The sequence below is a fragment of the Pseudomonas putida genome, from assembly GCF_028682635.1.
GTDB lineage: Bacteria > Pseudomonadota > Gammaproteobacteria > Pseudomonadales > Pseudomonadaceae > Aquipseudomonas > Aquipseudomonas putida_AE.
This window is the reverse complement of sequence record NZ_JANHLK010000002.1, coordinates 1-55,584: the sequence shown is the minus strand read 5'-3', so window position 1 is coordinate 55,584 and position 55,584 is coordinate 1. Positions and strand designations below refer to the sequence as shown.

Genomic DNA, 55,584 nt, shown 5'->3' with positions numbered 1-55,584 from the left:
ACCGCAATATCGCCGTGCTCGATGGACTACTGGCCACCCTGCCCTGCCGCCAGCTGATTTTCCTCGGGGACTTTCTTCACGGTCCGGGCTCTCATGCGAGCGCCACGCTGAAAGCCTTGGCTGACTGGAGAGCACGCAACGCCGAGCTGGCCATGACGCTGATTCGCGGTAACCACGACAAGCGCGCCGGGGATCCGCCGGCCTCGTTGAACATTCGCGTGGTGCCTGAGCCGTTGTTGCTGGGGCCATTCGCCTTGCAGCACGAACCCGAGCCGCATCCGCATCGGCATGTGCTTGCCGGTCACGTGCATCCGGTCTATCGGCTCCACGGTCGGGGTCGGCAGACCCTGCGGCTGGCCTGTTTCAGGCTTGGCGAGGAAATCAGCCTGCTTCCGGCCTTCGGCGCGTTCACCGGTGGCTATCAGGTTGAAAGGGGTGACGACTGCAGAATTTTTGTCATCGGCGACAACGAAGTATGGCCGGTGTACCCGCCCCTGTAGGAGCGAGCTTGCTCGCGATGGACGTAAGGGCACCGCGTATTGTCAGGAAGCCCGCGTAATCGTTGACGACCTTAGCGAGCAAGCCCGCTCCCACAGGTACAGGAGAATATCTCAGGCGACCGGCGCGGGAGGCGGCTCGTCGGGCAGCGTCGGCTCACCAGGTTCGGTCGGTTGTTCGTTGGGGGTATCGGGATCAGGCTGGCCGGGGATGCCACCGGCCATGCTGATTGGCGGATGTGCCAACAAGGACCAGGCCAAAACGCCAACCTGATTGGGCTCAAGCCTTGCCAGTTCGGCACTGATACGGGGGTCGATCTTCATATAGCACTCCTGGGCGATGGCCCGACCCGCCTTGCGCAGATCGGAACAGTACACTCCATAGAGTGTACGCTCGCCCAGGAATTCCCACGGTTCGTCAGACGGCTGACTCAGGTGCGCGGCAGAGTGACGCCACGCTGGCCCTGGTACTTGCCGCCACGGTCCTTGTAAGACACTTCGCACTCTTCGTCCGACTCAAGGAACAGCATCTGCGCCACGCCTTCGTTGGCGTAGATTTTCGCCGGCAGGTTGGTGGTGTTGGAGAATTCCAGGGTCACGTGGCCTTCCCACTCAGGCTCGAGCGGCGTCACGTTGACGATGATGCCGCAGCGGGCGTAGGTGCTTTTACCCAGGCAGATGGTCAATACGTTACGCGGGATGCGGAAGTATTCGACGGTGCTGGCCAGGGCGAAGGAGTTCGGTGGAATGATGCACACGTCGCTGTGGATGTCGACGAAGCTGCCCGCATCGAAGTTTTTCGGGTCGACGATCGCCGAATTGATGTTGGTGAACACCTTGAAGTGGTTGGTGCAACGCACATCGTAGCCGTAGCTGGACACGCCGTAGGAGATCACACGGCTATCGTCGCTGCCACGCACCTGGCGCTCGACGAAAGGGTCGATCATGCCGTGTTCCTGCGCCATGCGGCGAATCCACTTGTCCGATTTGATGCTCATGGCGGGTGTCCTGAATAGCGAGGTGGAAAAAATCTGTCCGGCATCTTACCGGGCGCGCCGCCGGGTTCAAAGTGCGCGCTGCAATTCTCGCCGGACATCCAGGAATTACCTGCGTTGGCGACGAACCGACACACCGTCGATCCTTAAAACAGAGAAACCTTCGCAAGAAGCATTGGCACGTTCCGGAAAAAGGGTTAAGGTGGCGTCACTGTGCTGCTTGTGTCACTGAGAATCTCTACACGATATGTTGAATTTCGATCCAACCATCTACAAGAATTTTTCCTGCTCTTTGCACTCAGTCTCGGCCAGGGTTTTTCCTGAGTCGCAGTTATCTTTGTTCAAGGAGTTACACCATGTCTAATCGCCAAACCGGTACCGTTAAGTGGTTCAACGATGAAAAAGGCTTCGGCTTCATCACTCCACAATCCGGTGACGACCTGTTCGTTCACTTCAAAGCTATCCAATCCGACGGCTTCAAAAGCCTGAAAGAAGGCCAACAGGTTTCTTTCATCGCTACCCGCGGTCAGAAAGGCATGCAAGCTGAAGAAGTTCAAGTTATCTAACTTGTACTTGCTTTAGTAAAAAGCCCCGCCCTCAACAGCGGGGCTTTTTTGTGCCTGCAGGTTTTTCACAGGCAAAAAAAGATCGCAGCCTTCAGCAGCTCCTACATGGAGCTGCCGCAGACTGCGATCTTTTTGCGTCTTACCAGGTCACGCCAAACCCTGCCGTGTACCGGGTCTTGTCCAGGTCAGCATCATCAGTCCCGTCGATGATGTCTCGCTCGGCCTTGAGGTTCAGTGACGCCCAATCCGTCACCTTGTAACGCAGCCCCATCTCGGCATCCAGCGCATACTCGGCCACGCCCGACAGCGGCTTGCCCACCTCGCCATTGGTGAAGAACTCCACTTTCTTGCCAATCAGGTAGCGGTTGTAGTCCCACTTCATCGCAACAGAATAGAAGTTCTCCTTGCTGCCATCGCTGAACTGGTAATCCGTGCGATTGACCAGCGAGCCCAGGGAGAATGCGCCCAGCTCGTCATCCCAGAACTGATAACCAGGACCGGTACCGACGGTGCGCTGGCGGGAAAGGTCTTCGACCTTGTCACGCTTGTACACCAGGCGACCTTGCCAGAACCATTTATCCGTCAGGAAACGGTCGAGGGAGTACTCTCCCCGCCAATTGTCCGTGGTGGTCACGTCATCCTGATACTCGCGGTTGTACTCGCCTTCTGCGATGTGCCGCCAGCGGCCATGACGCGCAGTGGTCTTGAAGTCGATGTCGTAATCATCGGTATCTTTCTCGGCACGCTGGTAATCGAGGGCCGCATCGATATTGCCTTTCCACACCAGATCCTCGACCACCGGCTTGGGCTTGAGGATTTGCTGGACACTCGCCAGCTCTACCGTCTTGGGCCCATCACCGTTTTCCAAGGTCACCTTGCCGTCATCCGCCGCGTGCAGCGACTTGGCCTTCTCGCCGGTGTAGGCGTCCTGCTTGACCAGCAGTTGCTGATCACTTTCCAGGGTCTTGACCTGCTTCCAGTCGATCGGCACTGCACCGGCATATTCGGTCTGGACCAGCAACTTGCCGCCATCGAACAGGATGATCTTGCCGCTCAGCTTGTCACCGTTCTTCAACCAGACGGTATCCGCGAGCAAGGGAGTGGAGGCAGTGACGACAGCGAGGCATAGCAAGGTTCTGGACAACATAAGCAAATAAAAGGCTCAGGTTCGCGAAAAAAAGTCGGCATTATCCGCAGGAATAAGACCCTAGCAAGGACTGACCCAACTATTTCTATTGAGTTCATTTCTCAATTGGCGATCCAGCATTTACCCTACAGACGGTACTGCGAACGACTTCAGGAACTGCGAACGTGATCGAGCCGACAGAACAACCCGACAGTCCCGCGCAAATCCGACGCACGGCGCTCTACCTGACGCTCGCGTCAGTTCCCGAAGGCAAGGTCGTGAGTTATGGTCAACTCGCCGAACTGGCGGGACTGGGTCGCGCCGCTCGCTGGGTCGGCAGGACACTGAGCCAACTGCCCGGCGACAGCAAATTACCCTGGCACCGCGTACTCGGTGCCGGCGGGCGCCTGAGCCTGCCCGCAGGCAGTCCCTCCGGGGACGAACAGCGCGCGCGGTTGCGCATGGAGGGCATCAGTATCCAGAACAATCGTGTTGATATTCAGCGTCATGGGTGGCGCCCGGTAGAGCACAGCGGTTAGAGTGCGCGCTTTGTTTCCGTATTTCTTGAGGCAGACTCCAGCCCATGCCCCGTAAAACCTGGCGCGCCGCGCTTGCTGCCTATGCCAGCCCTTCGACGCTTGTACTGTTATTGCTGGGTTTCGCCGCCGGCTTGCCCTACATGCTGGTGTTCTCGACGCTTTCGGTCTGGTTGCGTGAAGCCGGTGTGGCGCGCGAAACCATCGGCTACGCGAGCCTGATCGGCCTGGCGTATGCCTTCAAATGGGTCTGGTCGCCCCTGCTCGACCAATGGCGCCTGCCGTTGCTCGGCAAACTCGGCCGACGCCGTTCCTGGCTGGTGTTGTCGCAAGGGCTGGTGATTCTCGGCCTGGTCGGGATGGGCTTCTGTGACCCGCAAAAGCATTTGTCCTGGCTGATCGCCATCGCGGTGGTCGTCGCCTTCGCCTCGGCCACGCAAGACATTGCAGTGGATGCCTACCGCCTGGAAATCGCCGACGACAGTCGCCAGGCGGCGCTCGCCGCCAGCTACATGTCCGGTTATCGCATCGCGGCGCTGCTGGCCACGGCCGGCGCCCTGTTCTTCGCCGAAGGCTTCGGCTCCACCGGCTTCAACTACAAGCATTCGGCCTGGGCCGGCACTTACCTGCTGTTCGGCGCCTTGATGGTCCCGGCACTGCTCACCTCGTTGTTCATGCGCGAACCTGCCGTACCGCTGCGTACGCAACTGCAAGCCGGGCGCTACAGCTTCGTCCATCAACTGGCCTCGGTGTTCGTCCTGATCGTGCTGCTGGTGTCCGTGCCAGCCATGTTTACCCAGCTGTACAACACCGACTTTGCCAGCGTGCTGTTCGAAGGCGTGAGCCTGCTCGACCTGCTGCTCGAAGACCGCGCGTTCCTGCGCGCCATCCTCTACACCACGCTCACCGCCCTGTGCCTGTCGGCCATGGGCCGCCGGGGCCTGGCGCCGGTGCTGACGCCGGTCAACGACTTCATCCTGCGTTATCGCTGGCAAGCGCTGCTGCTGCTGGGGCTGATCGCCACCTATCGGATGTCCGATACGGTGATGGGCGTGATGGCCAACGTGTTCTACATCGACATGGGTTTCACCAAGGACCAGATCGCCAGCGTCAGCAAGATCTTCGGCCTGATCATGACCCTGGTGGGCGCCGGCATGGGCGGCCTGCTGATCGTGCGCTTTGGCATCCTGCCGATCCTGTTCATCGGCGGTGTCGCGTCGGCGGGCACCAATATATTGTTCCTGATGCTCGCCGACATGGGCGCCGACCTGAACATGCTGATCCTGACCATTTCCCTGGACAACTTCAGCTCGGGCCTGGCGACCTCGGCGTTCGTCGCCTACCTGTCGAGCCTGACCAACCTCAAGTTCTCCGCCACCCAGTACGCCCTGCTCAGTTCGATCATGCTCTTGTTGCCGCGCCTGATCGGTGGTTATTCGGGGGTCATGGTAGAGAAGTTTGGCTATCACAATTTCTTCCTGATCACCGCCCTGTTGGGCGTTCCGACGCTGCTGCTGATCGCCCTGCACTGGTTCCAGGAGAACCGTCGCGCCGGTCCGACACCAACGCCTGAACCGGTTCCGACCCAGGTCGTGGAAGAATCCTAGGAAACACCCGCAGAATTCCTACAGAGGACGGAGTCAATTCCGTCCTGCTGCCACCGCACCGACCGCACGCCTGTACGCCAGCGGAACTCGCCCGTACAATGCTCCGTCATTTCTCGTCATCAGCAATCGATAACGGCCAACCATGCGCACCAGTCAATTTTTGCTTGCCACACAGAAAGAAACGCCTTCCGACGCGGTCGTGATCAGCCATCAGCTGATGCTGCGCGCCGGCATGATCCGCAAACTCGCCTCGGGCCTGTACACCTGGCTGCCGATGGGCTTGCGAGTGATGCGCAAGGTCGAAGCCGTCGTTCGCGAAGAAATGAACGCCGCCGGCTCGCTCGAAGTGTTGATGCCGAGCACTCAACCGGCTGAGCTGTGGCAGGAATCCGGGCGCTGGGAAGAGTACGGCCCTGAATTGCTGCGCTTCAAGGATCGCCACGGTCGCGATTTCTGCGCAGGCCCGACCCATGAAGAAGTCATCACCGACCTGATGCGCAACGAGTTGAGCAGCTACAAGCAGCTGCCGATCAACCTGTATCAGATCCAGACCAAATTCCGTGACGAGATCCGTCCACGCTTCGGTTTGATGCGCGGCCGCGAATTCATCATGAAGGACGCCTATTCGTTCCACGCTGACCAGCCTTCGCTGCAGGTTACGTACGACCGCATGCACCAGGCGTACTGCAACGTGTTCACCCGCCTGGGCCTGAAGTTCCGCCCTGTGGAAGCCGACAACGGCTCCATCGGCGGCGCCGGTTCCCACGAGTTCCACGTGCTGGCCGAGTCCGGCGAAGACGATATCGTCTTCAGCAACGGTTCCGACTACGCGGCGAACATCGAGAAGGCCGAAGCCGTGCCACGCGAATCCTCGCGCGCCGCTGCGACCGAAGAACTGCGCCTGGTCGACACGCCGGACACCAAGACCATTGCCGCGCTGGTGGAAAAATTCAATCTGCCGATTGAGAAGACCATCAAGACCCTGATCGTGCACGCTGAGGAAGAAGGCAAGCTGATTGCCCTGATCATCCGTGGCGATCACGAACTGAACGAAATCAAGGCGGCGAACCAGCCAGGCGTGGCCAGCCCGCTGGTCATGGCCAGCGATGCCGAACTGCGTGACGCCATTGGCGCCGGCGCCGGTTCCCTGGGCCCGTTGAACCTGCCGCTGCCAATCATCATCGACCGCTCCGTCGAGCTGATGAGCGATTTCGGCATCGGTGCCAACATCGACGACAAGCACTACTTCGGCGTGAACTGGGAACGCGACCTGCCAGTACCGACCGTGGCCGACCTGCGTAACGTGGTCAGCGGCGACCCAAGCCCGGATGGCAAGGGCACCCTGGAAATCAAGCGCGGCATCGAAGTCGGGCACATCTTCCAGCTGGGCAACAAGTACAGCAAGGCGATGAAGTGCGAAGTGCTGGGCGAGAACGGCAAGCCGGTCACCCTGGAAATGGGTTGCTACGGCATCGGCGTGTCCCGCGTGGTCGCGGCTGCCATCGAGCAGAACAACGACGACAAGGGCATCATCTGGAGCGACACCCTGGCGCCCTTCCAGGTCGCCCTGGTGCCACTGCGCTACGAAACCGAACTGGTTCGCGAAGCCACCGACAAGCTGTATGCAGAACTGACTGCCGCCGGCTTCGAAGTGCTGCTGGACGACCGCGACAAGAAAACCAGCCCGGGCATCAAGTTCGCGGACATGGAGCTGATCGGCATTCCTCACCGGATCGTGGTCAGCGACCGCGGTCTTGCCGAAGGCAACCTGGAGTACAAGAGCCGTACCGAGGCCGAGCCGCAAGCGCTGCCGGTCGCCGACGTGCTGCCTTTCCTTCAGGCCCGTATCCGCCGCTGAAACCAGATAGAGACGTCATGTTCAAGCGAAACACCTTAGGCCTCGGTGGTGCCGCCCTGTGCGGCGCCCTGCTGGTCAGCGGCTGTGCCAATCACATGTCACAACGCAGCGAGCACGAGGAACGTGTCGAGCGCAAACTGCTCGATCACAGCCTGCAGATCGATGTTGGCGAGCCCAAGGTGCTTGAGCTGCCGCAACGCCGGGTGAAAATCCACGAGCAGAAGACTTTTGAAGTCACCGAGTTCGAGGTCACCCGCCATTACGATCGCTACACCCCGTACCAACCCTGGCGGGAGGTCTATGAGATCCCGCTGGGCGCGGTCGCGGTGGTGGCCGGTGTCGGCGCCAATGTGGCCAACGTGTTCGCCCTGGGCAATCTGCCAGACAGCATGACCCGGGACTGGTTCAGCTACGGCTTCGCCGGGCTCAACCCGTTCATGAACGTGCAGTCCCACGGACGCGCCCAGCAGAACCTGGCCGGCATCGACGAAGTCCAGCTCGACAAGCGCACGGAGTATTCGAGCCTGCCCTGGAGCGAGCGTCCGGTCGAAGTCAAGGCCGGCAAGGAAACCTTCGAGATGAGCACCGACAAGAACGGCGTCTTGCGCCTGAACCTGTTGGACAGCCCGTTCGCCGAACATGACCTCAACCACCTGAGCAAGCTGCAGATCAACGTCCAGGACGCCAAGGACGATGTGCACAGCGATTCGTCGCTGGCCGTCAGCAGCACCTTGCGCGGCAAGTTGCTCGAAGCCCACGGGTTGATTTACGACGACCTTGAAGACGACGAAGTGAGCCAGTGGGTGCACCGGGTCAAGCGCCTGTCGGAGCTGGGCCTGGAAGAAGAAGCCACCGAGCTGGAACAAAGCCTGATCGAGCTGACCCGCAACGATCCGGAGTTGCAGACCGAATTCCTCAAGTCCCTGACCAAGGATGCCGGGCGACTGGTGGCGGCGGATCCCCGACCGAACTGAGGCACCTGTTAAAAGATCGCAGCCTTCGGCAGCGCCTACAGGGGTTCACATTCCCCTGTAGGAGCTGCCGCAGGCTGCGATCTTTTGATTTTTAACGCTCAAACAACTCCATCTGCTCGAACCCACCCCGCAGATCCTCCAGCCTCACCCCCACCCCCAACAACCGCACCGGTTTGCCTCCACGGTTGAACGCCTGGGTCAGCAACAACTGATAACTGCCCAGATCCCGCCCTGCCCCGGCCTGCTCCAGCGTGGTCTGGGTGAAATCATGGAACTTCACTTTGACGAAGGGTTTGCCCGGCCGATAGCTGCTGTCGATTCGCGCCATGCGCGATGCGAGGGTTTCCAGCAGTTCCGGCAGTTTGTCCAGGCAGCTGCGCAGGTCCGGCAAGTCGACGTCGTAGGTGTTTTCGACACTGATGGACTGGCGGCGACTGTCGTTATGCACCAGGCGATCATCGATCCCACGGGCCAGGCTCCAGAGTCGCTCGCCAAAACTGCCGAATTCGCGCACCAGCGCCAACTTGTTCCACTCGCGCAGTTGCGAGCAGTCGACGATGCCGAGCTTGCCCAGCCTGTCGGCGGTGACTTTACCCACCCCGTGCAACTTGCTCACTGGCAAGCCGCTGACAAACGCCTCGACCTGATCCGGGGTGATGACAAACAAGCCGTTGGGCTTTTTCCAGTCGCTGGCGATCTTGGCCAGGAACTTGTTGGGCGCCACCCCGGCAGAGACGGTGATGTGCAACTGATTGGAGACGCGCCGGCGAATGTCCTGGGCAATGCGCGTCGCACTGCCGCCAAAATGCGCGCTGTCCGACACATCGAGGTAGGCCTCATCCAGGGAAAGCGGCTCGATGATCTCGGTGTAATCGCGAAAGATCGTGTGAATTTCCCTGGACGCTTCTCTATAAGCTTCCATGCGCGGCTTCACGATCGTCAGGTCCGGGCACAGCTTCAAAGCATGCCCGGAGGACATGGCCGAGCGCACGCCATAGGCCCGCGCTTCATAGTTGCAGGTGGCAATCACCCCGCGCCGGTCCGCCGACCCGCCTACCGCCAGGGGTTTTCCAGCCAGGCGCGGGTCGTCCCGCATCTCGATGGCGGCGTAAAAACAGTCACAATCGACGTGGATGATCTTTCGCTGGGTCATTTCAACGCGGTGTTCATGAAGTAGAAATAGCGTCACGCGGTGTAGGAAAAACAGTATCTCACTGACAACTGTATATAGCACCAGTACCCGGACGGATCTTTTTCATTCGTTGGAACCGGCCAGAAATTTATTTTCTCAATCGAGAAGTTCGCTGCAATAGAGCCGCAGCCCTTGCCATGCCTGCCTCTCAGGCCTCCAGAGTGCGGCAATTTACAGCTAAGCGATTGAACAGGAACAGGTTTTATCAAAATAGCAGGTTGACACACCCGCGTATTTCTATAGAATGGCCAACACAGACGCGGGATGGAGCAGTCTGGTAGCTCGTCGGGCTCATAACCCGAAGGTCGTCGGTTCAAATCCGGCTCCCGCAACCAAACATCAAAAAAGGCTACTCGAAAGAGTGGCCTTTTTTGTGCGCGTCAGTTTTGTCATCGGCATGCCACAACTCGCAGCACGCTATTATCAGAAATCGTTCAGATTCCGAAACTTAAGTCACCTCCTCCCCTGTTTTGCCCTTTCTCACACTTATTTGACCCAATTGGGGATTAACGGTTGACACCCCGGCGATTCTCTATAGAATGCCGCCACACAGACGCGGGATGGAGCAGTCTGGTAGCTCGTCGGGCTCATAACCCGAAGGTCGTCGGTTCAAATCCGGCTCCCGCAACCAAACATCAAAAAAGGCTACTCGAAAGAGTGGCCTTTTTTGTATCTGTTGAAAAAGTCCTTTCGCAACAATGACCTGTCACTCTTCAGTGAGCCCTCCGGGTCACCGATTCACTGAGTTCCGACTATGCTCAATCCCAGGCTGAGCCCTCTACGACTGTCGACGAACCGTGACCGGGACTCGGTGCCGGGCGTTAATATTTGTGATTATTTTTTTCTACAGGGATTGGTAACTTGGCTGGATACCCCCATCCTGTCGCGCACAATCCAAGAGGTGATTGATGCGCGCCAACTCGTCTGATCCACAAGACACCGTCACAGCGACACAACCGATCAAGGCGCAACGCCTGCGCTTGCTTGATCGAATCAGCAAATACCGCCAACCCATCGGCCTGGCGGTCACCCTGTTGTTGTTCACCATCGCGCTGATTGCCTGTCGTCACCTGTTGAGCGAGCTCGACCTGAACGCGTTGCACGACTCGATCCTCGAGGTTCCGCAACCGGCACTGCTGGGCGCGCTGGGCGCTACCGTCGTCGGTTTCATCATCTTGCTGGGTTACGAATGGTCCGCCAGCCGCTACGCCGGCGTGAGCCTGGCCCCGCGAACCCTGGCACTGGGCGGTTTCACCGCTTTTGCCATCGGCAATGCCATTGGCCTTTCGATGCTGTCCGGCGGCTCGGTTCGCTACCGCCTGTATGCGCGCCATGGCCTTGGGGCGACCGAAGTCGCGCGCATGACACTGTTCGCCAGCCTCTCGCTCGGCTGCGCCCTGCCCCCGCTCGCCGCGCTGGCGACACTCAGCGACCTGCCCGACGCTTCCGCCGCCCTGGGGCTTTCGCAAGTCTTGCTGGGCACCCTGGCGACGGCTGTGTTGCTGCTGTTCACGGTACTGGCCATCGGCATCTACCGCCGTCGCCTGCCGGAACAACCCTACGCCGACAACCTGCTGGTCAGGATCGGCCGCCGCACCTTGCGCCTGCCCGGGCGCCGCCTGACCTTCCTCCAACTGATCATTACCGCACTGGACGTGGCCGCCGCCGCCACCGTGCTTTATCTGTTGTTGCCGGAGGCGCCGCCGTTCGGCGCGTTTCTCCTGGTTTACCTGCTGGCCCTGGCCGCTGGCGTGCTCAGCCATGTGCCGGGCGGGGTCGGCGTGTTCGAAGCCATCTTGCTCGCGGCCTTCTCCGACACACTCGGCGCCGCACCACTGGCTGCCGCCCTGCTGCTCTATCGCCTGATCTATGTGGTGCTGCCGATGCTGGTGGCCTGCCTGTTCCTGCTGATCAGTGAAGGCCAGCGTCTGTTCCAGACTCGCCAGACCCTGCGCGCCGCTTCCGGCCTGGCCGCGCCAATATTGGCGGTGCTGGTCTTCCTGTCCGGCGTGGTCTTGCTGTTCTCCGGCGCGACCCCGGAAATCGACACGCGCCTTGAACACATCGGCTTTCTGATCCCGCACCGCCTGGTCGACGCTTCGCACTTTGGCGCCAGCCTGATCGGCGTGTTGTGCCTGTTGCTGGCCCAAGGCCTGCGTCGTCGCCTGTCGGCGGCGTGGATGCTGACCACCATTCTGCTGCTGGTCGGCGCCCTGCTCTCCCTGCTCAAAGGGTTCGACTGGGAGGAAGCCACTCTGATGGTGCTGACGGCGAGCCTGCTGGGGGTTTTCCGCCGCTCGTTCTATCGCCCCAGCCGCCTGACCGAACTGCCGTTCTCGCCCCTTTACCTGGTGGCCAGCGTGTGCGTGCTCGGCGCCTCGATGTGGCTGCTGCTGTTCGCCTATCAGGACGTTCCGTACAGCCACCAACTCTGGTGGCAGTTCACCCTCGATGCCGATGCCCCCCGTGGCTTGCGCTCGCTGCTCGGCGCGGCGGTCCTGCTGGTGGTGGTGTCCCTGACCTGGTTGCTGCGCACCGCTCGCCCGGTGATCCACCTGCCGACACCCGATGAGCTTGCGCGCGCGAGCAAGATCCTCATGGCCTCCGCCCAGCCGGATGGCGGCCTGGCCCTGACCGGCGACAAGGCGCTGCTGTTCCACCCCAACGACGAGGCGTTCCTGATGTATGCCCGCCGCGGCCGCAGCCTCGTCGCACTGTATGACCCGATCGGTCCGGGGCAGCAACGGGCGGAAATGATCTGGCAGTTCCGCGACCTGTGCGACATCCATCACGCCCGCCCCGTGTTCTATCAAGTGCGCGCGGAGAACCTGCCGTACTACATGGACATCGGCCTGACCGCGATCAAGCTTGGCGAAGAGGCCAGGGTCGATCTCGTGCGCTTTGACCTCGAGGCCAAGGGCAAGGAGATGAAGGACCTGCGCTACACCTGGAACCGTGGCACCCGCGACGGCCTGTCGCTGGAGATCCATGAGCCGGGCCAGGCGCCGATGGATGAACTCAAGGTAATTTCCGATGCCTGGCTGACCGGCAAGAACGTGCGCGAGAAAGGCTTCTCCCTCGGCCGCTTCAGCGACGATTACCTCAAGCACTTTCGCATTGCGGTGATCCGTTTCGAAGGACGCCCGGTGGCGTTCGCCAACCTGCTCGAGACCTACGGCCATGACCTGGCCAGCCTCGACCTGATGCGCGCGCACCCGGACGCCCCCAAGCTGACCATGGAGTTCATGATGGTCGGCCTGATCCAACATTATAAGAGTCACGGATACGCGCGCTTCAGCCTGGGCATGGTGCCGTTGTCGGGGTTGCAACCCCGGCGTGGTGCACCGCTGACCCAGCGACTGGGCTCGATGGTATTCCGCCGTGGTGAGCAGCTCTACAACTTCCAAGGCTTGCGCCGCTTCAAAGACAAGTTCCAGCCTGACTGGGAACCCCGCTATATGGCCGTGCCCGCCGGACTCGATCCGCTGGTTGCCTTGGCCGACACTGCCGCCCTGATCGCGGGCGGCTTGACTGGATTGGTGAAACGCTGATGATTCAACGCTCCCTGCGCTATGTACTGGGCACCCTGGTAGTGATTGCCCTGATTCTCGGTGGTGGCTACTGGTACCTCAAACGCCCGGCACCGGAACCGACCCTTGAGCAATTGACCCCGAACGACGGCGCCGCGATGACCCGGGTTATCCCTGGCACCACGGCAAAAGCCCAGGTGTTGGTGGCGGTCAATGAAGAACAGAAACTCAGCGACAAGCAATTGCTGACCCTGAGCCGTAGTGGCTCGGCAGAGATTGTCCAGGTGATCCTGCCCAAGGACTGCCTGCTGCAAAGCCGCGCCCTGCAGTCGGGCCTGCGGGAACTGAAAGGCCCGGCCACGCTGGTCAGCGGCATCGGCCCGGGCGCGGTGCTGGCCTGGCGCTGGCTGTCCGAGCAGAAGAACGACAAGGCCCAGGCCGTGTCGGTGGACCTGGCCCTGGAAAAACCCGGCTGCACCCACCTGCTGCCGAAAAGCGCCGCCCATGGCCATTGGCTAGTGGCGTGGAACGACAACCCGGACGACACCAGCGCCGGTTTCGTGCGCGACCAGCCCAACGCCGAAACCAGCATCAGCGACTACGACATCAACCTGCCGCAAGTGCTGAACAACGAACTGCGCAAACTGCTGGTCGGTGGCGACAAGGACGCGGGCGGCTTGCAGATTCCAGTGGTAGAAGTGCCCGCCGGCCAGGCCAAGGACACCGTGACCCTGTTCCTGTCGGGTGATGGCGGCTGGCGCGACCTCGACCGCGACGTGGCGGGCGAGATGGCCAAGATCGGCTACCCCGTGGTCGGCATCGACACCCTGCGCTACTACTGGCAGCACAAGAGCCCCGAGCAAAGCGCCCTGGACCTCGCCGAGCTGATGCAGCACTACCGGCAGAAATGGGGCACCAAGCGCTTCATCCTGACCGGCTACTCGTTCGGCGCCGATGTGCTGCCAGCGATCTACAACCGCCTGGCAGAGTCCGAGCAGCAGCGCGTCGACGCCATTATCCTGCTGGCCTTCGCCCGCACCGGCAGCTTCGAGATCGAAGTCGAAGGCTGGCTCGGCAACGCCGGCAAAGAAGCCGCCACCGGCCCGGAAATGGCCAAGCTGCCCGCCGCGAAAGTGGTGTGCATCTACGGTGAAGAAGAAGTGGACGAAAGCGGCTGTACCGACAAGACCGCCGTGGGCGAAGTCATCAAATTGCCCGGCGGCCACCACTTCGACGAAAACTACCCGGCCCTGGCACAGCGGTTGGTGGGCGTGATCCAGAAGCGCCAAGCGCAGGAAACAGAAGCTCAGGAGTGATCTGAGCCGCACAAAAAAGCCCCCGCAGCCTTTTGGTTGCGGGGGCTTTTTTATGGATGCGTGATGTCCCCAAAAGATCGCAGCCTGCGGCAGCTCCTACAGCGGAATGTGTACACCTGTAGGAGCTGCCGCAGGCTGCGATCTTTTGATCCTACATCTCCACCTGCGTCCCCAACTCAATCACCCGGTTCAACGGCAGATTGAAGAAGCGCAAATTGCCGTTGGCGTTCTGCAACATGAACGCGAACAACCCCTCGCGCCAGCGGGCCATGCCTTCGAGCTTGGAGGCGATGACCGTCTCGCGGCTGAGGAAGTACGTGGTGCGCATCGGGCTGAAATCCAGTTCATCGAGATGACAGAGTTTCAGCGCCTTCGGCACGTCAGGCTCGTCGGTGAAACCGAAATGCAGGATCACCCGGAAGAAGCCTTCGCCGTAGGATTCGACCTCGAAGCGCCGGCTCGCCGGCACGCGTGGAATATCCTCGTAGACAACGGTCAGCAACACCACCTGCTCGTGCAGTACCTGGTTATGCAACAGGTTGTGCAACAGCGCGTGGGGCACGGCGTCCGGCCGCGCGGTGAGGAACACGGCCGTGCCCTGCACGCGATGCGGTGGTTGCACGGCGATGCTGCTGATGAAAATCTCCAGCGGCAAGCCACCCTCGTCGATACGCTCCACCAGCAATTGCTTGCCGCGTTTCCAGGTAGTCATCAACACGAACAGCGCAATACCGGCGATCACCGGGAACGCCCCGCCCTGAACGATTTTCGGCACATTGGCGGCGAAGTACACCCCGTCCACCAGCAGGAAACCCAGCAGGATCGGCACCGCCAGCACCGGCGGCCACTTCCACAGCAGCAGTATCACCGCCGACACCAGAATACTGGTCATCAGCATGGTCCCGGTCACCGCTACGCCATAGGCCGAGGCCAGGGCACCGGAGGATTCGAAACCCAACACCAATAGCACCACGCCAACCATCAACGCCCAATTCACCGCACCGATGTAGATCTGGCCCTGTTCGGCGCTGGAGGTGTGCTGGATGTGCATGCGCGGAATGTAGCCGAGCTGGATCGCCTGGCGGGTCAGGGAGAACGCCCCGGAAATCACCGCCTGGGAAGCGATCACCGTGGCCAGGGTCGAAAGACCGACCAGCGGAATCAATGCCCAGCTCGGCGCCAGCAGATAGAACGGGTTGCGCGCGGCTTCCGGATCGCCCAGCAGTAGCGCCCCCTGGCCGAAGTAATTGAGCACCAGCGCCGGCAGCACCAGGATGAACCAGGCGCGGGCAATCGGCTTGCGGCCGAAGTGGCCCATGTCGGCATACAGCGCTTCGGCACCGGTCAGCGCCAGCACGACCGCGCCAAGGATCGCCACGCCCATGCCCGGATGCACCACGAAGAAGCGCACGCCCCACGCCGGGTTCATCGCCTGCAACACTTCCGGGTGCTGGATGATCCCATGGACACCCAATGCCCCCAGCACCACAAACCAGGTGACCATGATCGGCCCGAACAGGATGCCGATGCGCGCAGTGCCGTGGCGCTGGATCAGGAACAACGCCACCAGCACGATCAGCGACAGCGGCACCACCCAGTGGTCGATGCCGTCGAATGCCAGCCCCAGGCCTTCAATGGCCGACAGTACGGAAATCGCCGGGGTGATCATGCTGTCGCCATAGAACAGCGCCGCACCGATCAGTCCGCAGACCACCAGGATCGTGCGCAATTTCGCGTGCCCTGCTGCCGCCCGCCGGGCCAGCGCGGTCAAGGCCATGATCCCGCCTTCGCCCTGGTTATCGGCACGCAGGACAAACATCATGTACTTGATCGACACGACCCAGATCAGCGACCAGAAGATCAGCGCCAGAATCCCCAGCACGCCGTCATGGTTGACCGGTACGCCATAGCCCCCGGAAAAGACTTCCTTGAGGGTGTACAGCGGGCTCGTGCCGATATCGCCATAAACCACCCCGACCGCCGCGACCAGCATGCCAATAGGCTTGGCCGCCGTATGACCGGCACCCTCAGCCTGACTACTTGCCTGACCCATCCACCACTCCTACTACCCAGACCCGGGCTTCTGCGAAGAAGCACTATGCTTTGTCATGCAGCATGCGCTGTTTTACTTGCTGTTACAGACGTTTTGTTGACTGTAAAAAATCGGTAAAGCCCAACGGCGCGAAGCATAGCGCAGCACTCGTCGTATTTCCCTGCATAAAGCTGGTCAAGTGAACGTCTCATCGCTAGAATTGCGCACTTTTTGATCAGAGGCGCAGTTCAAGCGCCCGTCCGTCGGTTTTGCCCAACCCGGCAAGCGGCGTCACAAAACACCGAGGTTAGACATGTCCACCACTCCTGCGCCGGCCAATCCAAAGGTTGGCTTCGTATCACTGGGTTGCCCGAAAGCACTGGTCGACTCCGAGCGCATCCTCACGCAGCTGCGCATGGAAGGCTATGACGTGGTGTCCACCTATCAGGACGCCGACGTCGTGGTGGTCAACACCTGCGGCTTCATCGATTCGGCCAAGGCCGAGTCCCTGGAAGTGATCGGCGAAGCCATCAAGGAAAACGGCAAGGTCATCGTGACCGGCTGCATGGGCGTCGAAGAAGGCAACATCCGCAACGTGCACCCGAGCGTGCTGGCTGTGACCGGCCCGCAGCAGTACGAGCAGGTGGTCAACGCCGTGCACGAAGTCGTGCCGCCGCGTCAGGACCACAACCCGCTGATCGACCTGGTGCCGCCGCAAGGCATCAAGCTGACCCCGCGCCACTACGCCTACCTGAAGATTTCCGAAGGCTGCAACCACAGCTGCAGCTTCTGCATCATCCCGTCGATGCGTGGCAAGCTGGTCAGCCGTCCGGTCGGTGACGTGCTCGACGAGGCCCAGCGCCTGGTCAAATCCGGCGTCAAGGAACTGCTGGTCATCTCCCAGGACACCAGCGCCTACGGCGTCGATGTGAAGTACCGCACCGGCTTCTGGAACGGCGCGCCGGTGAAAACCCGCATGACCGAACTCTGCGAAGCCCTCAGCACCCTCGGTGTCTGGGTGCGCCTGCACTACGTCTACCCGTACCCGCACGTCGACGAGCTGATCCCGTTGATGGCGGCCGGCAAGATCCTGCCGTACCTGGACATCCCGTTCCAGCACGCCAGCCCGAAAGTGCTCAAGTCGATGAAACGCCCGGCGTTCGAAGACAAGACCCTGGCGCGGATCAAGAACTGGCGCGAAATCTGCCCGGACCTGATCATCCGTTCGACCTTCATCGTCGGCTTCCCCGGCGAGACCGAAGAAGACTTCCAGTACCTGCTGAACTGGCTGACCGAAGCCCAGCTCGACCGCGTCGGCTGCTTCCAGTACTCGCCGGTAGAAGGCGCACCGGCCAATGACCTGGATCTGGAAGTGGTCCCCGACGACGTCAAGCAGGACCGTTGGGAGCGCTTCATGGCGCACCAGCAGGCCATCAGCTCGGCGCGCCTGCAAATGCGTATCGGCCGTGAAATCGAAGTGCTGGTCGATGAAGTCGACGAGCAAGGCGCGGTCGGCCGCTGCTTCTTCGATGCCCCGGAAATCGACGGCAACGTGTTCATCGACAACGGCAGCAACCTGAAGCCAGGCGACAAGGTCTGGTGCAAAGTGACCGATGCCGACGAATACGACCTGTGGGCTGAACAGATCTAAACGCAAAAAATACGGAAAGCCCTGCTCTCTTGAGAGATGCGGGGCTTTTTTACGGCTATCGTTTGGTGAGGAACGGATTCTCATCTCCAACAACCCAAGGGGCAGGCTGGCATGCGCCAACATTCGGTCATTCACACACCGAAACAAAGCGACTACGAAGAATTGACCAGGGTCTGGGAGGCCTCGGTCCGCGCCACCCACGACTTTCTGCCGGACAGCTATATCGAACTGTTGAAGAACCTGGTGCTGACCCGCTACCTCGACGCGGTGATGCTGATCTGCACCAAGGACTCGCAGCAACGAATTACCGGATTCGCCGGAGTCGCGGCGGGCAAGATCGAGATGCTTTTCATCGACCCGGCGCATCGGGGCCAGGGTCTGGGCAAACGGTTACTGCGTTATGCCCTGGAAAACCTCAACGCCGATCAACTGGACGTCAACGAACAGAACCCGCAAGCCTTGGGGTTTTACTTCAAGCAGGGCTTCGAGGTCATCGGTCGTTCGGAGGTCGATGGCATGGGGCAGCCTTATCCGTTGTTGCATATGCGTTTGCGGCAGGCTCAACAGCTGACGCGCAACGGCTGACACAACACAGCTCCTACAAAAAAACGCATGGTACAAATGGAATCGCGATTAACCGGCGCCACGCAGGTACAATGCCCACCCCTTTTTTGTTACGGCCCTGTCATGACTGACCCGATTCGACTCTCCAAACGCCTCATCGAACTCGTCGGCTGTTCCCGTCGGGAGGCTGAGCTGTTCATCGAGGGCGGCTGGGTCACCGTCGACGGCGAAGTCGTCGACGAGCCGCAGTTCAAGGTCGGCACCCAGAAAGTCGAGCTCGACAAGGACGCCAAGGCCACCGCGCCGGAGCCGGTGACCATCCTGCTCAACGTGCCCGCGGGCATGGACGCGGACAGCGCCATGGCGACCATCAGCGCCGAAACCCTGAGCGAAGAGCATCGCTACGGCAAGCGCCCGCTCAAGGGCCACTTCCAGCGCCTGACCGCCAGCACCGACCTGCAGGCCAATGCCAGCGGTTTGCTGGTGTTCACCCAGGACTGGAAGATCCTGCGCAAGCTCACCGCCGACTCCAGCAAGATCGAGCAGGAATATGTGGTGGAGGTTGAAGGCGAGATGGTTGCACACGGCCTCAACCGCCTGAACCACGGCCTGACCTACAAGGGCAAGGAACTGCCGCCGGTCAAGGCCAGCTGGCAGAACGAAAACCGCCTTCGCTTCGCCATGAAGAACCCGCAACCGGGCGTGATCGCCCTGTTCTGCCAGGCCGTCGGCCTGAAGGTCGTGGGCATCCGCCGCATCCGCATCGGCGGCGTGTCCATCGGCAAGGTGCCCCTGGGGCAATGGCGCTACCTGTCCGGCAAAGAGAAGTTCTAAGGCCTCTCACGCCGCCACACATTTTGGCGCCGCGGCTTGTGCGGCGCCCACTGCTGAATATCAGGATTGCACACCATGATTCATAACGACGTACTGCGCAGCGTGCGCTACATGCTCGACATCAGCGACAAGAAAGTCATCGAGATCATCAAGCTCGGCGGCATGGACGTGACCCTGGCCGACCTGCTGACCTACCTCGACAAGAAAGAGGAAGACGAGGAAGGCTTCGTACGTTGCCCGGACGAAGTCATGGCGCATTTCCTCGACGGCCTGGTGATCTTCAAGCGCGGCAAGGACGAAAGCCGTCCACCGCAGCCCATCGAAGTGCCGGTGACCAACAACATCATCCTGAAAAAGCTGCGCGTGGCCTTCGAACTGAAAGAAGACGACATGCACGCGATCCTCAAGGCCGCCGAGTTCCCTGTGTCCAAGCCTGAGCTGAGCGCGCTGTTCCGCAAGTTCGGCCACACCAACTACCGCCCGTGCGGCGACCAGTTGCTGCGCAACTTCCTCAAGGGCCTGACCCTGCGCGTGCGCCCGCAATAACCCCCAAGGCTGATTGCAACACCTTGTAGGAGCTGGCTTGCCAGCGAAAGCGGCTGATTGATCGCCGCAAGGCTCTCGGGCCTCTTCGCTGGCAAGCCAGCTCCTACAAGGGCCGACGCCGTATGACCCCTCATTCCGCGCAAAAATAATGGCTCCGCTGACCGCGACTGACGACTAGGGTGTAATGACCTTCAGCCCTCAGGATTCGCCATGCATCCCTACTTCTCCCTGCAAGGCCGCACCGCACTGGTGACCGGCGGCACCCGTGGCATCGGCAAAATGATCGCCAAGGCCTATGTCGAGGCTGGCGCTACCGTCTACGTTTGTGCCCGCGATGTCGAAGCCTGCCGGCAAACCGCCGATGAGCTCGGTGCGCTCGGACGCTGTCACGCGGTGGCCGCCAACCTGGCCACGGAAGAAGGCGTGCAGCAACTGGCCACGCGACTGGGAGAGCAGATGACCCACCTAGATATCCTGGTCAACAACGCCGGGACCACCTGGGGGGCACCCTTGGAGAGCTACCCGATCAAGGGCTGGGAAAAGGTCATGCAACTGAACGTGACGTCAGTATTCAACTGCATCCAGCAATTTCTGCCGCTGTTACGCAAGGCGGGTTCGCCTGCGAACCCGGCACGGATCATCAATATCGGTTCAGTCGCCGGGATTTCATCCTTTGGCGAACAGGCCTATGCCTACGGGCCGAGCAAAGCGGCCTTGCATCAACTGTCGCGGATCCTGGCGCGGGAACTGGTGAGCCAGCACATCAACGTCAATGTGATCGCACCGGGGCGCTTTCCGAGCAAAATGACCCAGCATATCGGCAATGATGAGCAGGCATTGGCGCAGGACACCGCGTTGATCCCGATGAAGCGCTGGGGCCGCGAGGAAGAGATGGCGGCTTTGGCCATCAGTCTTGCGAGTACGGCCGGGGCCTACATGACCGGCAACATCATTCCGCTGGATGGTGGGTTCAGCCTCTGAAATCGGCGTTACGGCCTTCGCGAGCAAGCCCGCTCCCACACTGATCTCCTGTGTACCCTATATCAAATGTGGGAGCGGGCTTGCTCGCGAAGGGGCCGGCACAGGCACAACTGAATGCTGGTCGAACGGGTTATCATGCGCGCCTTAATTCTGCCTAGACCCTAAACCATGACCTACAGCGTTTCCCCCATCGGCTTCGTGCACTCCTGCTTCAAGGAGAAGTTCGCCATTCCTCGCCAGCCGCAACTGGCCCCGGCCGCCCGTGGCGTACTGGAACTGGTGGCACCATTCGATAAAGGGGACGCGGTACAGGGCCTGGAGCAGGTCAGCCACGTGTGGCTGCTGTTCCTGTTCCACCAAGCCCTGGAGGAAAAGCCACGACTCAAAGTCCGCCCTCCGCGCCTGGGCGGCAACAAATCCATGGGGGTGTTCGCCACGCGCGCCACCCACCGGCCCAATGGCATTGGCCAGTCCGTGGTCAAGCTGGACAAGGTCGAAGCGGATCGCCTGTGGATATCCGGGATCGATCTGCTGGATGGCACACCGATCCTCGATATCAAACCCTACGTGCCATATGCAGACATCATCGACACAGCCAGCAACAGTATCGCCAGCGCTGCGCCGTCGCTTATCGCCGTGCAGTGGACGGACTCGGCCCTGCAACAGGCTCACGGGCATGCTCAGCGCCTTGCAGAGCCCCTGGTTGAGCTGATTGAGCAATGCCTGGCGCAAGATCCGCGTCCGGCGTACCAGGCGCCGGCGCCGGAACGGGAATATGGTGCGCAGTTCTGGGATGTGGATGTGCGCTGGCACTATCCGAGTCCGGAGCTGATCCGGGTCCTTGAAATCATTCCCGCAAAAGCCTGAACGCCGCAAACAACTGTGGGAGCGAGCCTGCTCGCGATTGCGGTGTGACAGCCAACATTAATGTCGACTGACACCCCCATCGCGAGCAGGCTCGCTCCCACAGGTAAAACAAAAGCGGTTGCTGGAGCTTATTTCTCTACGAATGCACGCTCGATCAGGTAATCACCCGGCTCGCGCATCCGCGGCGAAACCTTCAGGCCGAAGCTGTTCAACACTTCGCTGGTCTCGTCGAGCATGCTCGGGCTGCCGCACAGCATGGCGCGGTCATCCTGCGGGTTGATCGGTGGCAGGCCGATGTCGCTGAACAGCTTGCCGCTGCGCATCAGGTCGGTCAGGCGACCTTCGTTCTCGAACGGCTCGCGGGTCACGGTCGGGTAGTAGATCAACTTGTCACGCAGCGCGTCGCCGAAGAACTCGTTCTGCGGCAGGTGCTCGGTGATGAATTCGCGGTAGGCGACTTCATTGACGTAACGCACGCCGTGGCACAGGATCACTTTTTCGAAACGCTCGTAGGTTTCCGGGTCCTGGATGACGCTCATGAACGGCGCCAGACCGGTACCGGTGCTGAGCAGGTACAAATGTTTGCCAGGCTTCAAGTCATCCAGCACCAGCGTGCCGGTAGGCTTCTTGCTGATGATGATCTCGTCGCCTTCCTTCAGATGCTGCAGCTGGGAAGTCAGCGGACCATCAGGCACCTTGATGCTGAAGAACTCGAGATGCTCTTCCCAGTTCGGGCTGGCGATCGAGTAAGCGCGCATAAGCGGGCGGCCATTGGGTTGTTGCAGGCCGATCATCACGAACTGACCGTTCTCGAAGCGCAGGCCCGGATCACGGGTGCACTTGAAGCTGAACAGAGTGTCGTTCCAGTGATGAACACTGAGGACACGCTCGTGGTTCATGTTGCTCATGTACGGGGACTCCTGGAGATTGGGTCTGCGCTTGCTCTTTCAGGAAGAGACCGGCGGTGCGCAATTGCATCGCATTCTAATAGCGCCGACAATATCTGTTAACTGGATTATTAAGATAAGGGTTATCGGTTATATCGATATGCGATTTACTCTCCGTCAACTTCAAGTGTTCGTCGCCGTCGCCCAGCAGGAAAGCGTCTCCCGTGCTGCGGGCCTGCTCAACCTCTCGCAGTCGGCGGCGAGCACGTCGATCACCGAGCTGGAGCGCCAGTGCAGCTGCCAGCTGTTCGATCGCGCCGGCAAACGCCTGAGCCTCAACGCCCTGGGTAAACAGCTGCTGCCCCAGGCGGTCGCCCTGCTCGACCAGGCCAAGGAGATCGAGGACCTGCTCAATGGCAAGTCGGGTTTCGGCTCATTGGCGGTGGGCGCAACCCTGACCATTGGCAACTACCTTGCGACCCTGTTGATCGGCGGTTTCATGCAGCGCCATCCGGAAAGCCAGGTAAAGCTGCATGTGCAGAACACCGCCAACATTGTGCAACAGGTCGCCCACTACGAAATTGACCTGGGTCTGATCGAAGGCGATTGCAGCCACCCGGACATCGAAGTGCAAAGCTGGGTCGAAGATGAACTGGTGGTCTTTTGCGCGCCACAGCACCCGCTGGCCAAACGCGGCACCGCGACCATGGAGGAGCTGAGCCATGAAGCGTGGATCTTGCGTGAACAAGGTTCAGGTACGCGCCTGACCTTCGACCAGGCCATGCGCCATCACCGTAGCGCGCTGAACATCCGCCTGGAACTGGAACACACCGAAGCCATCAAACGCGCCGTGGAGTCCGGCCTGGGGATAGGCTGCATCTCGCGGCTGGCGCTGCGGGATGCGTTCCGTCGCGGCAGCCTGGTCGCGGTGGAGACCCCGGACCTGGACCTGGCGCGACAGTTCTATTTCATCTGGCACAAGCAGAAGTACCAGACCTCGGCGATGCGTGAGTTCCTCGACCTGTGCCGCGCGTTCACCGCCGGGGTGCAGCGCAGCGACGAGATCGTCCTGCCAGCGATCGCTTAAAGCAGGATCACCGCCCAGACCAGCGCAATCATGGTCAAGGCGACGAATTGCGCGGCACTGCCCATGTCCTTGGCGTTTTTCGACAACGGGTGCAATTCAAGGGAAATGCGGTCGATGGCCGCTTCCACAGCCGAATTGAGCAACTCGACGATCAGCGCCAGCAGGCAGACCGCAATCAGCAACGCCTGCTCGACACGACTCACGTTCAAGAAGAACGACAGCGGGATCAGGATTACGTTGAGCAACACCAGTTGCCGAAAAGCCGCTTCGCCGGTGAAGGCTGCGCGCAGGCCGTCCAGCGAGTAGCCGGAAGCATTGAGGATACGTTTCAGGCCGGTTTGGCCTTTGAAAGGTGACATAGAGTAGGAACTGACCAAAAAAAGGAGTGGGAAAGCTAGATTAACCAAAGTCAAAAAAGCGTGAAGGTGCCAGCGCTTAATGGCTTGAAATTGACTCAAGTTGTTGCAGCAGCAGCGCCGCCTGGGTGCGAGTGCGCACATTCAGCTTACGAAATATTGCGGTGACGTGGGCCTTGATGGTCGCTTCGGACACACTCAGTTCGTAGGCAATCTGCTTGTTCAGCAACCCTTCGCAGACCATGGTCAGCACCCGGAACTGTTGCGGCGTCAAGCTGGCAAGGCCTTCGCTGGCCGCCTTGGCTTCATCTGAAACGCTGACGGCTTCGAACGCCTGCGGTGGCCAGAACACATCGCCATCAAGCACCGCGCGCACTGCTTTCTGGATGACACTCAGGTCGCTGGACTTGGGGATGAAACCGCTTGCACCAAATTCCCGGGATTTCACCATGATCGTCGCTTCTTCCTGGGCCGAGACCATGACCACAGGAATTTGCGGATACTGGCCGCGCAACAGCACCAACCCGGAAAAACCGTACGCACCCGGCATGTTCAGATCCAGCAGCACCAAGTCCCAGTCAGCCTTTTCGGTCAGGCGGGTCTCCAGCTCGGCAATGCTCGCCACTTCCACCAGGCGCACATCCGGGCCCAGGCCCAGGGTCAGCGCTTGATGCAGGGCGGAACGAAAAAGCGGATGGTCATCGGCAATCAGGATTTCGTATGTGGCCATTTTTCAAATGATCCTGTTTTTCATGGGACGCCCGATGCATTCGGGCATCGCCAAAACAACTCGAGGTAACAGCCACGGAGCTGCACCAACAGGGCACGTTCAACGCAAAAAACGGCGTTTCAAACTCTGGCCGCACCCTAATCGGCGCCAAGCATGCCCAGCGAAACCGGGGTGGTCAAGCGACATGGCCGGCACACTTTATTGCAGCATCGGCGACAATCAGTCCATCAATACCACTGCTGGCTGAACATAGGCCATCAACTCGGTGTGCGCCGGGGTCGAAACATTCATTTCCAGCTGACGCTTGGCGTCAAGGTAATGCTGGCTGAACACATCGAAATAGGCATCGAGTGCCGATGCCGCCTCTCCATCGCCCGCCAGATCGAGACACAACGCCGCGACTTCCGCGGTGCACAGGTGTTCGCTGCGGGTGGAACGGCGCAATTGATAGCGCGAGAGCTTCTCGGGCAACAGGCTAAGGATCGGCAGCGCGTCGAAATAAGGGCTCTTGCGGAAAATCTTGCGGGCTTCGGTCCAGGTCGCGTCCAGCAAGATGAACAGCGGTCGCCGGGTGTCATCGACTGCCACGCTGTGAGTCACCCGCTCAGGCGCGACATATTCACCCGGGAACACCAGATAAGGCTGCCATTGCGGGTCGGACAGCAACGCCAGCAACTGTTGATCGACCTCGGTACGCGACCAGATGAAGGCATGGTTGTCACGCACCACATCGGCAATCAGCCAGCCGGTGTTGCTGGGTTTGAACACTTCCTTGCCGGTCATGATCAGGCACACTCCGGAGCGGGTCTCGACCTGCGGACGCCAGGCGCACAGGCAGTGACTCTCGATCACGCGGCACGCGCGGCAACGAGTCGCCCGCCAGCCACGGGCCTGGATCGGCTTGATGCCTTCCTCTTCGCGCTGGTCGCGCAGACGGGCTACGGCGTTGGGGGCATGGTTCATCGCAGGCCACGGCAGAAAAAAGAGATCGACACGAAAAGCACTCGCAGGGTGAAAGTGCAGGCAGTTTACCAGACCCACCAGAGCAAACCTGTACCGTCCAGGCCCGCTCCCCTATAATTCGCCGCCACTGAACGCACAGTCATGTGATGGGTCAAACCCCCATCACTGCCCCAGGAGAGTTTCATGCTGCGCCTTATCGTTCCCACCGCTGCCATTCTGCTGGCGTCGTCCTTCAACGCTCAGGCTGCGTCCTTGAGTGAGCAGAATCTGAACAGAGAGCTGCGCAACGTCGCCACGCAAAGCAGCGTCGGCACTCCACGGGCGATCAATGAAGACATTCTCGATCAGGGCTACACGGTCGAGGGCAATACGCTGATCAACCACCTGAGCGTGCAAAGCAGTCACGCCAACAAAATGCGCGCCGACCCCAAGGCCGTGTACTTCCAGCTTGGCGCCTCGGTCTGCAACAACCCGTCCTTCCGCAAGCTGATGGCCAAGGGCGCGGTCATGCGTTATGACTTCACCGAGGTCAAGACCAACCGTGCGGTGGGCTCTGCCAGCTACCAGGAATCGGATTGCCCGAAAGCGACCCAGAAGAAAAAGTAAGTCAGTGGGATTTTGCGCGCCGCTGTTCATCCTCGGCGCGCAGTTCCGCCACCAGCGCCTGCAAATAGCGTGAACGCCGCTCCGCGCCCATAAGACGCCGGCAGCACTCCTCCTCGAGACTCAAATGATTGATCTCGGCTGATGACTTCAGCAATCGATACAGTTGCGTATCGATCTCCAGAATGACCCTGGCCATGGCTTACCGGCTCCCTGCGCTTCGCTCGTAATGAGCGAAAAATCCTTTAACCGCTTGTACCTTGCGCCCTGCCCTTGACGCCAAGTTGTCGTGTAGTACCTGTAACTTAGTAAATCAGAGCACAGCATACTCGGGGCGGGTTCAGACGAGCGGTGAAACCACCTCGCAAATCGTCAATAAACGGTTGCCAGGAAAGACTTTGCGGCGCAATGATCAAGGCAGCACGAATCATCGCAAGGGTCTAGATTTCAGGTATCCACGTTCATTTGTCAGGGCATGAAAAGGTGCCGCCCGTTACACCTTGCGCTGTGCGAACGTTTCTTTCATCCAAGGGAAAAACAGAGCCGGTATGGATGACTCGATCACCGGTCGGGTCAAGTGGATCGCCCAGGCATGGGCCTGGGCAGACAGCGCCACATGAAGTGGCGTGGCATCGACGCTGAAGGGTCGACGCCGATGGCTCTGTGCAGAAGGAGAAGTTGAATGCCTTACCAACCGAATGACCTCCTGAGCCGTCATTTTCAAGAAAGCGGCCACGACCTCATCAGCAAGGTCGAAGAACAGCTCAACCTGGTTTCACCCAATAGCCCGAACATCCCGATCTACCGCGACATGATCCTGACTGTGCTGCGCATGGCCCAGGAAGACCACAACCGCTGGAATGCCAAGATAACCCTGCAGGCCCTGCGCGAACTCGAGCACGCGTTCCGGGTACTGGAGCAGTTCAAGGGGCGACGCAAGGTCACTGTTTTCGGCTCAGCACGCACGCCAGTGGAACACCCCTTGTATGGCCTCGCCCGGGAACTCGGTGCCGCCCTGGCGCGCTCGGACATGATGGTCATCACGGGTGCGGGAGGCGGCATCATGGCCGCGGCCCACGAAGGGGCTGGCCTTGAGCACAGCCTGGGATTCAACATCACCCTGCCCTTCGAGCAACATGCCAACCCCACCGTCCAGGGCACGACCAACCTGCTGCCCTTCCATTTTTTCTTCACGCGCAAGCTGTTCTTCGTCAAGGAAGCGGATGCCCTGGTGTTGTGCCCGGGTGGTTTCGGCACCCTGGACGAAGCGCTGGAAGTCCTGACGCTGATCCAGACAGGTAAAAGCCCATTGGTGCCCGTGGTACTGCTGGACGCGCCGGGCGGCAAATTCTGGCAGGGCGCGCTGGACTTCATCCGCCAGCAACTGGAGGAAAACCACTACATCCTGCCCGCCGACATGAAGCTGGTGAAGCTGGTCTACAGTGCCGAAGAAGCGGTGGAGCAGATCAACCAGTTCTACAGCAATTACCACTCCAGCCGCTGGCTCAAGCATCAGTTCGTGATTCGCATGAACCACAAGCTCAGTGACCAGGCACTCGAACACATGCAGGAGGCATTCGCCGACCTGTGCCTGAGCGATCAATTCCATCAACATGCCTACAACGGCGAAGAGCACGATGAAGCACAGTTCAGTCACCTGGCGCGACTGGCCTTCACCTTCACCGCCCGTAATCAAGGCCGACTGCGCGAGCTGGTGGATTACATCAACCTGGCGGAAAACTGGGCACAAAACCAACCAACAGTGCAGCCGCGTACGCGAGAGCCAGTAAAGGTCATGTGAGGCAAAAAAAACGGCCCGCTATCGAAATAGCGGGCCGTTTCAGTCAATCATCCATCCCTCGGCCGCTGAACAAGCGGCTGATCATTTCCATGGAATATCCCCGATACGCCAGGAACCTGCCTTGCTTGGCACGCTCCCGAGCGTCTATAGGCAAGTGCCCGGAGAATTTGCGCCGCCAGGTGTCCTGCAGCTGCTCCTGCCAGTCGATGCCGCTCTCGCGCAAGGCGAGTTCGATGTCGCTGCGTTGCAGGCCGCGCTGCCCCAACTCTTCACGAATGCGCAAAGGGCCATAGCCGGAACGGGCACGGTAGGAAACAAAGCTTTCAAGGTAGCGGGCTTCGGACAACAAGCCCTCTTCCGTCAACCGGTCGAGTGCTGTTTCGATCATTTCGGGGAGAGCGCCGCGCTGACGCAGTTTACGCGTCAGCTCGACTCGACCGTGCTCGCGTCGCGCGAGCAGGTCCATTGCGGTTCGCCGCACCGCGACGAGGGTATCGAGTACGGCGGTCATCGGATCAATCAGATATCAGCGTCAGCCAGATCGTCTTCGGTCTCTTTTACCGCAGAAGCCTTGGCGTCCGCTACCGAAGCCGGCGACAGCAGCTTGTCACGCAGTTGTTTCTCGAGCGTTGCGGCAATATCCGGGTTATCCGCCAGGTACTTGGCCGAGTTGGCTTTACCCTGGCCGATCTTGGTGCCGTTATAGGCATACCAGGCACCGGACTTTTCAACGAAACCGTGCAGCACACCCAGGTCGATCATCTCGCCATTGAGGTAGATGCCCTTGCCGTAAAGAATTTGGAACTCGGCCTGACGGAACGGCGAAGCCACCTTGTTCTTTACAACCTTGACGCGGGTCTCGCTACCGACGACTTCATCACCTTCTTTCACCGCACCCGTGCGACGGATATCCAGACGAACCGAGGCGTAGAACTTCAGCGCGTTACCACCGGTAGTGGTTTCCGGGCTGCCGAACATCACGCCGATCTTCATGCGGATCTGGTTGATGAAGATCACCAGGCAGTTGGCGTTCTTGATGTTACCGGTGATTTTACGCAGCGCCTGGGACATCAGGCGGGCTTGCAGGCCCACGTGCATGTCACCCATTTCGCCTTCGATTTCAGCTTTTGGCACCAGCGCTGCCACGGAGTCGACGATGATCACGTCAACCGCGTTGGAACGCACCAGCATGTCGGTGATTTCCAGGGCTTGCTCACCGGTGTCTGGCTGGGAAACCAGCAGGTCGTCGACGTTGACGCCCAGCTTGCCGGCGTACTCAGGGTCGAGGGCGTGCTCGGCATCGACGAAGGCGCAGGTCGCGCCGGCTTTCTGGGCCTGGGCGATCACGGACAAGGTCAGTGTGGTTTTACCGGAAGATTCAGGACCGTAGATTTCAACAATGCGGCCTTTTGGCAGACCGCCAATGCCCAAAGCGATGTCCAGACCCAGAGAGCCAGTGGAGATGGCCGGGATCGCCTGACGGTCCTGATCGCCCATACGCATTACGGCACCCTTGCCGAATTGACGTTCGATCTGACCCAGGGCCGCAGCCAAGGCTTTCTTCTTGTTGTCGTCCATTAAAGTCCTCACGTAATCAATAAGGCCTGACGGCCAACACCTGTATAAGTAGACAGTATTATTCCACAGCGTTTGCGGATCGCCTACCCCTGATTTGAGATTTCTCCCGCGGCATGGCGCAGCAGCCCCTCTAGCGCGGCCTTCACCGTTTGTCGGCGGACCTCGTCGCGGTTACCGGCGAAGTGCTGTACCTCGCTGAACACCTGGTCGTCGACGCCCCACGCCAGCCAAACGGTGCCCACCGGCTTGCTGGGAGAACCGCCGTCCGGCCCTGCCACCCCGCTGACCGCCACGGCAAAACGCGCACTGCTTTTTTTCTGTGCGCCACGGACCATGGCCTCGACCACCTCCCGACTGACCGCTCCCACCGTTGAAAACAGCTCGGTCGGGACATTCAGCTGAAGCGTCTTCTGGCGGTTGGAATAGGTGACATAACCGGCCTCGAACCACGCCGAGCTACCCGGTATCCGGGTAATCGCCTCGCTGATACCGCCGCCCGTACAGGACTCGGCGGCGGTGACGTGGGCATTGAGAACCTGCAGACGCCTGCCAAGTTCAGCGGCCAGCTGAGTGATTTCTTTCACGGTCAACTCCTGATCGGACGGAATGAGGCTAACGTACACGAGCGAGTAGCGCTTGCAAGTGACGGACTATCTAGATGTGCGCGGGCAAGCGCTCTGACACAGGCCTCACGGGCTTGCAGGCGGGCATAACACGGCCTTTGCCCGGTCCCACAGCAGCAAACGATCCTGCAACCCGTTCAAGCCACCATTGATACGTCGGGTAATACGGTTGAACTCATCGCCGTCGGCCAGTTCATTGAGGCCGTTTCGCTCCCAGAACCAGGCCGCGGATTCGGCGGCCCACTGTGGCAGTTCCAACAGTTCGGGTTGTTGCAACAAGCGCTCATCAGCAAACAGCGCCCGACTGCACTGCAGATAATTACTGCGGCCGGTGACCTGGATCAGGCCACGACCCCGATAGCGTTGTCCGTCGCCGTCGGGCTCAGGAGAATTGCCCAGGCGCTCGGCCAAGTCCCCGGTATCGTATTTCTCGAAATACTTCTCGTTGCCCAACTCTCGCACATGCTGCAACTGCCCGGACTCGTGGCCGATTTGCGCCAGGAAGGCGGCGATGCGCCCGGGGGTACTGATATTACGGCGCGCCATGGCGTTATTGAGGACCAGGATGAACGCCCCTGCTTGAGTGCGGGCGCCTGGAAAAATCATGAGTAACTGTTGCTCGGTGAGGTGCATCGCTCGCTCCTTGATTGATGCATGAAATTCGCAAGGTGGGGCTGGGAGCGCCACACCCTGAGCACAAGATTACAGGCCTGCCCCACATAAGCCTCGCCGGCAATTGTTGCGCCGTGTTGTGCCGTGCGATCTTTGCATCTGGCGAGAACGCTACTCGTATTTGACTGCGAAACGAGCGCTCCCTTCAGAAAGCACGATTATCTCAATCGAAATGGCTGGCGCCGGTGGCCTTTAGGAACTCGCGCTGATTAAGCCCATATTTACGGAATTGGGGGCGACTCACTTAGACAGGCCTATATAATTCATGGCTCCACATTCTCAACGGTCGCTATGGGTTGGTAACTGCCCTTTGCAACAGGCAACAATCGGCCAATAGCGGTCATCGAAAACCATCAAAAGCTTCATCAGCGAGTAATCGGGCCATTGAGCAGCCAAGCTGAGGTGTCCAGGAAATCAGGGTCATTTTTGTCCCGGCCTCAGTCGGTTTCATATTGGTCGACATGCATGCACCTCTCCAACTTGCGCCGCCGAACACAAAAGTTATGCGCAGTCCTGGCGCAAGAGTGAAAACGATTCTTGATAAGCGTGCCCAAGCCTTGAGTGATTGGGCTTAAATGCCTTAGGCTGCCATTCAGTCATACCTATACCTTTGGGAATGTACAAAAATGGATCTTTTAGCCAATGTCCCAAATTGGGATGAGATTGAGCGAAACCTCGATTACAAGTTTGGCGAACTTAATCAAAGTATCAGTCAGGGCTGGCAAAACGCTCAGGATGGGTGGGACGGCTTCACTCGACGCGTTAACACCCAATTTGACCGTACCTATGGTCAACTGGGTGGAGATAGGATTAACGCTGTTCGAGAGGCGCTATACCGGGCAGACCCCATCATCTTGATGAATCTTAAGCAACGCTGGGCATCCATCGAAATCGATCAAGTTCTTGACGTGCTGCGACAGTTGGTCAAAGAAGTCTCGATGATATTAGGCGGCAGCATCGCTATAGGTTCAATCATTGGCGGTGCTGTTGGCGCAGCAGCATTTGGGGCCAGCAAAGGAAAATCTTTCGAACAAATCATCGAAAGCGCAACCATAGCTGGTGGTGGAAATATATTCTGATGAAAAACAAAATAATGCCAAGTGAACTGACTATTGAAAAAATGCACTCCGGCCGATCGTGTCTGAACCTGACATCGAGTGTCAATTGGGAGTGTTTTCCTGATTATGCAGAGTTTATTCTTGGACTACTTGGGGGGTCGATCATCAGCAAGTCTGACGGAGCTGATGTGCGTATTTGGGAGGTGCTAATAGACAACGAGTACTTCTTCCTCGCATTTGACGATTTCCCAGTAATGATTACGCTAGAATCGAAGAGTCTGCAGGGAGACGATTATATACCGGCCTTCAAGGCCTTACTCGTTGAGAAGTCCTAACCTTGAAACCAATCCAAACGGACTGAGTACGGATAAATAATTGACACGCACAAAACAAAGGATGAGCCGTCTGGCAGGAATGATGATGAACTACACCATTCCCCCTCCCACCCAGGCAAACAGGAAAAATGCGGACGTTGTAAGAATGCCTGCTTATGGCCGGTTTCTGTCTGTCCCCACCGGCCGCTTAGGGTCGATCTCTGCCCTTCCTGCAAGGTAAGAATCGGCCCGGAAGCGGACGTTCGACTGATCAGATCAAGGTGGCTAAGCTGGCGCCTTTTCCAACGACAGGGACGAACGCATGACAGAGGTCTACCAGGGAAGCTGTCTTTGCACAGCAATCAGTTATCAGCTACTGACTACGCCCAAGGCAGTGAGTCATTGTCACTGTAGTCAATGCCGTAAAGGTCACGGTGCAGCATTCGCTTCGTATGGTAGCGTGCCCCGTAGCGCGTTACGGATACTCAACGGCGCTGGGCAAATCACTAGGTATTCTTCTTCAGAATCGGTGCTGCGCGAGTTCTGCGCGCAGTGTGGTTCAACTTTGTTCTGGTCACGCTCACAAGGTGAATTTTCCGATTGGGTTTCGATAGCACTGGGCACACTCGACACCCCCTTCACGCCTCAGAAGCAAAAACACGTTTATGTCGCCTCCAGAGTTCACTGGTATACGCCACCCAGCTCATCGCCTCAGATCGATTGACCGCAATCGGCCGATTCTGTTGAAAAAGTCGGATTTTCAGCTCGCCTGAGCTCAGGCACGACCGCCACCGGAGAACCTACTCGCCACATTGAGTGGTTTTTCGGCCCTTCGTTGACCTTTGCGGCTCTATTATTGGGTTAGTTTGAGGTTTTTTGCTTGGTGCAAGCGCACCTATCCCGTAACTGGCGGACCTTGAGATGTAAGTTTGGCCAGCCGTCGCAGGTTCTACACCGCAGCGGCCAGCGTGAACTCATCGGTCGCGCCGCTCATGCCACGTAGTCGCAAGCGATCCAATCTCAGGATGCGCTTGAGGTGGGCAAACAACATTTCGACCTTCTTACGTTCGTGGCGAGAGCGCACGTACTCCGGCGTCGCCGCGATGCGTCGAGCCACATCACGAGCGGCTTCATGGACGCTGCGGACGATCTTGCGAATCGAAGTGTTCGGGCAGCACTTGGCTTTCATCGGACAGGCTACGCAGTCGGTCTGCCTGGAGCGGAAGATGATGGTGTTGGCTTTTGTGACGTGCGAACGCTCGTTCTTGAAGGCTCGCCATTCGCGATACGCCAGGTTCAAATGGGCCTCTTCGCACAACCGCCGTTCGGAGCGGATGCCATAGCAGTAGCCCACGATCAGCATGCGAATCATCAGTTCAGGATCAATCGACGGACGCCCAATCGGGCTATAGAAATCGGCGAGGTAATGGCGCAGGTCGCTCAGATCGAGACACCGATCAATGCTGCGTAGAAGGTGATTGGCTGGAATGTGATCTTCAAGGTTGAACGAGTAAAACAGCCGCTCCTGCCCACTCGATAACTGTCCCATCATGCTGCGTGCTTCCCTGCTGGCCAATGTAGAGATTTTGCCGCAGGCCAGATAGCAGAGCTACTTTTTCAATAAAATCAGACGAAAACGGTCAGTCAAAAAACTCCATACCTGCATACGGATGGCGCCGACATTGCTCAAGCCTTGAAGCGAGGCTGCCTACATGCACTTCCAGACGATGCCCATCGGGATCCGAAAAATAAAACGAGTTACCTTCGCTCGAATTGGATTTCCACTCAATAACGTTACGAAGCCGCAAGTAAGCGGTGACTTCTTCAAAATCATCCTGCCCCACCGAAAATGCATAGTGGGTGTAATCAGGCTGTTTTTCCGCCACACGGCTCTCATCGAGAGACAGACAAAGCCAGAGATCACCGAGGGAAAGATAAGCCCCCGTCTCCCAGCGGGCAGCCAATCTAAACCCGGGTAGAGCCACATAAAACTCAATGCTGCGAGAGAGGTTCACAACCGCCAATGTAAAATGATTCAAGCCAGTCAACATGAGCATCTATCCAGAATCAGTCCACGAGAACGGTTGAGGATATCAACATCGACTTTTTCAACACAATCGGCCAGGAGCGGATGTTCGAGTTTATGTCCACCCGGGGCATCGCGTTAGTAACTGTTATTGGACTTGAGACAAAATCAATGAAGTTGCCGTTGCCTTTGAAGTTCCCTCTTCAACCAGGTGCTTGCTGGTTCCACGCCTCCTGAACATCGCACCTCATAGGCGCGGCCACTCATACTGCTTTTAGTGGCAGCAAGATCGATGAAATCTTCTGCGCTGTTCACCATGTTCCTGCCTTCGAGATAATTCAGCTTCTGCTCCAGATGCGCCCGAGCGCGGGGTCCTGAGTATTCGCTTCCGTTGCGCACAAACTTGCACTCACTGTGTGAGACAAAGTCCAGCAAGCCGTTTATCTCTTGAGTGGCTTGAGGTGTAGCTGGAACCTGCCCATTGGTGACAGTTGCGATGACGCTGATACCCGCCGCCATCATCAGGTGGCTGATAAGCCGCACTGTCCTCCCCGACCACATCCGCATGATTCATCCTGGTCTTGAAAGTGATTAGCTACAACATTTTCTCCAGCCCGATCGTGCTGCTGAGCCACGAATTGAAGCGTCGCCACCAACTCCCCGGTTCCCTGGTCAACGTATGCTGTTTGCCGTCATCCTCGGTGACCCAGACCAGCTGATTCTTTTCCAACAGGACATGATAACTGAGCGTGGGGGCCATACCCTCCAGGGCCAGTTCGCGCACCCGCCCGGCGAGTTGCTGATTATCCACCAACACCCCGACCTCGGTGTTCCACAATAATGAGCGAGAGTCGAAATTGAACGAGCCAATGAACGCTTTCTGCTGGTCGAAAACCATCGCCTTGGTATGCAGGCTGGAGTCGGAACTGTTGGAGGATCCGCTGTGAAACAGGCGCGGTCCACTGTCGCTGTCGCCATTGTCGCCGGACTGGCGGCGTAATTCGAACAACTGCACACCATGCTCCAGCAAGGTTTGGCGATAAGGGGCGTAACCACCGTGCGCGGCGGGCACATCGGTGGCTTCCAGGGAGTTGGTCAGCAAGTTGATCGACACGCCGGCGTCGGCACGACCGGTTAAGAACACTACCCCCGGTCGACCGGGCACCATGTAGGCCGAAACCATGATCAGCTCCTGGGTGACCCCGTCAAGCTCGGGTGCCAACTGGGTGGTCAACAGCAAGTGCGGAGCGGGCTCGCCTTCCGACAAGACCTTGCTCGGTGCATCCCACAGCGCTTTATTCCAGGCCCAGATCAACTCCCGGCGCCAGGCATCCAGGCGTGGGTGAGTGGTGTAGCTCATCAATTGCTGGTAGAGCGCATGATTCTGCTTGCGCGTTTCCTCCAGGGATTCGTCCAGTCGGGTCCGGAGATTTATCAGGTCCCTGGTCGTCGGCTGGGTCGAGAGAAACTGCTCGATCGGCTTGCTCAAGGCACTGTTCCAGTACTGGTCAAAACCATGTCCCAACTGTTCTGCAACCGGGCCGACACTGAGCATGTCGATGTCGGTGAAATTCTTGTTGGGCTCGGCATCGAAATACTCGTCCCCCAGATTGCGCCCTCCGACGATGGCCACGCTGTTGTCCGCCAGCCACAATTTGTTGTGCATGCGTCTGTGTTGCTGCGACAGGTTGAACAACCGGCCCATCGTACGCGTCACGACGGTGCTGCGACCCAGGTGCAGCGGATTGAACACGCGGATCTGAATCTGCGGATGTGCAGCCAGCGTCGCGATAATTCGCTCCAGGTCATCGCTGGTGGTGTCATCGAGCAGAATCCTCACGCGGACTCCGCGGTCGGCGGCGTCGAGCAGCTCGCTAACCAGTATCCGCGTACTGATGCCGTCGTGGACGATGTAGTACTGCAAGTCGAGGCTGCTTTGGGCGCTGCGAATCAGCTCGGCGCGGGCGGTGAAAGCCTCGGCACTGTCCGATAGCAGGCGAAAGCCCGATTGGCCTTGATGGGGAGCTACCTGGGCCTGGATGGAACGACCGAACGCCGAATCGCTCGCTGGCAAGGCCTGACTGGGTTGGTGAGGGACATTGGGTGTCGTGCAACCACCAGACAGCAAGGTGAGCAACAGGAGAGCAAGCCGGGGCTGTTCGATTCTCACGGAGCGTACTCCGAGTGGTGGCGATCAGGGATGCCGAATCCCGAAGAATAGCCAGTTGCTTCCCATCAGCTTTCTGGTCGTATTGACCTTGTGCACTGTTTCTTCGATCTGCGGGGTTGTTTTTGGAGCGTAGTTGATCCGCCTGCAATTACGGAATTTGCCCAAGACGAAAAACATATTGCCGACAGCAATCGTCAAGAAAAAAAACAACTGCCAAAGGTGATGAAAATGACATCGCGATTCATTTTCGAATCCTCCCTTTAGACGCATCCCTTCCGACTTGGCGGTTGATCACCAGGTCTTGCGTTTCGAAAAGTGGGGCCAAGGGGTGTAGTTAAAGGCATCATAGCGCCCACCAGAGGAAAATGACGAGCAGCTTGATGGCATCCTGCCCAGAAAACAGATGCTAAAATGCCCCATTTTTGCCCCAGCCATTTTGATGAATCCGCCTAACCACTGATGAATAAAGCAATTTCAGATTTGTCCTCGCACACGCCGATGATGCAGCAGTACTGGCGCCTGAAGAACCAGCACCCTGACCAGTTGATGTTCTACCGCATGGGCGACTTCTACGAGATCTTCTATGAAGACGCGAAGAAGGCCGCCAAGCTGCTCGACATCACCCTGACCGCTCGCGGGCAGTCGGCTGGCCAGGCGATTCCGATGTGCGGTATTCCTTACCACGCGGCGGAAGGTTATCTGGCGAAACTGGTGAAGCTCGGCGAATCCGTGGTGATCTGCGAGCAGGTCGGCGACCCGGCCACCAGCAAAGGCCCAGTGGATCGTCAGGTGGTGCGGATCATCACCCCTGGCACGGTGAGCGATGAAGCGCTGCTCGATGAGCGCCGGGACAACCTGATCGCCGCTGTCCTGGGCGATGAGCGCCTGTTCGGCCTGGCGGTGCTGGACATCACCAGCGGCAACTTCAGCGTGCTGGAAATCAAAGGCTGGGAAAACCTGCTGGCGGAACTGGAGCGAGTGAATCCGGTGGAGTTACTGATCCCGGATGACTGGCCCAAGGATCTGCCGGCCGAGAAGCGTCGTGGCGTGCGCCGCCGTGCACCCTGGGATTTCGAGCGTGACTCGGCACTGAAAAGTCTGTGCCAGCAATTCTCGACCCAGGACCTGAAAGGCTTCGGTTGCGAAAACCTGACCCTGGCCATCGGCGCCGCCGGCTGCCTGCTGGCCTATGCGAAGGAAACCCAGCGCACCGCCCTGCCGCACTTGCGCAGCCTGCGCCACGAGCGCCTGGACGATACCGTCGTGCTGGACGGCGCGAGCCGGCGCAACCTGGAACTGGACACCAACCTGGCCGGTGGTCGCGACAACACCCTGCAATCGGTGGTCGATCGTTGCCAGACCGCCATGGGCAGCCGCCTGTTGACCCGCTGGCTGAATCGTCCGCTGCGCGACTTGCACGTGTTGCTGGCGCGCCAGACCTCGATCACCTGCCTGCTGGACGGCTACCGTTTCGAAAAGCTGCAACCGCAGCTCAAGGAAATCGGCGACATCGAGCGCATTCTTGCCCGGATCGGCTTGCGCAATGCCCGTCCACGGGACCTTGCTCGCCTGCGTGACGCCCTCGGCGCGCTGCCGCAACTGCAAGTGGCAATGACCGAGCTGGAAGCGCCGCACCTCAACCAACTGGCAACCACCACCAGCACCTACCCGGAACTGGCAGCACTGCTGGAAAAAGCCATCATCGACAATCCGCCCGCGGTGATCCGTGACGGCGGCGTGTTGAAAACCGGTTACGACAGCGAACTCGATGAACTGCAATCGCTCAGCGAGAACGCCGGACAGTTCCTGATCGACCTCGAAGCCCGGGAAAAAGCCCGCACAGGCTTGTCTCACCTGAAAGTCGGCTACAACCGCATCCACGGCTACTTCATCGAACTGCCGAGCAAGCAGGCCGAGTCCGCACCCGCCGATTACATCCGCCGCCAAACCCTCAAAGGTGCCGAGCGTTTCATCACGCCGGAACTGAAGGCATTTGAAGACAAGGCACTGTCAGCCAAGAGCCGTGCCCTGGCGCGCGAGAAGATGCTCTACGAAGCGCTGCTCGAAGACCTGATCGCCCAACTGCCACCGCTGCAGGACACGGCCGCGGCACTGGCCGAGCTTGACGTGCTGAGCAACCTGGCCGAACGCGCGCTGAACCTCGACCTGAACTGCCCGCGTTTTGTCAGCGAGCCGTGCATGCGCATCAACCAGGGTCGCCACCCGGTGGTTGAACAGGTTTTGACCACCCCGTTCGTGGCCAACGACCTGAGCCTCGACGACAATACCCGCATGCTGGTTATCACCGGTCCGAACATGGGCGGTAAGTCCACCTATATGCGCCAGACGGCGTTGATCGTACTGCTGGCGCACATCGGCAGTTTCGTCCCGGCAGCCAGCTGTGAGCTGTCCCTGGTCGACCGGATTTTCACCCGGATCGGCTCCAGCGATGACCTGGCCGGCGGCCGTTCGACCTTCATGGTCGAGATGAGCGAAACCGCCAACATCCTGCACAACGCCACCGAACGCAGCCTGGTGCTGATGGACGAAGTCGGGCGCGGCACCAGTACCTTCGACGGCCTGTCCCTGGCGTGGGCGGCGGCGGAACGCCTGGCGCACCTGCGGGCCTACACGCTGTTCGCCACCCACTACTTTGAGCTGACGGTGTTGCCGGAAGCCCAGCCGCTGGTGGCCAACGTGCACCTCAATGCCACTGAGCACAACGAACGCATCGTGTTCCTGCACCATGTACTGCCAGGGCCGGCCAGCCAGAGCTATGGCCTGGCGGTCGCGCAGTTGGCCGGCGTGCCGAACGAGGTGATCCTGCGTGCCCGTGAGCACTTGAGCCGCCTGGAAGACACTGCCCTGCCCCACGAAGCGCCTGCGCCGACCAAAGGCAAACCGGCCACTCCGCAGCAGAGCGACCTGTTCGCCAGCCTGCCGCATCCGGTGCTGGATGAACTGGCCAAACTCGATCTGGACAACATGACACCACGTCGCGCACTCGAAATGCTCTATACACTAAAGACACGGGTCTAACGCACTGGCTTGCAAGCTGTTAGAATCTCGCGCGGTTTGGGATGCTGCTGGCTTTTAGCCTGGCCTGCAGACTATCGCTCCCAAACCTTGCGACCCCTACGTGAAGGGGCGCAGCAAGCCGCGCCTGAGGAGAAAATTAGAAATGACCTTCGTCGTCACCGACAACTGCATCAAGTGCAAGTACACCGACTGCGTAGAAGTCTGTCCGGTGGACTGCTTTTACGAAGGCCCGAATTTCCTGGTGATTCACCCGGATGAGTGCATCGACTGCGCACTGTGCGAACCTGAATGCCCGGCTGTGGCCATCTTCTCCGAAGATGAAGTACCTGCAGGCATGGAAAACTTCATCCAGCTGAACGTTGAGCTGGCTGAAATCTGGCCGAACATTACCGAACGCAAAGATCCATTGCCCGACTCTGCGGAGTGGGATGGCAAGCCAGGCAAGATCGAACACCTCGAACGCTGATTACCCCCGCGTTCCGGAAAAAGGCCCCACAAGGGCCTTTTTTTAAGATCAAAAGATCGCAGCCTTCGGCAGCTCCTACATGCAGGCAAAAAAAAGGGGCGGTATGACCCGCCCACATTTTTTCCATATTCCCTGTATTCCCTTTTCATCATCCTGATGAATCGCTTCCTGCGATGTCCTTTCCCCCTCGTCCGTGAAGGGCGTGTCTGTCCGTAGACACAACGCCGATACTAGAGTGTTTACCGCCGGGAGCAATCGCCCGCCTGGACCTGGGATGGCTTGTCACATCCCCTTCATATAGAAAAATCTACCGGTTTTTCAGTTAGATAGAACTGACCTCTGAACAATAGGGTCGACTGCCAACCTGTAAAAATAGTGAACACTTACGAAAAGAGTAAGCGATGACTTACACCTGGAAGCTACAAAGCTGCGCTATCGCCCAAAAACGAAAAGCCCCGAACCAGTCGGGGCTTTTCAGTGAGCACTAACGAACGGCTTATTGAAACAACGACTCGCTCGACAGCCCGTTTTTCTCCAGGATCTCCCGCAGGCGTTTCAGACCTTCAACCTGAATCTGTCTGACCCGCTCCCGGGTCAGGCCAATCTCCAGGCCTACATCTTCCAGGGTGCTGCTCTCGTGCCCGCGCAGGCCGAAGCGGCGTACAACCACCTCGCGCTGCTTGTCGGTCAACTCCGAGAGCCACTGGTCGATGCTTTGAGACAGGTCGTCATCCTGCAGCAGTTCGCATGGATCGGTTGGGCGATCGTCGGTCAGGGTGTCCAGCAGGGTTTTATCCGAATCCGGACCCAGCGAGACGTCGACCGAAGAAACCCGTTCGTTGAGGCCGAGCATGCGCTTGACCTCCGCTACCGGTTTTTCCAGCAGGTTGGCGATCTCTTCGGGGGAGGGTTCATGATCGAGTTTTTGCGTCAGCTCCCGTGCGGCCCGCAGGTACACGTTGAGCTCCTTGACCACATGGATCGGCAACCGGATGGTCCGGGTCTGATTCATGATCGCGCGCTCGATGGTCTGACGAATCCACCAGGTTGCGTAGGTCGAGAAGCGGAAGCCGCGTTCAGGGTCGAACTTCTCCACCGCCCGGATCAAGCCGAGGTTGCCCTCTTCGATCAGGTCGAGCAGCGACAGACCCCGATTGACGTAACGCCGGGCGATTTTCACCACCAGCCGCAGGTTACTTTCAATCATGCGTTTGCGCCCGGCCGGATCACCACTTTGCGACAGGCGCGCAAAATGAACTTCTTCTTCGGGGGACAGTAGAGGGGAAAAGCCGATTTCATTGAGGTACAGCTGCGTGGCATCAAGTGCCCGCGTGTAATCGATGTACTTGTGTTGCTTCAATGTCGCGGAGTGTTTGGATTTGGCACGAACGGAAGGTGGAGCCGCCCCTTCATCATTCGACATCGAATCCGTGCCGATGCCGGTCTCCATCAGGAGAACCTCATCGTCGATGTCAAACTCCGGCACTTCTTTACTGAGAGCCATTGTTATAGTCCTTTGGTGAGTTCGACCTCAAGCTCAAGCGGCGCCTTTATCCTTGGCAACGCTGGAGCCTGTCCCCTCTACGTAAGAAACGGAACAGGCTGGAAGCGATCAACGACGTGGCAGGAATTGCAGCGGATCTACAGGTTTACCTTGGCGGCGAATCTCAAAATGCAGTTTCACCCGGTCTGTACCCGTTGACCCCATTTCGGCAATTGTCTGTCCGACCTTGACCTGCTGCCCCTCCCGAACCAACAGCCTGCGGTTATGTCCGTAGGCACTGACGTAGGTTTCACTGTGTTTGATGATGACTAATTCGCCGTAGCCCCTTAAGCCACTCCCGGCGTATACCACCGTCCCATCAGACGCAGCTAAAACAGGCTGTCCCAAATCCCCTGCGATATCAATTCCTTTATTCAAACTACCGTTTGAGGAGAATTTGCCAATTAAAATGCCATTAGATGGCCACCCCCAGCCGGTCGGGGCTGGACCCGGTGGAGGCAGTGGAGCGGGTGCCGGCTTGTTGGCGACGGACGGTACAACCACCGGTGTGGTGGTGGTCGTACCGTCCGCAGAGCGACGGATGACCGTGGTTTTACTCGAGGATGAAGGCGAGGAACTGGACGAGCTGACCACGGCTGTCGGCGTTGAACCGCTGCGACCATCGAAGCGAATCGTCTGACCTGGGTGGATGGTGTACGGCGGCGCGATGTTGTTGCGTGCCGCCAGCGCCTTGTAGTCCCAGCCATAGCGAAAGGCGATGGAAAACAGGGTGTCCTTGGGTCGAACGACGTACTGCCCCGTGGTCACGGCCGGACGCTGGGCGACGGTTTTGTTGCGATCGACAACGCCCACATCGCTGGATTTGTTACTGGAGCAACCGACCAGCAAGGTGCTCATGACAAGGCCAGTCACCAGGCGCTGAAAGCTCGTTGTACCCATACGCTGCGCTATGACTGTGAGACTCACCCGCCGCTCCCTTTGTGGTGGCTGAAAATGTGATTTGCCGTGTTTCGGCACGAAGTGTCGCAAGTATAACGGGCCGTGCCGGCTTTACCCTTATTGAAGCGAAATGGCTTGGCGCACACGTTTGCTGTCTGACAAAACTATCCGTTTAATCAAATCGATGCCGCTGTAAGACAGAGGCAATCGAAGAGAATTCAGCGCGTTTAAATAAATGCTCAGGCCAGTGGACCATTAAGTAACGGGACGAAGCGCACCGACCCCAGGACACGCCTGGAAAAGCCATGTTCCTCCCGGATGATCAGCATTAATTGTTGCACTTCTCCTGAGCCGACCGGGATCACCAGACGCCCCCCAGGCGCCAGTTGATCCAGCAGCGCCTGGGGTACGTCGGTTGCCACGGCCGTCACGATTATGCCGTTGTAGGGCGCCAGCGCAGGCCAACCCTCCCAGCCATCGCCCCAGCGAAATACCACGTTACGCAGGTTCAGCTCGACCAGGCGTTCCTTGGCCCGGTCTTGCAATACCTTGATGCGTTCAACGGAAAAGACCCGCTCGACCAGTTGCGACAGCACCGCCGTCTGATAACCCGACCCCGTACCGATTTCCATGACCTTGTCCAACGGCCCGGCTTCGAGCAGCAACTCGCTCATGCGAGCCACCATATAAGGCTGGGAGATGGTCTGGTTATTGCCGATGGGCAGCGCCGTGTCTTCGTAGGCCCGGTGCGCCAGCGCCTCGTCGACGAACAGGTGACGCGGTGTACGACGAATGACTTCCAGCACCTTGGCGTTGGAAATCCCCTCTTCGTACAGGCGTTGAATCAGGCGTTCGCGGGTCCGTTGCGAGGTCATGCCGATGCCGCGATGCAGCATGTCGTCTTGTCCACGGGTCATGGGTGCAACCCCTCCAACCAGCCGTCGAGGCTCCTGAAGGCATCATTGAAGGTGCGATCCAGTTGCAACGGGGTGATGGAAACATAGCCCTGCATCACGGCATGGAAATCGGTGCCGGGGCCGCCATCCTCAGCATCCCCTGCCGCCGCGATCCAGTACCCGGACCTGCCTCGCGGGTCGACCACCTTCACCGGTGCCGCCGCGCGGGCGCGATGCCCGAGGCGGGTCAACTGGATACCGCGGATGTGCTCCAGCGGCAAATTGGGAATGTTCACGTTCAGTACCGTACGCGGTGGCAATTCGAGATCCGCATGGGCCTCGACCAGTTTGCGCGCAAAGTAGGCCGCCGTGGGCAGGTTGTCGACCTGTCGCGAGACCAGCGAAAAGGCAAAGGAGGGACGCGCCAGGAAGCGACCTTCGAGTGCCGCCGCCACGGTACCGGAGTACAGCACGTCGTCCCCCAGGTTGGCGCCCAGGTTGATGCCGGACACCACCATGTCCGCCTCACGTTCCAGCAAGCCGTTGAGGCCCAGGTGCACGCAATCGGTCGGCGTACCGTTGACGCTGATAAAGCCATTGGCCAGCGTGTGCGGATGTAGCGGACGGTCGAGCGTGAGCGAACTGCTCGCGCCGCTTTTGTCCTGGTCCGGGGCTATAACCACGCACTCGGTGTAATCCGCCAGCGCAGCATAAAGCGCGGCGAGTCCGGGTGCGGTAACCCCGTCGTCGTTAGAAATCAGAATACGCATGGGCTGTCCGTCTGCCCCACCGGCACCAGATCAACAAGCTCGCGCACCAATACGGTGGCGAAGCATCCGGCCGGCAGGACGAATTCCAGTTGCAGAATGTCAGGTTCGGGATAATGCCACGTCAACCCACCGATGGGCAGCCGCAGGATGCGACGTTCGTGGCTCATTCCGGCGTTGATCAACCAATCGCGAAGGTCTGCCTCGCGTGCGGCGATCGCCTGTTCCAGTTCATGGACAGCGCCCGTGGTCGGCGAGTCACCTTCGCCCCACTGCGGACCGGTCGGGTGCAGATCGAGAATCGCCAGTCGCGGGTCGCTGCATTCGGCCTCACCGGCCGGAAAAAAGCTGCGGCTGTCGGTGAACGCCAGCAGATCGCCCACCTGGGCACGCTGCCAGGTGCCGTCGGCGACACGCGCGGCCAACACTTGGTTGAACAGGAAACTGCGGGCGGTCGACAGCAGCCGCGAACGCACGTTGCGCTGCTCCGGCAAGGCCTTGCGCGCGGCCCAGGCACGGGCGTCAACCACGTTGCCGCCGTCATGCCCGAAACGTTGGGCACCGAAATAATTGGGGATGCCTTGTTTGGCGATCAGATGCAGGCGCTCTTCGATGGCCGCCTTGTCGCCGGCAAACTGCGTCAGGCGCAATGTGAAGCCGTTGGCCGAATGGGCACCGCGTTGCAGCTTGCGTTTATGCCGGCTGGTCTTGAGGATTTTCAGCGTATCGTTTTCTGCCGCCGACAGATCCGGATCGGCCTTGCCCGGCAGCTGCACGCTGAACCACTGACGCGTCAGCGCCTGGCGATCCTTGAGCCCGGCATAGCTGACGGTACGCAATGACACGCCCGCCGCCTTGGCGATTCGGCGTGCCGCCTCTTCAGTATTCAGGCCGCGTTTTTCCACCCAGATCCACAGGTGTTCGCCGTCACCGCTCAGGGGGATATCGAGGACTTCGTCGACCTGGAAATCTTCCGCGATGGCTTTCAGCACGGCGCTGCCGAGCGCTTCGCCATAGGCCCGCGGGCCGAGCAATTGCAGTTCGTTCATGCGCGCAACAACAGGGCAACGGAGTGCACGGCGATGCCCTCTTCGCGACCGACAAAGCCAAGCTTTTCGGTGGTGGTAGCTTTCACGTTCACTTGATCCAACTCAACTTGAAGATCCGCGGCAATCAGCGCGCGCATCGATTCGATATGCGGGGCCATTTTCGGTGCCTGGGCAACGATGGTGTTGTCGACGTTAGCGACTTTCCAGCCTTTGGCGTGGATCAATGCGACGACATGGCGCAACAGCACACGGCTGTCGGCGCCCTTGAATTGCGGGTCGGTGTCCGGGAAATGCTTGCCGATGTCACCCAGTGCAGCGGCACCGAGCAAGGCATCGCTCAAGGCATGCAGCAGGACGTCACCATCGGAGTGAGCGAGCAGTCCGAAGCTGTGTGCAATGCGCACGCCGCCCAGAGTGATGAAATCGCCTTCAGCGAAACGGTGCACATCATAGCCGTGGCCAATACGCATAAAAAAACGCCCCGAATTTTGTCAGGGCGTGATTCTACCTGCTATTGAGCTGCTAGAGCATGCGCGTGATGCCGCAAGTGATCTTCGATGAAACTGGCGATGAAGAAATAGCTGTGGTCGTAGCCCGGTTGCAGACGCAACGTCAGCGGATGACCGGCCAGTTTGGCCGCCTGTTGCAAGGCTTCCGGCTTGAGCTGGGTGGCGAGGAAATCGTCGCGATCGCCTTGATCCACCAACAGTGGCAGCTTTTCGTCAGCCTCGGCGATCAACGCACAGGCATCCCATTCGCGCCATTTCGAACGGTCCTCTCCCAGGTAGCGGGAAAAGGCTTTCTGGCCCCAAGGGCAGTCCATCGGATTGTTGATCGGCGAGAACGCCGACACCGATAGATAACGCCCCGGATTGCGCAAGGCACAGACCAGCGCACCGTGGCCACCCATGGAGTGACCGCTGATGCCGCGCTTGTCCGACGCCGGGAAATGCGCTTCGACCAATGCCGGCAATTCCTGCACGACATAGTCATGCATCCGATAGTGCCGCGACCAGGGTTCCTGGGTGGCGTTCAGGTAGAACCCGGCGCCGAGGCCAAAATCCCAGGCACCATCCGGATCACCCGGTACGTCGGGACCGCGAGGGCTGGTGTCCGGCGCGACGATAATCAGCCCGAGCTCGGCGGCCACGCGCATGGCGCCGGCCTTCTGCATGAAGTTCTCATCGGTGCAGGTCAGGCCGGACAACCAGTACAGCACCGGCAATTTGCCGCCCTGCTCTGCTTGTGGCGGCAGGTAGACGGCAAACACCATGTCGCAGCCGAGCGTTTCCGAGCGATGGCGATAACGCTTGTGCCAGCCGCCGAAGCTTTTCTGGCAGGAGATATTTTCCAGGGTCATGGGCTTTTTTCAGCTGCAAGCTTCAAGCTCTATGCTGCAAGAGGGCGTCAAACCCACTTGCAGCTTGCGGCTTGAGACTTTCTGCTGCTCCTTAGAAATGAATGACGGAACGGATGCTCTTGCCTTCATGCATCAGGTCAAACGCCTTGTTGATATCTTCCAGGCCCATGGTGTGGGTGATGAAAGTGTCCAACGGGATTTCGCCGGTCTCGGCCATCTCCACGTAGCTTGGCAACTCGGTACGGCCACGCACACCGCCGAACGCCGAACCGCGCCAGACGCGACCGGTGACCAGCTGGAACGGACGGGTCGAAATTTCCTGGCCGGCACCGGCGACGCCGATGATCACCGACTCGCCCCAACCCTTGTGGCAGCACTCAAGGGCGGCACGCATCAATTGCACGTTGCCGATGCATTCGAAGGAGAAGTCGACGCCGCCATCGGTCATGTCGACGATGACTTCCTGGATCGGACGATCGAAGTCTTTCGGGTTTACACAATCGGTTGCACCCAGCTGTTTGGCGATCTCGAATTTGGCCGGGTTGATGTCGATGGCAATGATGCGAGCAGCCTTGGCTTTGACCGCACCGATTACCGCCGACAGACCGATGCCGCCGAGGCCGAAAATGGCCACGGTATCACCAGGTTTCACCTTGGCGGTGTTTAGTACAGCACCGATGCCGGTGGTGACACCACAGCCCAGCAGGCAGACTTTTTCCAGTGGCGCCTCTTTGGCAATCTTGGCCACGGAGATTTCCGGCAGCACGGTGTACTCCGAAAAAGTGGAAGTACCCATGTAGTGGAAAATCGTTTCGCCCTTGTAGGAAAAACGCGACGTGCCATCCGGCATCAGGCCTTTGCCCTGGGTCGCACGAATCGCCTGGCAGAGGTTGGTTTTACCCGACAGGCAGAATTTGCACTGGCGACATTCCGGGGTGTACAGCGGGATCACATGATCGCCCACCGCCACCGAGGTCACGCCTTCGCCGATCGCTTCAACGATCGCCCCACCTTCGTGACCGAGGATCGACGGGAAAATGCCTTCCGGGTCAGTGCCCGATAGGGTGTAGGCATCGGTATGGCAGACACCGGAAGCCACCACGCGCAGCAACACTTCACCGGCCTTGGGCATGGCGACATCGACTTCAACGATCTCAAGCGGTTTCTTGGCCTCGAAGGCAACGGCGGCGCGTGACTTGATCATGGTGATTCTCCAGTGAATAAAAACGAGACAAGGAGTGTAATACATGGCTCCACGATGAATAATCGAGGCAAATGCAAAATATTATTGCCGTACAGGGATAATCCTTCATGTCTGAAAATCGCTGGGAAGGGATCGACGAATTTGTCGCCGTTGCCGAATGCAGCCAATTCACCGCCGCCGCGGAACGCCTGGGGGTTTCTTCCTCGCATATCAGTCGACAAATCGTACGCCTGGAAGAGCGCCTGCAAACCCGCTTGCTCTATCGCAGCACCCGCCGGGTCACACTGACCGAGGCCGGACAAACCTTTCTGCAACATTGCCAGCGCTTGCAGGATGGCCGCGAAGAAGCGTTGCGGGCGGTCGGCGACTTGACCAGCGAACCCAAGGGCATGCTGCGCATGACCTGTGCCGTGGCGTATGGCGAACGCTTCATCGTGCCGCTGGTGACGCGCTTCATGGGGCTTTATCCACAACTGCGGATCGACATCGAACTCAGCAACCGCCAGCTTGACCTGGTGCATGAGGGCCTGGACCTGGCAATCCGCCTGGGGCGCTTGCAGGATTCAAGACTGGTGGCCACGCGCCTGGCGCCACGGCGCATGTATCTGTGCGCGTCGCCTTCCTACGTGGAACGGTATGGTCGGCCACACAGCTTGTCGGAATTGAGCCGGCACAATTGCCTTGTAGGCAGTTCGGACCTCTGGCAACTGGAACAGAACGGGCGGGAGTTTTCGCAACGGGTGCAGGGAAACTGGCGGTGTAACAGTGGGCAAGCGGTTCTGGATGCGGCGCTACAGGGCGTGGGGTTGTGTCAGCTGCCGGATTATTACGTGTTGGAGCATTTGAAAAGTGGCGCACCGATTTCGCTGCTGGAGGCGCATCAACCGCCCAATACGGCGGTTTGGGCGTTGTATCCGCAGCAACGGCATTTGTCGCCCAAGGTGCGCAAGTTGGTGGATTATTTGAAGGAGGGATTGGCCGAACGGCCGGAGTATCAGGGTTAAGAGCAAAAGATCGCAGCCTTCGGCAGCTCCTACAGGGATCGCGTACAACCATCATTGTGCGGATGTACCGGCCCTTGTAGGAGCTGCCGCAGGCTGCGATCTTTTAGCGGCGGTTGGCCCATCGCAGCCGCAACCATTCCAGGTCTTCGGGGCGCGTAACCTTGAGATTATCCGCCCGCCCTTCAATCAGGCGCGGTGCCATCCCGGACCACTCCATGGCTGACGCCTCATCGGTGATGACAGCATCCGCCACCAGACTGTCCGCCAACGCCCGATGCAGTGCACCCAGGCGAAACATCTGCGGTGTATAGGCCTGCCAGATCACACTGCGATCCACGGTCTCAACGACACGACCCTGTTTGTCGACCCGTTTAAGCGTATCCCGCGCTGGAACCGCCAACAGACCGCCCACCGGGTCATCCGCCAGTTGCCCCAACAACTTGTCCAGGTCATCGCGACTCAGGTTGGGCCGCGCGGCATCGTGCACCAGTACCCAATCCTCATCGTCCGCACCCAACGCATGCAAGTGCAGCAACGCATTGAGCACCGATCCGGAACGCTCGGCGCCGCCGTCAACGCGTTGAATGCGTTTGTCGCCAGCACACGCCAGGTTCGGCCAATAAGGATCATCAACAGCAAGACTGACCACCAGGCCCTTCAGACCAGGATGATCGAGAAAACAGCCAAGGCTGTGTTCGAGAATAGTGCGCCCGCCCAGTTGCAGGTATTGCTTGGGACGGTCCGCGGCCATACGGGCACCGACGCCCGCGGCAGGAATCACGGCCCAGAAGGCCGGCAGAGACAGGTTCATTGTGCCAACTGGTAAAGGGTTTCACCGTCCTTGACCATGCCCAATTCATGGCGAGCCCGCTCTTCAACGGTCTCCATGCCCTTTTTCAACTCACTGACTTCAGCGTCCATCACCCGATTGCGCTCCAGCAACGTCTGGTTCTCAGCTTGCTGATCGGCAATCTGCTGAGTCAGCTCGGCCACTTGCGCCAGACTGCCATTTCCCACCCACAGGCGGTACTGCAGGCCAGCCAGCAGCAGGAGCAAGACGAGGAACAACCAATTGGGACTGCGCATCGAATATCAGGTATCCAGTGAAAAAAGACAGCCACACCAAAACATGAAGCTACTGATAGCACGAAGCCTGGAAGAACCAGGCTTGTGCTTGCAAGGCATCAGATTAGTGGCAAAAACGTCGCTGTAGCGATTTTTCCGACACAATCCGGTGTCTTTTTTTACATCAGCCGCGGAATTCGCTACGGCCGTTGTACTTGGCCTTGCCATTCAACTGCTCTTCGATACGCAGCAGTTGGTTGTACTTGGAAACGCGGTCGGAACGGCACAGGGAGCCGGTCTTGATCTGGCCAGCCGAAGTGCCCACGGCCAGGTCGGCAATGGTCGAATCTTCGGTTTCGCCGGAGCGGTGCGAGATCACGGCGGTGTAACCGGCGGCCTTGGCCATCTGGATGGCTTCCAGGGTTTCGGTCAGGGTGCCGATCTGGTTGAACTTGATCAGGATCGAGTTGGCGATCTTTTTATCGATGCCTTCTTTCAGGATCTTGGTGTTGGTCACGAACAGGTCGTCGCCTACCAGCTGGGTCTTCTCGCCGATCTTGTCGGTGAGGATTTTCCAGCCAGCCCAGTCGGACTCGTCCAGGCCATCTTCGATGGAGATGATCGGGTAACGCTCGGTCAGGCCTTTGAGGTAGTCAGCGAAACCTTCAGCGGTGAACACCTGGCCTTCGCCGGACAGGTTGTACTTGCCGTCTTCGTAGAATTCGCTGGCTGCGCAGTCCAGGGCCAGGGTCACGTCGGTGCCCAGCTTGTAACCGGCGTTGGCCACGGCTTCGGAGATCACTTTCAAAGCGTCTTCGTTGGAAGCCAGGTTCGGTGCGAAACCACCTTCGTCACCCACGGCAGTGCTCAGGCCACGGGCCTTCAGGACAGCCTTGAGGTGATGGAAAATCTCGGTGCCCATGCGCAGACCTTCCGAGAAAGACTTGGCGCCAACCGGCTGCACCATGAATTCCTGGATGTCGACGTTGTTATCGGCGTGCTCGCCACCGTTGATGATGTTCATCATCGGAACCGGCATCGAGTAGACACCCGGGGTGCCGTTCAGGTTGGCGATGTGAGCGTACAGTGGCAGGTCCTGGTCCTGTGCTGCTGCCTTGGCCGCGGCCAGGGAAACAGCGAGGATCGCGTTGGCGCCCAGGGTTGCCTTGTTTTCGGTACCGTCGAGCTTGATCATCGCGTGATCCAGCGCTTTCTGGTCGCTTGGGTCCATGCCTTTCAACAGGTCGCGGATCGGACCGTTGATGTTGGCGACGGCCTTCAGGACGCCCTTGCCCAGGTAACGGCTCTTGTCGCCATCACGCAGCTCGAGCGCTTCACGCGAGCCAGTGGAAGCACCGGACGGCGCGCAAGCGCTGCCGATGATGCCGTTGTCGAGAAGCACATCCGCTTCCACGGTGGGATTGCCACGGGAGTCGAGAACTTCACGACCTTTGATGTCGACGATTTTAGCCATTGTTGTAAACACTCCAAAGTTGACGAAAACGCTGTACCGCTCGATTTATAAGTTTCGCATTACTTTGTGGGAGCCGGCTTGCTGGCGATGGTGTCCTTTCGGGCCTCATCGCTGGCAAGCCAGCTCCTACACAGGATCGGGGTTGCCGATATTACGCGGTTTCTATGGCAGGAAAACTCTTCACCAGTTCGTCCAGGGCTTTGAGCTGGGCCAGGAATGGCTCCAGTTTGTCCAGACGCAAGGCGCAAGGGCCGTCGCATTTGGCGTTGTCCGGATCCGGGTGGGCTTCCAGGAACAGGCCCGCCAGGGACTGGCTCATGCCGGCCTTCGCCAGATCGGTGACCTGGGCGCGACGACCACCGGCGGAATCGGAGCGACCGCCAGGCATTTGCAGCGCGTGGGTCACGTCGAAGAATACCGGGTATTCGAACTGCTTCATGATGCCGAAGCCGAGCATGTCGACGACCAGGTTGTTGTAGCCGAAGCTCGAACCGCGCTCGCAGAGAATCAACTGATCGTTACCCGCTTCCACGCATTTGCTCAGGATGTGTTTCATTTCATGAGGTGCGAGGAACTGGGCTTTCTTGATGTTGATTACCGCGCCGGTCTTGGCCATCGCGACCACGAGGTCGGTCTGGCGCGACAGGAAGGCCGGCAGCTGGATGATATCGCAGACTTCAGCGACGACCGCGGCCTGCTCAGGCTCGTGGACGTCAGTGATGATCGGCACGCCGAAGGCTTGCTTGATGTCCTGGAAGATCCGCATGCCCTCTTCCAGGCCGGGGCCACGGTAAGAGGTCACGGAGGAACGGTTGGCCTTGTCGAAGCTGGCCTTGAACACGTAAGGGATACCCAGTTTCTGGGTAACCTTCACGTACTCTTCGCAGACCTGCATCGCCATGTCGCGGCTTTCCAGCACGTTCATGCCACCGAAAAGCACCATTGGCTTGTCGTTGGCAATCTCGATATCGCCTACGCGGATGATCTTCTGCGCCATGGGGTTCACGCCTTCTTCTGGTGTTGAGCCAAAGCTGCCTTGACGAAGCCGCTGAACAACGGGTGACCGTCGCGAGGCGTCGAGGTGAACTCAGGGTGGAACTGGCAAGCGACGAACCATGGATGATCCGGTGCTTCAACCACTTCGACCAGCGCGCCATCACCGGAACGACCGGAGATTTTCAGGCCGGCTTCGATGATCTGCGGCAGCAGGTTGTTGTTCACTTCGTAGCGATGACGGTGACGCTCGACGATCACGTCCTTGCCGTAGCAGCCGTGAACCAGGGAACCCGGCTCCAGCAGGCAATCTTGCGCACCAAGGCGCATGGTGCCGCCCAGATCGGACGCTTCGGTACGGATTTCAACGGCGCCGGTGGCATCTTCCCACTCGGTGATCAGGCCAACTACCGGGTGACCGCTGGCACGATCGAACTCGGTGGAGTTGGCGTCTTTCCAGCCCAGCACGTTACGCGCGAACTCGATCACGGCCACTTGCATGCCCAGGCAGATACCCAGGTATGGCACTTTGTTTTCACGAGCGTACTGGACTGCAGTGATCTTGCCTTCCACGCCACGCAGACCGAAGCCGCCTGGCACCAGGATCGCGTCGACACCTTCCAGCAGCGCGGTGCCCTGGTTCTCGATGTCTTCGGAATCGATGTAGCGCAGGTTGACCTTGGTACGGTTGCTGATGCCAGCGTGACTCATCGCTTCGATCAGCGACTTGTAGGCGTCCAGCAGCTCCATGTACTTGCCGACCATGGCGATGGTGACTTCGTGCTCAGGGTTGAGCTTGGCGTCGACCACGGCTTCCCACTCGGACAGGTCGGCACCACCGCATTGCAGGCCGAAACGCTCGACGACGAAATCGTCCAGGCCCTGGGAGTGCAGGATGCCCGGGATCTTGTAGATGGTGTCGGCGTCTTCCAGCGCGATCACCGCACGTTCTTCAACGTTGGTGAACTGCGCGATCTTGCGACGCGAGGACACATCGATCGGGTGGTCGGAGCGGCACACCAGCACGTCTGGTTGCAGGCCGATGGAACGCAGTTCCTTCACCGAGTGCTGGGTTGGCTTGGTCTTGGTTTCGCCGGCCGTGGCGATGTACGGCACCAGCGTCAGGTGCATCAGCATCGCGCGCTTGGCGCCGACCTCGAAACGCAGCTGGCGGATGGCTTCGAGGAACGGTTGCGATTCGATGTCACCCACGGTGCCACCGATCTCGACCATCGCCACGTCGGCATCGCCGGCGCCCTTGATGATGCGGCGCTTGATTTCGTCGGTGATGTGCGGAATCACCTGGATGGTTGCACCCAGGTAGTCACCACGGCGCTCTTTGCGCAGCACGTGCTCGTAGACACGGCCGGTGGTGAAGTTGTTGTTCTGGGTCATGGTCGTGCGGATGAACCGCTCGTAGTGGCCCAGGTCCAGGTCGGTCTCGGCGCCGTCGTGGGTGACGAACACTTCACCGTGCTGGAACGGGCTCATGGTGCCCGGGTCGACGTTGATGTACGGGTCCAGCTTCAGCATGGTGACCTTAAGTCCCCGCGCCTCCAGGATGGCCGCCAATGATGCCGATGCAATGCCTTTCCCCAATGAAGAAACAACACCGCCCGTGACGAATATGTAGCGCGTCATGAAAAACCCTAGAAGTCTGCGTTAAAGCGGTCCGAGCCGCCGGGGAAAGCGAAGGAAGGCCGAAGCCCCCGATCACCTGCATTAATCACAGTGCACCTTTCAAAAAAACCGCCGCGTTGGGACAGACCGGGAAATGAAACACCGGTTCGTTGCTCGCTACACATTTTTTGGAATCGCCCAGCAAAGACTGCTTGGTAATCGGCAACTCCTGCAATTCAGGCGAATCCACAGAAGTTGTATCAAGAAGGGAGCGTAGTCTACCGGAAAGCCCCTTTCAGCTCAAACCTTGATCTTCGCCTGGCGGTTGCCAATGTAAATGCCCGCCACCCGTCGCTTCGCCATCCAGCCCCGCCAGGTTAGCCACCGCCAGCAATTGCTCGCCCTTGTACAGCAGCGGCAATCTGCCGCGCACGAACAGCGGCACCCCACGTTCGTTGAGCAAACGCTTCAAGTCGCGATGGCCGCGGCCGGGCAGCTCCATCACTTCGCCCCCTTCACGATAGCGGATCTGCAAGGGGCCATCGGGGATTTGCCCACTGAGCGTGAGCATGCCGTTGTCGGCCAACGCCAGCGGCTGAGCGGGTTCCAGCCATGCGCCAGGCGCTGGAGCCGCGCGCAACCAGGCACCGGATAACCACCAGATACGCCCGCCCGCCCGATGCAGTTCGCCATCGGCCAGGCGCCAGATCGGCCGGGCGTCGCCGGTGGCATCGCGCAAATCGAGCCAACCCGACCAATGGTCGCTATCCGGCAGCTGAGTCAGCGGTTCGAGCCAGTGGCTGAGCGCATTGCGCTGGCGAGCATCGGAGAGTTTTTCCAGCGATGCTAACTCCAGCGAGGGCAATTTAAGCCAATCGAATTCGCTGGCGGCGCTGGCCTGGCTCAAGTCAATTTGCGCCAGATCATCCAGCAACCCCTGCGCCTCGCTCAAATGCGCGGCACTGCGGGCCATTGTCGACATCGCCTGTGGCCAGCGCTGGGTCAATGCAGGAAACACCTGATGACGCAGGTAATTGCGCGAGAATTGCCGGTCCTGGTTGGAAGGGTCCTCGATCCAGTTCAATTGATGCTCCGCCGCATACGCCTCAAGCTCGGCCCGGGTAGCATCGAGCAAAGGCCGCAACAGATTCCCTTTGCCCAACGGGCGCTGGCGTGGCATCCCTGACAGCCCCCTTACGCCGGCCCCTCGCAACAGGCGAAACAGCAAGGTTTCCGCCTGATCGTCACGGTGCTGGGCCGTCAGCAGGACTTCATTGGCTTGAGTGGCCTCAGTGAACGCCACGTAGCGCGCATCGCGGGCCGCACGCTCAAGGCTTGCGCCGGGTTGCACCTGGACGCGGACGACTTGCAGCGGCACGCCCAGCGCATCGCAGACCGACTGACAGTGATCCGGCCACGCGTCAGCCGCAGCCTGGAGGCCGTGATGGACATGGATGGCGCTCAGTGGCGGCAGGGACTGGGTTTTGGCGAGCGTTGCGAGAAGGTGCAGAAGGACGGTGGAATCGAGGCCACCGGAGAAGGCGATGTGCCAATGTGCAGCATTGCGCCAAGGCTGAAGATTTAGCAAAAGCCGAAAAGGCAGATCACTCTTCGAAGGATTCATAGAGATTGATCGCTTCTCATGGAACCCTGTAGGAGCTGCC

Annotated in this window: 55 protein-coding genes and 2 tRNA genes (1 of these 57 only partly in view); 25 read left to right on the top strand and 32 right to left on the bottom strand. The window is 59.3% G+C overall.

All coding sequences use genetic code 11. The features are described from left to right. Positions 1–500, top strand: partial view of a ligase-associated DNA damage response endonuclease PdeM gene (gene pdeM / locus NPS56_RS02645; RefSeq protein ID WP_274073328.1) — the 3' portion only. The gene continues 166 nt to the left of window position 1, outside the view; only the last 500 of its 666 coding nucleotides appear in the window; its start codon lies beyond the left edge, outside the window; the stop codon is at positions 498–500. Between the two features lie 111 nt (positions 501–611). On the opposite strand, the gene NPS56_RS02640 is transcribed toward pdeM, so the two are convergent. Together NPS56_RS02640 and dcd are read right to left on the bottom strand one after the other, a co-directional pair. Further along, positions 612–821 carry a hypothetical protein gene (locus NPS56_RS02640; protein WP_017336784.1) on the bottom strand — a complete coding sequence of 70 codons (210 nt, stop codon included), beginning with the start codon at positions 819–821 and terminating at the stop codon, positions 612–614. A gap of 107 nt (positions 822–928) precedes the next feature. Further along, positions 929–1,495 (bottom strand): dCTP deaminase, encoded by a 567-nt coding sequence (gene dcd, locus NPS56_RS02635; protein ID WP_046816561.1) that lies wholly within the window; start codon positions 1,493–1,495, stop codon positions 929–931. A gap of 353 nt (positions 1,496–1,848) precedes the next feature. Here dcd and NPS56_RS02630 point away from each other — a divergent pair, with 353 nt between their 5' ends. Beyond that, positions 1,849–2,058: a cold-shock protein gene (locus tag NPS56_RS02630; protein WP_002554837.1), complete on the top strand. Its 210-nt coding sequence runs from the start codon at positions 1,849–1,851 to the stop codon at positions 2,056–2,058. Between the two features lie 139 nt (positions 2,059–2,197). Here the strand turns inward: NPS56_RS02630 and NPS56_RS02625 are convergent, their stop codons facing one another. After that, on the bottom strand, positions 2,198–3,205 hold the full coding sequence (locus tag NPS56_RS02625; protein ID WP_274073327.1) for a DUF481 domain-containing protein: 1,008 nt from the start codon (positions 3,203–3,205) through the stop codon (positions 2,198–2,200). A gap of 137 nt (positions 3,206–3,342) precedes the next feature. Here NPS56_RS02625 and NPS56_RS02620 point away from each other — a divergent pair, with 137 nt between their 5' ends. The 4 genes from NPS56_RS02620 (at position 3,343) to NPS56_RS02605 (ending at position 8,159) form a co-directional block, all read left to right on the top strand. Beyond that, positions 3,343–3,723, top strand: a complete 381-nt coding sequence (locus tag NPS56_RS02620; RefSeq protein WP_408601062.1) for an MGMT family protein — start codon at positions 3,343–3,345, stop codon at positions 3,721–3,723. Positions 3,724–3,767: 44 nt separating this feature from the next. Then, entirely contained in the window at positions 3,768–5,327 is a 1,560-nt protein-coding gene (locus NPS56_RS02615; RefSeq protein ID WP_274073325.1) for an AmpG family muropeptide MFS transporter, read from the top strand. A 142-nt stretch (positions 5,328–5,469) separates the two neighbouring features. Continuing rightward, positions 5,470–7,185, top strand: coding sequence for a proline--tRNA ligase (locus tag NPS56_RS02610; protein ID WP_274073324.1), 1,716 nt, complete (start codon positions 5,470–5,472; stop codon positions 7,183–7,185). A gap of 17 nt (positions 7,186–7,202) precedes the next feature. After that, positions 7,203–8,159 carry a hypothetical protein gene (locus NPS56_RS02605; protein ID WP_274073323.1) on the top strand — a complete coding sequence of 319 codons (957 nt, stop codon included), beginning with the start codon at positions 7,203–7,205 and terminating at the stop codon, positions 8,157–8,159. Positions 8,160–8,250: 91 nt separating this feature from the next. Here the strand turns inward: NPS56_RS02605 and dinB are convergent, their stop codons facing one another. Next, positions 8,251–9,312, bottom strand: coding sequence for a DNA polymerase IV (dinB, locus tag NPS56_RS02600; RefSeq protein WP_274073322.1), 1,062 nt, complete (start codon positions 9,310–9,312; stop codon positions 8,251–8,253). Positions 9,313–9,609: 297 nt separating this feature from the next. On the opposite strand from dinB, the gene NPS56_RS02595 reads away from it, so the two are divergent. From NPS56_RS02595 to NPS56_RS02580, 4 genes are all read left to right on the top strand, one after another. Next, positions 9,610–9,686: transfer RNA gene (locus NPS56_RS02595), tRNA-Met, on the top strand. 219 nt (positions 9,687–9,905) lie between these two features. Beyond that, a tRNA-Met gene (locus NPS56_RS02590) sits at positions 9,906–9,982 on the top strand. A gap of 277 nt (positions 9,983–10,259) precedes the next feature. Then, the gene (gene mprF / locus NPS56_RS02585; RefSeq protein WP_274073321.1) at positions 10,260–12,902 is read left to right on the top strand and encodes a bifunctional lysylphosphatidylglycerol flippase/synthetase MprF; all 2,643 of its coding nucleotides are present in this window, start codon (positions 10,260–10,262) and stop codon (positions 12,900–12,902) included. Further along, the gene (locus NPS56_RS02580; protein WP_274073320.1) at positions 12,902–14,197 is read left to right on the top strand and encodes a virulence factor family protein; all 1,296 of its coding nucleotides are present in this window, start codon (positions 12,902–12,904) and stop codon (positions 14,195–14,197) included. The genes mprF and NPS56_RS02580 overlap by 1 nt, the downstream gene beginning before the upstream one ends. Before the next feature lie 151 nt (positions 14,198–14,348). Here NPS56_RS02580 and NPS56_RS02575 read toward each other — a convergent pair whose 3' ends face one another. Beyond that, entirely contained in the window at positions 14,349–16,250 is a 1,902-nt protein-coding gene (locus NPS56_RS02575) for a potassium transporter Kup (protein WP_274073319.1), read from the bottom strand. Between the two features lie 292 nt (positions 16,251–16,542). Here NPS56_RS02575 and rimO point away from each other — a divergent pair, with 292 nt between their 5' ends. From rimO to tsaA, 6 genes are all read left to right on the top strand, one after another. After that, positions 16,543–17,880: a 30S ribosomal protein S12 methylthiotransferase RimO gene (gene rimO, locus NPS56_RS02570; RefSeq protein WP_008052161.1), complete on the top strand. Its 1,338-nt coding sequence runs from the start codon at positions 16,543–16,545 to the stop codon at positions 17,878–17,880. A 111-nt stretch (positions 17,881–17,991) separates the two neighbouring features. Continuing rightward, the gene (locus tag NPS56_RS02565) at positions 17,992–18,465 is read left to right on the top strand and encodes an acetyltransferase (RefSeq protein ID WP_274073318.1); all 474 of its coding nucleotides are present in this window, start codon (positions 17,992–17,994) and stop codon (positions 18,463–18,465) included. A gap of 102 nt (positions 18,466–18,567) precedes the next feature. After that, positions 18,568–19,278, top strand: a complete 711-nt coding sequence (locus NPS56_RS02560) for an rRNA pseudouridine synthase (RefSeq protein WP_274073317.1) — start codon at positions 18,568–18,570, stop codon at positions 19,276–19,278. A 75-nt stretch (positions 19,279–19,353) separates the two neighbouring features. Beyond that, positions 19,354–19,824 (top strand): DUF1456 family protein, encoded by a 471-nt coding sequence (locus tag NPS56_RS02555; RefSeq protein WP_103394455.1) that lies wholly within the window; start codon positions 19,354–19,356, stop codon positions 19,822–19,824. A 210-nt stretch (positions 19,825–20,034) separates the two neighbouring features. Next, entirely contained in the window at positions 20,035–20,805 is a 771-nt protein-coding gene (locus NPS56_RS02550) for an SDR family oxidoreductase (RefSeq protein WP_274073316.1), read from the top strand. Positions 20,806–20,973: 168 nt separating this feature from the next. Further along, the gene (gene tsaA, locus NPS56_RS02545; RefSeq protein ID WP_274073315.1) at positions 20,974–21,672 is read left to right on the top strand and encodes a tRNA (N6-threonylcarbamoyladenosine(37)-N6)-methyltransferase TrmO; all 699 of its coding nucleotides are present in this window, start codon (positions 20,974–20,976) and stop codon (positions 21,670–21,672) included. Positions 21,673–21,800: 128 nt separating this feature from the next. On the opposite strand, the gene fpr is transcribed toward tsaA, so the two are convergent. After that, positions 21,801–22,580, bottom strand: coding sequence for a ferredoxin-NADP reductase (gene fpr / locus NPS56_RS02540; protein WP_008054100.1), 780 nt, complete (start codon positions 22,578–22,580; stop codon positions 21,801–21,803). Positions 22,581–22,719: 139 nt separating this feature from the next. Here fpr and NPS56_RS02535 point away from each other — a divergent pair, with 139 nt between their 5' ends. Next, entirely contained in the window at positions 22,720–23,646 is a 927-nt protein-coding gene (locus NPS56_RS02535; protein WP_274073314.1) for a LysR family transcriptional regulator, read from the top strand. On the opposite strand, the gene NPS56_RS02530 is transcribed toward NPS56_RS02535, so the two are convergent. The 3 genes from NPS56_RS02530 to NPS56_RS02520 form a co-directional block, all read right to left on the bottom strand. Next, the gene (locus NPS56_RS02530; protein WP_034149863.1) at positions 23,643–24,005 is read right to left on the bottom strand and encodes a diacylglycerol kinase; all 363 of its coding nucleotides are present in this window, start codon (positions 24,003–24,005) and stop codon (positions 23,643–23,645) included. The genes NPS56_RS02535 and NPS56_RS02530 overlap by 4 nt on opposite strands. Positions 24,006–24,081: 76 nt before the next feature. Further along, on the bottom strand, positions 24,082–24,732 hold the full coding sequence (gene erdR, locus NPS56_RS02525) for a response regulator transcription factor ErdR (RefSeq protein WP_034149864.1): 651 nt from the start codon (positions 24,730–24,732) through the stop codon (positions 24,082–24,084). A gap of 219 nt (positions 24,733–24,951) precedes the next feature. Next, positions 24,952–25,695 carry a tRNA-uridine aminocarboxypropyltransferase gene (locus tag NPS56_RS02520; protein ID WP_274073313.1) on the bottom strand — a complete coding sequence of 248 codons (744 nt, stop codon included), beginning with the start codon at positions 25,693–25,695 and terminating at the stop codon, positions 24,952–24,954. Between the two features lie 183 nt (positions 25,696–25,878). Here NPS56_RS02520 and NPS56_RS02515 point away from each other — a divergent pair, with 183 nt between their 5' ends. Then, positions 25,879–26,301, top strand: a complete 423-nt coding sequence (locus NPS56_RS02515; protein ID WP_274073312.1) for a PA3611 family quorum-sensing-regulated virulence factor — start codon at positions 25,879–25,881, stop codon at positions 26,299–26,301. A 1-nt stretch (position 26,302) separates the two neighbouring features. Here NPS56_RS02515 and NPS56_RS02510 read toward each other — a convergent pair whose 3' ends face one another. Next, positions 26,303–26,497 (bottom strand): hypothetical protein, encoded by a 195-nt coding sequence (locus NPS56_RS02510; RefSeq protein WP_180203236.1) that lies wholly within the window; start codon positions 26,495–26,497, stop codon positions 26,303–26,305. 483 nt (positions 26,498–26,980) lie between these two features. Here NPS56_RS02510 and NPS56_RS02505 point away from each other — a divergent pair, with 483 nt between their 5' ends. Beyond that, positions 26,981–28,099 carry a TIGR00730 family Rossman fold protein gene (locus NPS56_RS02505; RefSeq protein WP_274073311.1) on the top strand — a complete coding sequence of 373 codons (1,119 nt, stop codon included), beginning with the start codon at positions 26,981–26,983 and terminating at the stop codon, positions 28,097–28,099. A gap of 43 nt (positions 28,100–28,142) precedes the next feature. Here the strand turns inward: NPS56_RS02505 and recX are convergent, their stop codons facing one another. From recX to NPS56_RS02485, 4 genes are all read right to left on the bottom strand, one after another. After that, positions 28,143–28,610: a recombination regulator RecX gene (gene recX / locus NPS56_RS02500; protein WP_274073310.1), complete on the bottom strand. Its 468-nt coding sequence runs from the start codon at positions 28,608–28,610 to the stop codon at positions 28,143–28,145. Positions 28,611–28,618: 8 nt separating this feature from the next. Continuing rightward, positions 28,619–29,677 (bottom strand): recombinase RecA, encoded by a 1,059-nt coding sequence (gene recA / locus NPS56_RS02495; protein ID WP_008060630.1) that lies wholly within the window; start codon positions 29,675–29,677, stop codon positions 28,619–28,621. A gap of 83 nt (positions 29,678–29,760) precedes the next feature. Further along, positions 29,761–30,261, bottom strand: a complete 501-nt coding sequence (locus tag NPS56_RS02490) for a CinA family protein (RefSeq protein WP_274073309.1) — start codon at positions 30,259–30,261, stop codon at positions 29,761–29,763. A gap of 105 nt (positions 30,262–30,366) precedes the next feature. Then, positions 30,367–30,933: a glycoside hydrolase family 19 protein gene (locus NPS56_RS02485; protein WP_274073308.1), complete on the bottom strand. Its 567-nt coding sequence runs from the start codon at positions 30,931–30,933 to the stop codon at positions 30,367–30,369. Between the two features lie 665 nt (positions 30,934–31,598). Between NPS56_RS02485 and NPS56_RS02480 the strand changes: the two genes are divergently transcribed. The 3 genes from NPS56_RS02480 (at position 31,599) to NPS56_RS02470 (ending at position 33,068) form a co-directional block, all read left to right on the top strand. Next, a complete protein-coding gene (locus NPS56_RS02480; RefSeq protein WP_274073307.1) occupies positions 31,599–32,051 on the top strand; it encodes a DUF6861 domain-containing protein in 453 nt (150 codons plus the stop codon). Next, on the top strand, positions 32,051–32,365 hold the full coding sequence (locus NPS56_RS02475) for a DUF3630 family protein (protein WP_274073306.1): 315 nt from the start codon (positions 32,051–32,053) through the stop codon (positions 32,363–32,365). The genes NPS56_RS02480 and NPS56_RS02475 overlap by 1 nt, the downstream gene beginning before the upstream one ends. A 301-nt stretch (positions 32,366–32,666) precedes the next feature. Beyond that, a complete protein-coding gene (locus NPS56_RS02470) occupies positions 32,667–33,068 on the top strand; it encodes a GFA family protein (RefSeq protein ID WP_274073305.1) in 402 nt (133 codons plus the stop codon). A 225-nt stretch (positions 33,069–33,293) separates the two neighbouring features. Here NPS56_RS02470 and NPS56_RS02465 read toward each other — a convergent pair whose 3' ends face one another. The 4 genes from NPS56_RS02465 to NPS56_RS02450 form a co-directional block, all read right to left on the bottom strand. After that, positions 33,294–33,896: a transposase gene (locus NPS56_RS02465; RefSeq protein WP_274073304.1), complete on the bottom strand. Its 603-nt coding sequence runs from the start codon at positions 33,894–33,896 to the stop codon at positions 33,294–33,296. A gap of 88 nt (positions 33,897–33,984) precedes the next feature. Continuing rightward, entirely contained in the window at positions 33,985–34,395 is a 411-nt protein-coding gene (fos, locus tag NPS56_RS02460; RefSeq protein WP_077182601.1) for a fosfomycin resistance glutathione transferase, read from the bottom strand. Between the two features lie 143 nt (positions 34,396–34,538). Continuing rightward, entirely contained in the window at positions 34,539–34,937 is a 399-nt protein-coding gene (locus tag NPS56_RS02455) for a DUF5329 domain-containing protein (protein WP_274073303.1), read from the bottom strand. A 28-nt stretch (positions 34,938–34,965) separates the two neighbouring features. Continuing rightward, positions 34,966–36,540: a phospholipase D family protein gene (locus tag NPS56_RS02450; RefSeq protein WP_274073302.1), complete on the bottom strand. Its 1,575-nt coding sequence runs from the start codon at positions 36,538–36,540 to the stop codon at positions 34,966–34,968. Between the two features lie 471 nt (positions 36,541–37,011). Here NPS56_RS02450 and mutS point away from each other — a divergent pair, with 471 nt between their 5' ends. Further along, positions 37,012–39,579 carry a DNA mismatch repair protein MutS gene (mutS, locus tag NPS56_RS02445; protein WP_274073597.1) on the top strand — a complete coding sequence of 856 codons (2,568 nt, stop codon included), beginning with the start codon at positions 37,012–37,014 and terminating at the stop codon, positions 39,577–39,579. Between the two features lie 142 nt (positions 39,580–39,721). Continuing rightward, positions 39,722–40,045: a ferredoxin FdxA gene (gene fdxA / locus NPS56_RS02440; protein ID WP_274073301.1), complete on the top strand. Its 324-nt coding sequence runs from the start codon at positions 39,722–39,724 to the stop codon at positions 40,043–40,045. A gap of 496 nt (positions 40,046–40,541) precedes the next feature. Here the strand turns inward: fdxA and rpoS are convergent, their stop codons facing one another. The 8 genes from rpoS to NPS56_RS02400 form a co-directional block, all read right to left on the bottom strand. Next, positions 40,542–41,549 (bottom strand): RNA polymerase sigma factor RpoS, encoded by a 1,008-nt coding sequence (rpoS, locus tag NPS56_RS02435; RefSeq protein ID WP_046816537.1) that lies wholly within the window; start codon positions 41,547–41,549, stop codon positions 40,542–40,544. A gap of 108 nt (positions 41,550–41,657) precedes the next feature. Further along, positions 41,658–42,515: a peptidoglycan DD-metalloendopeptidase family protein gene (locus NPS56_RS02430; protein ID WP_274073300.1), complete on the bottom strand. Its 858-nt coding sequence runs from the start codon at positions 42,513–42,515 to the stop codon at positions 41,658–41,660. Positions 42,516–42,727: 212 nt separating this feature from the next. Next, complete coding sequence (locus tag NPS56_RS02425) at positions 42,728–43,363, bottom strand: protein-L-isoaspartate(D-aspartate) O-methyltransferase (protein WP_274073596.1); 636 nt, start codon at positions 43,361–43,363, stop codon at positions 42,728–42,730. Between the two features lie 38 nt (positions 43,364–43,401). After that, positions 43,402–44,154 (bottom strand): 5'/3'-nucleotidase SurE, encoded by a 753-nt coding sequence (gene surE / locus NPS56_RS02420; protein ID WP_274073299.1) that lies wholly within the window; start codon positions 44,152–44,154, stop codon positions 43,402–43,404. Next, complete coding sequence (gene truD / locus NPS56_RS02415) at positions 44,142–45,200, bottom strand: tRNA pseudouridine(13) synthase TruD (protein ID WP_274073298.1); 1,059 nt, start codon at positions 45,198–45,200, stop codon at positions 44,142–44,144. The genes surE and truD overlap by 13 nt, the downstream gene beginning before the upstream one ends. Next, complete coding sequence (gene ispF, locus NPS56_RS02410; protein WP_274073297.1) at positions 45,197–45,670, bottom strand: 2-C-methyl-D-erythritol 2,4-cyclodiphosphate synthase; 474 nt, start codon at positions 45,668–45,670, stop codon at positions 45,197–45,199. Before ispF ends, truD begins: the two co-directional genes overlap by 4 nt. 41 nt (positions 45,671–45,711) lie before the next feature. Continuing rightward, positions 45,712–46,560: an S-formylglutathione hydrolase gene (gene fghA, locus NPS56_RS02405; RefSeq protein WP_274073296.1), complete on the bottom strand. Its 849-nt coding sequence runs from the start codon at positions 46,558–46,560 to the stop codon at positions 45,712–45,714. Positions 46,561–46,651: 91 nt separating this feature from the next. Beyond that, positions 46,652–47,764, bottom strand: a complete 1,113-nt coding sequence (locus NPS56_RS02400) for an S-(hydroxymethyl)glutathione dehydrogenase/class III alcohol dehydrogenase (RefSeq protein WP_274073295.1) — start codon at positions 47,762–47,764, stop codon at positions 46,652–46,654. Positions 47,765–47,871: 107 nt separating this feature from the next. Between NPS56_RS02400 and NPS56_RS02395 the strand changes: the two genes are divergently transcribed. Further along, a complete protein-coding gene (locus tag NPS56_RS02395) occupies positions 47,872–48,768 on the top strand; it encodes a LysR substrate-binding domain-containing protein (RefSeq protein ID WP_274073294.1) in 897 nt (298 codons plus the stop codon). A gap of 103 nt (positions 48,769–48,871) precedes the next feature. Here NPS56_RS02395 and ispD read toward each other — a convergent pair whose 3' ends face one another. The 6 genes from ispD to tilS all read right to left on the bottom strand — a co-directional run bounded on the left by ispD (position 48,872) and on the right by tilS (position 55,544). After that, positions 48,872–49,579, bottom strand: a complete 708-nt coding sequence (gene ispD, locus NPS56_RS02390) for a 2-C-methyl-D-erythritol 4-phosphate cytidylyltransferase (RefSeq protein WP_274073293.1) — start codon at positions 49,577–49,579, stop codon at positions 48,872–48,874. Continuing rightward, on the bottom strand, positions 49,576–49,854 hold the full coding sequence (ftsB, locus tag NPS56_RS02385) for a cell division protein FtsB (RefSeq protein WP_008057335.1): 279 nt from the start codon (positions 49,852–49,854) through the stop codon (positions 49,576–49,578). The genes ispD and ftsB overlap by 4 nt, the downstream gene beginning before the upstream one ends. Positions 49,855–50,017: 163 nt before the next feature. Next, on the bottom strand, positions 50,018–51,307 hold the full coding sequence (gene eno, locus NPS56_RS02380) for a phosphopyruvate hydratase (RefSeq protein WP_077184442.1): 1,290 nt from the start codon (positions 51,305–51,307) through the stop codon (positions 50,018–50,020). Positions 51,308–51,458: 151 nt separating this feature from the next. Further along, positions 51,459–52,304, bottom strand: a complete 846-nt coding sequence (kdsA, locus tag NPS56_RS02375; RefSeq protein ID WP_274073292.1) for a 3-deoxy-8-phosphooctulonate synthase — start codon at positions 52,302–52,304, stop codon at positions 51,459–51,461. A gap of 5 nt (positions 52,305–52,309) precedes the next feature. Next, positions 52,310–53,941, bottom strand: coding sequence for a CTP synthase (locus NPS56_RS02370; protein ID WP_274073291.1), 1,632 nt, complete (start codon positions 53,939–53,941; stop codon positions 52,310–52,312). Positions 53,942–54,215: 274 nt separating this feature from the next. Further along, positions 54,216–55,544, bottom strand: a complete 1,329-nt coding sequence (tilS, locus tag NPS56_RS02365; RefSeq protein WP_274073290.1) for a tRNA lysidine(34) synthetase TilS — start codon at positions 55,542–55,544, stop codon at positions 54,216–54,218. Between the last annotated feature and the right edge of the window lie 40 nt (positions 55,545–55,584).

What these genes read in the sequence shown, in the direction of transcription:
- NPS56_RS02480 (WP_274073307.1), top strand. Translation starts at nt 31,599, where the DNA reads ATGGATCTTTTAGCCAATGTCCCAAATTGGGATGAGATTGAGCGAAAC.
- NPS56_RS02510 (WP_180203236.1), bottom strand. Translation starts at nt 26,497, where the DNA reads ATGGCCAGGGTCATTCTGGAGATCGATACGCAACTGTATCGATTGCTG.
- NPS56_RS02610 (WP_274073324.1), top strand. Translation starts at nt 5,470, where the DNA reads ATGCGCACCAGTCAATTTTTGCTTGCCACACAGAAAGAAACGCCTTCC.
- fpr (WP_008054100.1), bottom strand. Translation starts at nt 22,580, where the DNA reads ATGAGCAACATGAACCACGAGCGTGTCCTCAGTGTTCATCACTGGAAC.
- NPS56_RS02550 (WP_274073316.1), top strand. Translation starts at nt 20,035, where the DNA reads ATGCATCCCTACTTCTCCCTGCAAGGCCGCACCGCACTGGTGACCGGC.
- kdsA (WP_274073292.1), bottom strand. Translation starts at nt 52,304, where the DNA reads ATGGCGCAGAAGATCATCCGCGTAGGCGATATCGAGATTGCCAACGAC.
- NPS56_RS02455 (WP_274073303.1), bottom strand. Translation starts at nt 34,937, where the DNA reads ATGCGGATGTGGTCGGGGAGGACAGTGCGGCTTATCAGCCACCTGATG.
- ispD (WP_274073293.1), bottom strand. Translation starts at nt 49,579, where the DNA reads ATGAACCTGTCTCTGCCGGCCTTCTGGGCCGTGATTCCTGCCGCGGGC.
- rpoS (WP_046816537.1), bottom strand. Translation starts at nt 41,549, where the DNA reads ATGGCTCTCAGTAAAGAAGTGCCGGAGTTTGACATCGACGATGAGGTT.
- erdR (WP_034149864.1), bottom strand. Translation starts at nt 24,732, where the DNA reads ATGGCCACATACGAAATCCTGATTGCCGATGACCATCCGCTTTTTCGT.
- NPS56_RS02400 (WP_274073295.1), bottom strand. Translation starts at nt 47,764, where the DNA reads ATGATCAAGTCACGCGCCGCCGTTGCCTTCGAGGCCAAGAAACCGCTT.
- NPS56_RS02515 (WP_274073312.1), top strand. Translation starts at nt 25,879, where the DNA reads ATGCTGCGCCTTATCGTTCCCACCGCTGCCATTCTGCTGGCGTCGTCC.
- NPS56_RS02425 (WP_274073596.1), bottom strand. Translation starts at nt 43,363, where the DNA reads ATGACCTCGCAACGGACCCGCGAACGCCTGATTCAACGCCTGTACGAA.
- NPS56_RS02465 (WP_274073304.1), bottom strand. Translation starts at nt 33,896, where the DNA reads ATGATGGGACAGTTATCGAGTGGGCAGGAGCGGCTGTTTTACTCGTTC.
- NPS56_RS02395 (WP_274073294.1), top strand. Translation starts at nt 47,872, where the DNA reads ATGTCTGAAAATCGCTGGGAAGGGATCGACGAATTTGTCGCCGTTGCC.
- NPS56_RS02560 (WP_274073317.1), top strand. Translation starts at nt 18,568, where the DNA reads ATGACTGACCCGATTCGACTCTCCAAACGCCTCATCGAACTCGTCGGC.
- NPS56_RS02475 (WP_274073306.1), top strand. Translation starts at nt 32,051, where the DNA reads ATGAAAAACAAAATAATGCCAAGTGAACTGACTATTGAAAAAATGCAC.
- NPS56_RS02485 (WP_274073308.1), bottom strand. Translation starts at nt 30,933, where the DNA reads ATGCACCTCACCGAGCAACAGTTACTCATGATTTTTCCAGGCGCCCGC.
- NPS56_RS02605 (WP_274073323.1), top strand. Translation starts at nt 7,203, where the DNA reads ATGTTCAAGCGAAACACCTTAGGCCTCGGTGGTGCCGCCCTGTGCGGC.
- dcd (WP_046816561.1), bottom strand. Translation starts at nt 1,495, where the DNA reads ATGAGCATCAAATCGGACAAGTGGATTCGCCGCATGGCGCAGGAACAC.
- NPS56_RS02625 (WP_274073327.1), bottom strand. Translation starts at nt 3,205, where the DNA reads ATGTTGTCCAGAACCTTGCTATGCCTCGCTGTCGTCACTGCCTCCACT.
- rimO (WP_008052161.1), top strand. Translation starts at nt 16,543, where the DNA reads ATGTCCACCACTCCTGCGCCGGCCAATCCAAAGGTTGGCTTCGTATCA.
- NPS56_RS02640 (WP_017336784.1), bottom strand. Translation starts at nt 821, where the DNA reads ATGAAGATCGACCCCCGTATCAGTGCCGAACTGGCAAGGCTTGAGCCC.
- fghA (WP_274073296.1), bottom strand. Translation starts at nt 46,560, where the DNA reads ATGACCCTGGAAAATATCTCCTGCCAGAAAAGCTTCGGCGGCTGGCAC.
- recA (WP_008060630.1), bottom strand. Translation starts at nt 29,677, where the DNA reads ATGGACGACAACAAGAAGAAAGCCTTGGCTGCGGCCCTGGGTCAGATC.
- ftsB (WP_008057335.1), bottom strand. Translation starts at nt 49,854, where the DNA reads ATGCGCAGTCCCAATTGGTTGTTCCTCGTCTTGCTCCTGCTGCTGGCT.
- NPS56_RS02370 (WP_274073291.1), bottom strand. Translation starts at nt 53,941, where the DNA reads ATGACGCGCTACATATTCGTCACGGGCGGTGTTGTTTCTTCATTGGGG.
- NPS56_RS02630 (WP_002554837.1), top strand. Translation starts at nt 1,849, where the DNA reads ATGTCTAATCGCCAAACCGGTACCGTTAAGTGGTTCAACGATGAAAAA.
- NPS56_RS02580 (WP_274073320.1), top strand. Translation starts at nt 12,902, where the DNA reads ATGATTCAACGCTCCCTGCGCTATGTACTGGGCACCCTGGTAGTGATT.
- dinB (WP_274073322.1), bottom strand. Translation starts at nt 9,312, where the DNA reads ATGACCCAGCGAAAGATCATCCACGTCGATTGTGACTGTTTTTACGCC.
- NPS56_RS02505 (WP_274073311.1), top strand. Translation starts at nt 26,981, where the DNA reads ATGCCTTACCAACCGAATGACCTCCTGAGCCGTCATTTTCAAGAAAGC.
- mprF (WP_274073321.1), top strand. Translation starts at nt 10,260, where the DNA reads ATGCGCGCCAACTCGTCTGATCCACAAGACACCGTCACAGCGACACAA.
- surE (WP_274073299.1), bottom strand. Translation starts at nt 44,154, where the DNA reads ATGCGTATTCTGATTTCTAACGACGACGGGGTTACCGCACCCGGACTC.
- tsaA (WP_274073315.1), top strand. Translation starts at nt 20,974, where the DNA reads ATGACCTACAGCGTTTCCCCCATCGGCTTCGTGCACTCCTGCTTCAAG.
- ispF (WP_274073297.1), bottom strand. Translation starts at nt 45,670, where the DNA reads ATGCGTATTGGCCACGGCTATGATGTGCACCGTTTCGCTGAAGGCGAT.
- recX (WP_274073310.1), bottom strand. Translation starts at nt 28,610, where the DNA reads ATGACCGCCGTACTCGATACCCTCGTCGCGGTGCGGCGAACCGCAATG.
- NPS56_RS02520 (WP_274073313.1), bottom strand. Translation starts at nt 25,695, where the DNA reads ATGAACCATGCCCCCAACGCCGTAGCCCGTCTGCGCGACCAGCGCGAA.
- truD (WP_274073298.1), bottom strand. Translation starts at nt 45,200, where the DNA reads ATGAACGAACTGCAATTGCTCGGCCCGCGGGCCTATGGCGAAGCGCTC.
- NPS56_RS02530 (WP_034149863.1), bottom strand. Translation starts at nt 24,005, where the DNA reads ATGTCACCTTTCAAAGGCCAAACCGGCCTGAAACGTATCCTCAATGCT.
- NPS56_RS02565 (WP_274073318.1), top strand. Translation starts at nt 17,992, where the DNA reads ATGCGCCAACATTCGGTCATTCACACACCGAAACAAAGCGACTACGAA.
- NPS56_RS02470 (WP_274073305.1), top strand. Translation starts at nt 32,667, where the DNA reads ATGACAGAGGTCTACCAGGGAAGCTGTCTTTGCACAGCAATCAGTTAT.
- fdxA (WP_274073301.1), top strand. Translation starts at nt 39,722, where the DNA reads ATGACCTTCGTCGTCACCGACAACTGCATCAAGTGCAAGTACACCGAC.
- eno (WP_077184442.1), bottom strand. Translation starts at nt 51,307, where the DNA reads ATGGCTAAAATCGTCGACATCAAAGGTCGTGAAGTTCTCGACTCCCGT.
- NPS56_RS02575 (WP_274073319.1), bottom strand. Translation starts at nt 16,250, where the DNA reads ATGGGTCAGGCAAGTAGTCAGGCTGAGGGTGCCGGTCATACGGCGGCC.
- NPS56_RS02555 (WP_103394455.1), top strand. Translation starts at nt 19,354, where the DNA reads ATGATTCATAACGACGTACTGCGCAGCGTGCGCTACATGCTCGACATC.
- fos (WP_077182601.1), bottom strand. Translation starts at nt 34,395, where the DNA reads ATGTTGACTGGCTTGAATCATTTTACATTGGCGGTTGTGAACCTCTCT.
- NPS56_RS02615 (WP_274073325.1), top strand. Translation starts at nt 3,768, where the DNA reads ATGCCCCGTAAAACCTGGCGCGCCGCGCTTGCTGCCTATGCCAGCCCT.
- NPS56_RS02535 (WP_274073314.1), top strand. Translation starts at nt 22,720, where the DNA reads ATGCGATTTACTCTCCGTCAACTTCAAGTGTTCGTCGCCGTCGCCCAG.
- tilS (WP_274073290.1), bottom strand. Translation starts at nt 55,544, where the DNA reads ATGAATCCTTCGAAGAGTGATCTGCCTTTTCGGCTTTTGCTAAATCTT.